This window comes from Acinetobacter sp. YH12156 (assembly GCF_013418235.1).
Lineage (GTDB): Bacteria > Pseudomonadota > Gammaproteobacteria > Pseudomonadales > Moraxellaceae > Acinetobacter > Acinetobacter pseudolwoffii.
Genome location: NZ_VPCL01000002.1, coordinates 288100 through 345770 on the forward strand (window position 1 = coordinate 288100; position 57671 = coordinate 345770).

A 57671-nucleotide genomic window follows, 5' to 3' on the forward strand; every position below is an offset into this window, starting at 1 on the left:
CAACTGCAACGCCTTGATCTTCGTATTTGGCACGGTAACGACCTTCTAAGAATGCAACAGCATCATTTAAAGTCTTGTCGTGATCTTTCAATACATCGCCATAAGCAGCTAAAGCAAGTTTGATCAAATCTTCAATTGATACATCAAGTTCATTTTCAGTCACAAGACGCAAGATGCCAATTGCAGAACGACGTAGTGCAAATGGGTCTTTAGAACCTGTGGGTGCTTGACCAATACCGAAAATACCCGTCAAAGTATCTAAACGATCCGCAAGGGCAATGGTTGTACCTGTTTTGGTTTTCGGTAAAACGTCACCCGCGAATTTAGGTAAATACTGCTCGCCTAAAGACTCAGCAACTTCATCATTTTCGCCTTCAAGACGTGCGTAGTAAGTCCCCGCGATCCCTTGAAGTTCAGGGAACTCACCCACAAGTTCAGAGGTTAAGTCACATTTTGCCAGAAGGGCCGCTTTTTCAGCATCGGCAGCATTTGCACCTGTAATTGGCGCTAAAGCCACAGCCAATTTTGCAATACGTTCCGACTTGTTCCAAAGCGTGCCCAATTCTGCTTGGAACACCATGTTCGCCAATTTCTGTTTACGCGATGCAAGCGGTTGCTTTTGATCTTGCAGGAAGAAGAATTCAGCATCCGACAAACGTGGACGAACCACTTTCTCGTTACCTTCAATAATTTGTGTCGGGTCTTTCGACTCAATGTTCGACACCGTAATGAAGTACGGTTGCAGTTTATTGTCAGCATTCACTAAACAGAAGTACTTTTGGTTGTCCTGCATGGTGGTAATTAATGCTTCTTGCGGAACAGCAAGGAAGCGTTCTTCAAAGCTTGCACGAAGCGCAACAGGCCATTCAACCAATGCTGTTACTTCGTCACGAAGGTCACTTGGTACAATTGCAATGGCATTGACTTCATCAGCCAATGCTTTCACTTGCTGATCGATGATGGCTTGACGTTCTTCAAAAGAAGCCACAACATGCGCTGCTTTTAATTTTGCTAAGTATTCGTCAGCATGCGTTAAAGTGATTGCTTCAGGTGCATGGAAACGATGACCGAAAGTCACGTTAGCTGCTTTGTGATCCTGAATGGTTGCATCAACAATATCGTTGTCTTTAAGCAATACCACCCATTTCACAGGACGTACAAATTCAGTACGGCTCGCCGCAGAACGCATGCGTTTTGCAATTGGCAGGTTGTCCAAGGCATTTTGTAAAATTTGCGGGAGTAAAGCGTCTAGGCTTTGACCTTTCACGTCTTTCAAGTAGCACACTTTTTCAACTTTACCGGCTTGGAAAGTCGATACTTGATCAACCGTGATGCCTTGACCACGCATAAAGCCTTCAAGCGCTTTAGTCGGGTTGCCTTCCGCATCAAAGGCTGCTTGCTTTGCAGGGCCGTCGAAACGTTTTTGCGTGTCAGCTTGCGCGCCGTCAACATTTTTAATTTTTAATGCCAAACGACGTGGTGCTGCATAGGCTTCGATAGAATCAAAAACAAGACCAGCATCTTTTAAGCCTTTTACGGTTTCTGCTCGCAATGCATCACGTAATTTTTTTAAGCTTTTCGGTGGAAGTTCTTCACAGCCTAATTCGAACAAAACGGTATGTTTAGACATTATTTGCTCTCCTTAGATTCAACTTTTGCTTCCGCTTCAACTTGTGCTTTTAACTGCGCTAACACTTCATCACGAAGCTCAGGTTCAGCCATCGGGAAGCCTAACTTCGCACGCGCTGCTACATAGCTATTTGCAATGGCACGTGCCAAAGTACGCACACGTAAAATATAACGCTGACGTTCAGTCACCGAAATCGCGCCACGCGCATCTAATAAGTTAAAGCAGTGTGAGGCTTTAATCACTTGCTCATAAGCAGGCAATGGCAGTTCAGCTTCGATTAAACGTGTTGCTTCAGCTTCGTAGAAATCGAACAGCTCAAACATTTTTTCAACGTTTGCATATTCAAAGTTGTAAGTTGACTGCTCAACTTCATTTTGATGGAACACATCGCCATAGGTCACAGTACCGAACTGACCTTTGGTCCAAACTAAATCGTAAACCGAGTCTACACCTTGCAAGTACATGGCAAGACGCTCAAGACCATAGGTGATTTCACCTGTTACCGGGTAGCATTCAACACCGCCCACTTGCTGGAAATACGTGAACTGAGTCACTTCCATACCGTTGAGCCAGACTTCCCAGCCTAGACCCCAAGCACCGAGGGTTGGCGATTCCCAGTTGTCTTCTACAAAACGAATGTCGTGTACCAGTGGGTCGATCCCAATCGCTTTAAGCGAGTCAAGGTAGAGCTGTTGGATGTTGTCCGGGTTTGGCTTCAGTACCACCTGGAATTGGTAATAATGTTGCAGACGGTTGGGGTTTTCGCCATAACGGCCATCTTTCGGACGACGTGACGGCTGAACGTAGGCTGCGTTCCAGGTTTCAGGCCCTAAAGCACGAAGGAAAGTCGCTGTATGGAATGTTCCTGCGCCCATTTCCATGTCGTAAGGCTGCAAAATTACACAGCCTTGCTCCGCCCAGTAAGTTTGTAAGGCAAGAATTAAGCCTTGGAAGGTATCAATATGCGATATGGCGCGACTCATGGTCATCCACTTAAAATTAGAGAAAAATTGTGCTCAATTATAAGGACTTTGCAGGGGAGTGGCAAAGGGTTAATGTGTGGAACCTTTTTTGAAAAAACCCAGAATACCTTTAAACAAGAAGAGTCATCTATGCATCTGTCGTGATTTCAGCTTTACTGGCCGATTGAGGCTAACTTAAAAATCAAGAATAAATCAGATATATGGCATCCGATTAACCGGAGCATTATAAAGCTCAACTGATCTTATACGATTAGCATCCTAAAATTAGTTTAATATTCACACAATATAATAATGCTTAAAAATAAGGAAATTCATGACCACTTATCAAATTCAATGTCATTTAAAATATAAGGTTGTCCAGACCACAGAATTTGTTTTTCTGATTCAGGCGGCACATCATTCCGATCAAACTATTCTTGAACAACAACTGACATTTAATATGCCTGTCGTATGGCGTGAATTCCAGGATTTAAATCATCAAAATCGTTATATACGTCTGCATGTCCAACCTTGTGATGTCTTTGAAGTGCACTATGACGCGACAGTTGAACGTCATCCGGTGATCAATGCAGATGCGCAGCATAATCTGAATGAAGTGCTGATTCCGAATTTGCCTGATGCGGTGCTGCCTTATTTGCTGGCCAGCCGTTACTGTAATTCGGATTTATTTGCAGAAATGGCTAATCGGTCCTTTGGCTGGATGACGCCGGGTTATGCGCGGGTCAAAGCGATTGAACAATGGATTTATAACAATATATTTTATGTTTCTGGCAGCACGGATCAGTTTAGTACTGCAACAGATGTGCTCATCCATCGGGCGGGCGTCTGTCGTGACTTTGCTCATTTAGGTATTGCGCTGTGTCGTGCTTTAGGCATTCCAGCACGCATGGTGGTCGGTTATGTCGAAATCGAAAAGTTTTTACCCGATTTTCACGCCATTTTTGAAGCTTATTTAGAGGGTGGGTGGGTACTGTTTGATCCGACCCGTTTGGCGCCTGTAGAAAATTTAATTCGGATTGGCACTGGCATCGATGCCGGAGATGTGGCATTTTCGACCTTCTATGGTGAGGTCGAGCTGATTAAAATCGAGCCGATTATTCGATCTGAATCAGATGAAAATCCGTTATCAAAGCCCACTAAAATTACTGCAAAATAACATGATTTTAAACAGTTTTATCAGCTTCATTGTAAGTCACGATGTTGTTGGAATATGCATGAAGTATAAAGCCTCAGCCCTTCAAAACCATTTTGATGATGAGCAATCATACCGACATTTTTTTTCTAAAAAGTAGGCATACCTGCAGCATTAAAAGATATAAAACAAATATACCTTTAAGGCTGCTTGGTTCTATAATGCGGAAAATCGATAAAAAGTAAATCAGGTAGACTGTGTTTCACTCAAATCTAGACTGGCTCAATACCTTAAAACCAAACTTCAAAGTCCTTCCGCTCAAAGACCGTCTGTTATGCGGCATCGGTGCCCTGATCGGCTTGGCCGTATCCTCATTGCTGAGTTTGTGGATTCTGGGTGATTTTAAGGCCTGGTATATTGCACCGATGGGGGCGTCTTCGGTGTTGCTGTTTGCAGTGCCGGCCAGTCCTCTGGCACAGCCCTGGAATATTATGGTGGGGAATACCATTGCGGCTGTGGTCGGCGTAACCTGCGCATTATTCATGGCCAATCCGACTGAAGCTTTTAGTGTCGCCGTCGCTCTGTCGATTATGCTGATGATGACCACAGATTCCTTGCATCCCCCGAGTGGTGCGGTCGCGATTACTGCGGTCTTGGGCGGAAATGCGGTACATGATCTGGGCTATGCCTTTGTGTTTTATCCGGTGCTCTTAAATTCACTGCTGCTGATGATCATCGCCATTGTATTTAACCGCATGATTGGCAAGAGCTATCCGCAGCAGGCGCAACTGAATACCCGTTCTAAAGATCCAACCCCGACCCAGAAAGTTACCATTCAGCCGCAGGATATTCAGGACGTGCTAGACCAGCAAACAGAATTGCTGGATATCAGTGAATATGACCTGCAAAAGATTATTCTGGAAGCACAGGATATTGCCAATGCGCGGGCGGTGCATGAATTTACTTGTCAGGATATTATGACCAAAGATGTGGTCACGCTGCATGAAAATGACAATATTCATCATGCGCTGGACAAGTTTAAACAGATGAACCTGATGAGCCTGCCCGTGGTCAATGCAGAAGAAAAACTGGTCGGCACTTTGGCCATGTATGACGTGGTGGAATGGTTTAAGCGTGCTTCGGATATTCGCAGCAGTTGGGAAGATCAGGTCAGGCATATTATGAGCTTAAAAGTCGTCACGGTGCAGCCGACCCAGCCGATTCAGGATCTGGTGCCTTATTTTGTTGAACGTTCTTTTAATTATATTCCGGTGGTCAGTCAACAACAGCTGGTGGGAATTATCAGTCGTGCCGATATCATTGCTGCACTGAATCAGGAACTCAATCAACTTAAGATCAAAAGCAGAACTGAATAAGATGATTTTAGAGAAATTATCTGAGTTTAATGCATCTGCTTTGAGCAAGGATTTTGCTTAAAAAGCAGCGATACTTGCCAATAAAAAAGCACGCCAAAACGTGCTTTTTTATTGGACTTGGTTTAGAGGAAGAACCAGTAAATAAACAGTGAAATAATAAAGATACACATAATATTCAGTACAAAACCGACTTTCATCATTTCGCTTTGCTGGATATGACCGGTTCCAAAAACAATCGCATTGGGCGGGGTAGCTACCGGCAGCATAAAGGCACATGAGGCACCAATACCAATGACAATCACCAGAATTTCTTTGGGCATGCCCATCTGATCCGCAATTGCGGCAAATACTGGTACCAGCAGGGCAGCCGAAGCGGTATTACTGGTAAATTCAGTCAGGAAGATAATAAAAGTGGCGACTACAAAAATAATCATCAGCGGGGAGGCATCACCAAAGGCATTGGCCAGAGTTTGCCCCAGTACCAGCGAACTGCCTGAATCCTTCAGAATGGCACTCAAGGTCAGACCACCACCAAATAGGTACAAGACCCCCCAGTCGGTATTTTCTGCAATCTGTTTCCAGCTTGCGGTACCTAGAATTACCACCAGACAGGCAGCCGAAATTGCAATCCAGGTATCCGGCTGAGAAATACCAAAAATTTCGGTGAATTTTTTACTGAAAATCCAGGCAATTGCAGTACAGAGAAAGAGGATCATGGTGGCTATACGGGTGCCGGTCCAGGGAATATCTTCGGTCACAAATTGTACTTTGTGATTTAGTTTTGGACGTAGTACCAGATATAAACTGACTAGCATGGCGGGGAGAATAATGAACATCATCGGCAAGCCGATTTTCATCCAGTCGGCAAAATCATAGCCGAGTGCCTTGGCGGCAATGGCATTCGGAGGGGAACCGACCATGGTGCCCAGCCCGCCAATACTGGCCGAATAGGCAATGCCGAGCAGGATAAAGACAAAAGTTTTACGATCCTTGCTGACATCCAGATGTGAAAGCAAGCCTAAGGCCAAAGGCAGCATCATGGCAGCAGTGGCCGTATTGGAAATCCACATGGACAGCAGCGCCGTCACCACAAAAATCGCCAGTACAGAAATACCCAAATGCCCACCAGACATGGAGATAATCCACATGGCAATTTTCCGGTCCAGCTTCTGGATATGCAATGCCGTTGCCAGCGCAAAACCACCAAAAAACAGGAAAATGACAGGATCGGCAAAAGTGGCCAAAGCGGCTTGTGTGGTGATGGGAACCAGTCCCCCGTCAGAGGCCATTGGCATGGCGAGTAACACCGCCATCACTGGAACTAAAAGTGCGGTAATGGTGATATGAATCGCTTCAGTCAGCCAGAGAATACCGATAAAAGCCAGCAGAGCCAGACCCTTATTGGCATTCTGGTCATAGGGCAGATAAAGATAGAGGCTATAGGCCACAATAGCTGCAACAACAATAAGGATCCAGCCTTTGAGCAGCCCTTTAGGCATCGCATTGGTTGGGGTGGCTAGATTGGTCTGAGTCATATGCTCTCCTTGCAAGGTTTTTATTTACGTCATTTTTTTATATCAGCTTTGAATTTGTAATTTTGCTTTGTTTAAAAAATACCCTATTTAAAGATACTATAACCAGATTGTTGCAATAATCCAGCACTTTGCCAGAGGGCATACAGGCCCAAGCCAAAAAGTAAAGCCAGGACAATCCATTTGAAGTGCTGCTGAGATAAACGATGGCGTATTTTGCCTCCGATCCAGACACCAGCAAGGGCGAATAAGCTGATCCCGATCAGAATATGCTGTTGATGGGTTTCCAGTGTGATCAGAATTGGAAATAGTAAAATCAGCTGAATCAGTTTACCGGCAATAAAATTGAGATTACTGATAATAACAATATCTATCTTTGAGAGCTGGCAACTCATCAGATACATCATCAGAAAAGGTGCCATAGCATTGGTCGCACCTCCAATAATGCCGGCCAGTAAACCAAAACAGAGCATGCTGGAAATATGCGGACTAACTTGTAAGGGTCGTGCCCGTAACTGGTCCAAGACATAAAATACAATTACCAGACCCAATAACAGTTTTAAATAAGCCTCATTTAGCCAAAGTAACAGCTTGACCCCGAGTACACTGCCGATCAGGCTACTAAGCATTAATGGCCAATAGCGTTTTATATAATAGCCAATACTATTCAACAGACTATGTGCAGGATCGGCATTCAGCATGATCAGATTCAGCAGCAAACAGGGCAGAATGACAAGGGTAACCGCGATGCTAAGCGGATATGCGCTGGACAGAACAGCCGTACTCATCATGGGAAAGCCGAATCCGCTTAAACCATGCAGCAGTGCAGCTAAGGCACAGAGCCAGAGCATCATCCATTCTGCCTGAGTCATCTGACATCCATTTCAAACATTAGAATATTGAATCTATCGCTAATGTAGCTAAAAGATAAAGTAAAAAGCTGTCATACAGCATAGAAATAACAAAAATATAGGCAAAAAAAAGCCACGATAATCTGGGGGAATTACCGTGGCATCAAAATCTCACCCCATTAAATTGGGTGAAGGAGGAAGCACTTCAATACATCTTGCTATAAATTAGGATGCATATTAATAGCGTTTATCCTGATTAACGGTGCGCACAGGATTTTGATAGCCCTGAACTTGCTGAACCTTGTCCTGTTCAATGCTGTACTGCTTTTTTGGCATGATTAACCACAGAACCAGATAGACCAGAATGCCCGGAAATGCAGCACTCATGACCGAAATCACCACAAAGATAAGGCGTAATAAATTTGCGTTCCAACCAAAACGTTCAGCAATACCACCCATCACACCTGCAATCATGTTTGAGCGGTTAGAGCGATATAAACCAACATTGGCCATTAAAATCTCCTGATTAAAAATAGGGTTGAATCCTAAAACAGATCCATACTTCAAAAATGGAGTTGTTTCAAAATTTTTAAAGTGCTGATTGCAAATAAATTCGTTAAGTAATGTTAATAAAGATTAAATCCAGCTTTAAGAGCCACTAACATAGTGAAAATTCTATTGAACTCTTATGTAAAGTTCATTGGCTTACAATGTGCTGTGTTTCCTAATTTAGGTATGCTTTAAAATGAAATTGGATGTATCAAGTTGTACATTAAGCAGTTTTTTTAAATTCGGCCTAATGTTGGGGGGAGTGGGCTTGCTACAGGCTTGTGATCGCCATCAAGTCAAGCCTGAGCAGGAGCTTCAGGCAGAATCAGGACAGGAGGGGGTGAAAATTTCCGCTGCGAATTCACAGCCTGATGTCGTGCCGGTGAGTGCAAAATCTTTAACTCAGGTAGCAGGGCAAGCTACCCTTCGGGCAGAAACCGAGTCAAATCTGGCCGTCGTACCAGATTATGCCAAAGATTTTATCGGCCGCTATTATACCGAGATCGACTGTGATGGTAACTTTGCGCCCTGCAATGAGGGTAAGGCAGAATTTATTTTGACCTTAATGCCGGATGGTACGGTGCATCGCAGCATTTTGCAGTATGGCAAAGTGTTTATTGATAATGCCAAAAGTAGCACTGCCAGCAATATCACCTATCGCAAAGACCGTTGGTTTATCAATCCGGAGCGTACCGAGGTGGTGGTGAGTCGTAAAGAAGGGGCGAGCTTTTATTATACGATTAAGGATTCGAACCATCTGGTGATGAATCTGGACAAAATCTATAGTGAAAAGGAAAGAATCAATCGTGAATTATTTGATCGCGGCTATCCTGCACCCTCTAAAGCTTATGAGCTGGTAAAAGACACCACATTTGATATTAGAAAATAATGCGATAAGAAACGGCGCTGCTCTTTTTTTTAGAATTAGATTAAAGAAAACTATTTATAACTGTTTAAAAATCAAAACAAGTTTTGAAGACAAATCAGCCTAAAATCCAAGCGTGAAAATATAATAGCAGCTGATAGAAAGCAAATGAAAATAGTGTAGGGGATGTTTCAGAAGACATTCTAAGTAAAGAATGGTGGGCCGTCCGCGACTCGAACGCGGGACCAATGGATTAAAAGTCCACTGCTCTACCAACTGAGCTAACGGCCCATTCTGGGTAATCAAAATGAATTTGATTGAGATTTCTAAAACTGATGTTTTAGAATGATGGTGGGCCGTCCGCGACTCGAACGCGGGACCAATGGATTAAAAGTCCACTGCTCTACCAACTGAGCTAACGGCCCATCAAGGGATATCAAAGAAATGGTGGGCCGTCCGCGACTCGAACGCGGGACCAATGGATTAAAAGTCCACTGCTCTACCAACTGAGCTAACGGCCCTGAACCGGCATTCAAACTAGGTTTGAATGTATAGTGCAAGTCAAGCTAAATAGCTTAAAGCACCACTTTGTTTGATGGAGCGTATTGTAGCAAGATCTCATTTCAGCGCAAGCAAAAAATAACAAAGTTGCCCATGTTTGATTATAAATAGAACAATTGTGCTTTATCTAAACAAAAAATAGGCAACTTCAGTACTTAGAAGCGATATTGGTAGGCCTGAATGTTGGCAAAAATCTCTGCTGTGAGCTCAGAATAGGCCGTTGCACCTGGTAAGAGAACCAACAGGCGTTCATCGGTTTTATTCGGATCGAATGCTTGCTCTTTCAATCTGTTTTTCTGGTATTTAAAGGTGCCTGTCGTTTCGACTTGCTGCTGGATACGTAAAAACACCGGAACGGCATAAGCAGGCAAGCATTGCTTAAAGGTGCTGACCATCTGTTGCAGGTCTTCTTGATTCAGTTGCATATCTGGTTTTAAGGTCAGTGCTGCCATCCCGGCACGACCATTGGTATTTGGAATTTCAACGCCATAGACTACTGCTTCAACAATTTTGTCATACTGGGTGAGCATATTTTCGACTTCGGTGGTCGAGACATTTTCACCTTTCCAGCGGAAAGTATCACCTAAGCGGTCGACAAACTGGGCATGACGAAAGCCGATATTACGTACCAGATCGCCCGTATTGAAATAAGCATCACCTTTGCCAAATACATCCTGCATGATCACGGACTTGTTTTTTTCCGGGTCGGTATAACCATCAAAGGGTGAGCGACGGGTAATTTTACCAATCAGTAAACCTGTTTCACCTTTTTTCACCCGTTTGCAGTGACCCTTGTTATCCCGAACCGGTTCATTTTTATCTTTATCAAAGGCAATAATGGCATAGGGTGTCGGGGAGAAACCGACGGTATTGTCAAAATTGAAAATATTGCTAAAACCGACATTGCCTTCACTGGACGCATACAATTCCAGCACTTCCTGAATCCCAAAACGGGATTTGAACTTGTCCCAGATATTCGGGCGCATGCCATTTCCAATCATTCGGGTGACCCGATGGTCTTTTTCCAGTTCAGAGGGAGGGGCATCCATCAGATAGCGGCACAACTCACCGACATAGCCAATCGCAGAGGCATCAAATTTCTTTACATCTTTCCAGAAGGAGGAGGTCGAGAATTTACGTCGAATCGCAAGCGTTCCTGCACCTGCAATCACGCCACACCAGCACACCACCATGCCTGTGGCATGATAAAGCGGCAGGGTGCAGTACATCACATCATCTTTCTTCAGGTTTAGCACATGGCCATAGGTGCCATAAGCCAGCGTCCAGCGCCCGTTGGTAAAGATCACCGCTTTAGGTAGGCCCGTGGTACCCGAGGTGTAAATATAGAACAGCCCATCTTTGCCTTGCACCGAATGGGTGGTCGGTGGATTGAATTTCGGGGAGAGATCGATTTTTTCAGCCAGGTTGATAAAGCCTGCAGGTGCCTGACCCGGATCGGCTTGAGTATTTTGATCTGCAAACCAGTGCAAGCGGTCACTGCTAATATTCAGGTCATTACGAATTTCGTTGACTGCATGACGACATTCTTCACCGACAATCAGGGCAATCGGTTTGACCAGATTGATACTGTGGGTCAGCACTTTGCCGACTTGAGAGGTATTGACCAGTGCCGTGGTGACACCCAGTTTAGCCAGACCAATCACGCTGGCAATCAGTTCAGGGCGGTTCTCGACCATCAGCGCCACGACATCACCTTTTTTGGCACCCAAGGAAAGATAGAAATGGGCAATCTGGTTGGCCCAGGCATTAAGAGCGGTATAACTATAGCTTTGATCTTCAAAACGCAAAGCGATACCTTCCGGATTACGCTGTGAAGCTTTTTCAAAAGCCAGACCCAGACCGGCCGGTGTATTCGGAGTACGTAAATAAGCCTGTCTTAGCCCAGTCAGCAAATTAGGCACTTTGATTAAGAAGGCCGGGATTTTGGCAGCGACATCTGCAATACCAATAAGATCGTGCGGTTTCATTTGGGTCATGAGAATCCTATTTGTTTTTCGTATCCGATAGGTTTAATTTATATACAGTAGACAAGCTATCCATCTTTTAACGTTAAAAAGCTAGTGCAATCTACCTATTTTGACCAAATCTAGCAAAAAAAACCTAGTCATCGAAATGACTAGGTTTTTTTATGTGACTGCAATTGGGCAAATTATGACTCAGTTGCAGTATTGGCTTTTTTCGGTGGACGGCCACGTGGACGGCGCGGGCGAGCAGCTTGCTTCTCGGCTTTTTCCGCTTCGCTGGCTTCAGCTTCCTCTACGGTCGCTTCTGCCACATCTTTGCTTTTTGCCACAGGCGCTTCTGTTTCAGCACTTGCTTCAGCTGGAGCAGCTTCTTCGACCTGAACTTCAGCTGGTGCAACTTCAGTGGTCACTTCTACTGGTGCTGCGGTTTCAGTTGCTGGTTCCGTCGGTTGAGTATTTTCCGTCGTTTCAACCACTGCTTCCGATGCTACAGGTGCTTCAGTTACAGCTGCTTCAACAGGTTCAGCTGGTGCTTCTACTGCTACAGGTTCTGGCGCAGCTTCAACTGACGGCGCGGCTTCTACTTTTGCCTGCTGTTTGGCTTGTTGCAAAGCCTGTTCCGCAGCCTGTTTGGCCAAACGGCGACGCTCACGTGGATCGTTGGCAACACGCTTGTCTGAGACCGGTTTTGGTGGGTTCAGGTCCAGGACTGGAGCAGGCTCTGCTTCAACCTTGGCTACCGTTACTTCAACATCACGGGTGACCGGTTTTTTCTCTGCAGCAGCAGGTGCTGCGGCAGCCACCAGACTCGCGTTGTACTCTTTCGTGAACTTTTCTAAAGCACGGTTGAAGGTTGGTAATAAACCAAACTGTTCAATCAGCACTGAGCAGTCTTCACCATAGACATGACGAATCAGGCTACCAATGGTGAACTGGCCCAAAGTTGGCACTTGTGACGGTGTTAACTGCTGAGCTGCAGGTTGTTGCGACTGTGCTGCACGCTGCAGGCGACGACGCTGACGCGGATCGTTGCTAGCCCGGGTTTTTTCAGACGTTGCTTCAGTCGCTACAATTTCTTCCACAGGAGCTGTCAAGGTGGCTTCAACCACATTTTCAGCTGCAGCCGCTTCAACTGGCGCATCTGCCGGTGCAGTGACTTCAACTGCTGGCGTTGCAACTGTAGCATTGTCATTCAATGCCACGATTTCGCTTTTTGCCTGGTCAATATTTACGACCATTGCTGTTGGCATCACATCCGGACGGGGTGCATCGACCAATTCAACACGAAGCTGCTTGTCATTGACGGCCGGCGCTTCAACAACTGCAGGAGCTGCCTGAGGCGCTTGTTCGTTCAGAACACTTGGATCGCGGTGGCGATTTGGGCGTTCCGGACGTTGCTGGTTGCGGCGGTCACGGCGCGGCATTGCCTGTTGTGGCTGTTGTTCATTGTTCTGAACATCATTTTGCTGCGCTGGCTCGTTGTGATGCTGACGGCGAGAATGACGCTTGTTTTCACGTGCTTCATGGCGTTGTTCTTGACGAGACACCTGAACCACTTCTTCATGCACTTGATGTTGCTGAGGTGCAGGAGCTTCAGACTGAACCTGCTCGCGCGGTTCTTTGTGCTTCGGGTTCGGGTTGCGCGGTTTCTTGTTGTGACGTGGTGCTCTTTCTTCACGCTCTGCCGGTTTTTCTGCCGCATCACGTTCCTGTTTTTGTGCAACAGTCGATGGTGCCAGGTAAGCATTATTGTTGCTTGATACAGCAGCAGGTTGTGCTACGTGCTGTGGTGCTGGCTGTGCAACCGGTGCAGCCACCTGACCGAACTGGCCACGACTTACCGCACCGCCATTGATCATTTGTTCAATCGCTGCTGCAGCATTATTGGCAGTACGTGATGGATCAACAGTCGCTGCCTGTTTTTGTACAAACAGGTTTTCTAACCATGCACATGGGCTGCTTGAAGCCACTGGAGCTGCTGCCTGTACAGGTGCTTGCTGTGCCACTTGCGGTTGAGCCGGCTGGTTTTGTGGATTGCGGCGTTTATTGTTATTACGGCCGTTGTTTTGTTGCGGCTGTGAAGGCGCTGGTGCTGCGTGTTGCGCATGCTGCTCTTCTTCTAGATGCCATTCAGAAGACTCATAGCCCAATTCTTTTTCACTTGAACGGGTCGCTTCGGTACGTTCATAGCTGGTTGGGGCAAAGCCTTCGGCATTATAGGTAATTTCATAATGCGGTGTTTCTAGATGTGGATGCGGCAATACTGTCACACGTACATTCGAGGTCTGTTCCAGATATACCAGGGTATGACGCTTTTCATTCAACATGAATGCAGCAATTTCGACCGGAACTTCGACCTGAACTTCACCTTGACGTTCACGCAGCGCAATCTCTTCCACTTTACGCATGATTGAAAGTGAAAGTGAACGCAAGTCACGTACCATGCCGGTACCATGACAGCGTGGGCAGACATAGCCAGTCGCTTCTTCAAGAGAAGGACGTAGACGCTGACGGCTCATTTCCATCAGGCCAAAACGTGACAATTGACCGAATTGAATACGGGCACGGTCACTCTGGGTCGCTTCACGAAGTTTCGCTTCCACCATACGCTGGTTGCGATCTTTGGTCATGTCGATAAAGTCGATCACCACCAGGCCGCCGATATCGCGTAAACGCAATTGACGCGCAATTTCTTCTGCAGCTTCAATATTGGTGTTCAGCGCAGTATCTTCAACATCACTACCGCGGGTCGATTTTGCTGAGTTGATGTCAATCGACACCAAAGCTTCAGTTTGATCGATGACGATCGAACCGCCAGAAGGCAGTTTTACTTCACGTTCATAGGCAGTCTGAATCTGGCTTTCAATCGCGAAATGAGCAAATAAAGGCTCATTTAAGGTATAGGTTTTTAGTTTGTCGAGTTGACGTGGCATCACTGCTTTTACGAAGTTATAAGCTTCGTTATAGGCTTGCTCAGAGTCAATCAGAATTTCCGCAACATCATCACGCAGGTAGTCACGAATGGCACGTGTCACCACACCCGCTTCCTGATGCACCAACATTGGAGATGGGCCAGAACTTGCTGTTTTCTGGATTTGTGCCCAAAGGTCAAGCAGATGTTGCAGATCAAGTTGCAGCTCTTCTTGTGAACGGCCGATGCCGGCAGTACGCACAATCACGCTCATGCCACGTGGTACGTTAAGCGTCGCCAGCATTTCTTTCAGTTCTTCACGCACAGCACCAGAAATTTGACGGCTGATACCACCACCTTTCGGGTTGTTTGGCATTAAAACCAGGTAACGGCCAGCAAGTGAAATAAACGTAGACAGGGCAGCGCCTTTATTGCCACGCTCTTCTTTTTCCACCTGAACCAAAAGCTCGGTGCCTTCCGTGATCAGTTCACGGATATTTGAGGTCTGGCGTGGATCGGCTTTGTAATATGAGTTTGCGATTTCACGCATCGACAGGAAGCCTTGACGACCTGCACCATATTCGACGAATACAGCTTCTAAAGAAGGCTCAACGCGAGTCACGTGACCTTTATAGATATTGGATTTTTTTTGTTCACGGGTACGATTCTCTAAATCAAAATCGTAAAGACGCTGACCAGTGACAAGTGCAACGCGAATTTCTTCGGCATGTGTTGCATTAATCAACATACGTTTCATGGGTGTAACACCTTATAGTGATACACAGCAAAAAATCGCTATACACGTAGCGAACATCACACATCACGGATCAATGGCTCAAATCTGCAATGAATTTCATTGTGGTCTGAGTCTTTTCTTACCGGCTTCTACTTGTATAGATAGGCTTCGGTTTTGATTCACGTATTGATGATGGCAATACGGCTTCAATCTTTAAACGGATTAAAGTCACCTGAACGCTTCACTGGCGGACGAGCGGTGCATTGGATGTATGTAACTTTCACTGTCACATTGCTCGAAGATCATCCCTTCTTTATAGAAAGTGTCTTGATACGGAATTGTCGTCGTATCTTTACAAACTGTGCAGATCCAATGCATCGACGCTGTAGCCTGAAGTCGTCTTCAGGGTGCGACTAATCTGATGTGTATCAGTTTACGTTTAAAAACCAACGAAAGTTGGCGACATATTTTTTAAGACAAACTGATTTATGTACCTGAGGTACAATTAAACGCAACAGTTTGCTTTGTTTGCCGATATAATAAGCCTTCGGCGTCGGCATAATTCTTTGGGGACCTTCCCGTATCATGTGAGTCTTTAATTGAACAATCAAGTTCAGAAAAATCTGAAATGATTCAACTTTTACCCACAAACGATGGTTTCCGTGCGCTGACTATATCAAACCTTGCATCATCTGCCTATGGGCTAAGCTTATGTTTCTTGTGTAAAGCATAACCTAAGTGATCAGTTTTTAATCAATTTTAGTATTTTTTGGGTCATAGTAACTGTATGAATTCTACGCAACAATGGCAAAACGTCACTTGGTTTGAAGTGGATGAACATCAAGATGGACAACGCATCGATAATTTCCTGTTTAGTCGTCTGAAAGGTGTGCCAAAAAGCCGTATCTATCGCCTGATTCGTGAAGGCCAGGTGCGCGTCAATAAAAAACGCATCAAGGCGGAAACCAAACTGGCGATTGCTGATCAGATTCGCGTTGCGCCGATCCGTTATGAACAAAAAGATGAGTCTGCTGCACCGGTTTCCGACAAAGTGGCACAAGGCTTATTGGCCCGTGTGATTTATGAAGATGAAGGTCTGATGGTCGTCAACAAACCCTCCGGGATTGCCGTGCATGGTGGTAGCGGTGTGGCCTATGGCCTGATTGAAGGCTTACGTGCAGCGACCGGTAAAAAGTATCTGGAATTGATTCACCGTATTGACCGTGATACTTCCGGTCTGGTGATGATTTCCAAAAAGCGCAGTGTGCTTAAGACTCTACAAGACATGCTGCGTGAACATAAAATCAAAAAAACCTATGCCGCCGTGGTAAAAGGGCAGGTCAGTCTGGATAAACAGCTGATTGATGCACCTTTACATCGTTATGAGCTGGCCAATGGTGAACGTCGTGTCTGTGTGTCACCGAAAGAAGGCAAAGAGTCTAAAACCCAGTGGAATGTGCAGGAACGCTTTATGCATGCCACACTGGTATATGCATCTCCGCTTTCTGGTCGAACCCATCAGATTCGTGTTCATGGTTTGAGCATTGGTCATCCGCTAGTAGGCGATGAAAAATATGGTCATGAAACTGGTTATAACGGGCCGAAACCGCGCCGCTTGTGTCTGCATGCCATGCGTCTGGAGATTCCGGGTTATGCCATGATTGAAGCACCTTTGCCGGAAGATATGCAGAGTCTGGTGGCGCAGTTAAGAGCACAGAAAGCGGATAAGCCGACGGCTCAGTAAAGACTTATTTTTTTTCTTTTAATAAATTCAATCCACCCTAACCCTCCTTTGAAAAAGGAGGGAATTCCCCTCTTTCTTAAAGAGGGGCTAGGGGAGATTTTAGGCATTAAACCTCTCTCTAGCCCTCTTCTACAAGGAGAGGGCTAGAGAGAGTTGGTAAAGCTACCTAACCTTGAATCAAATCTAGGAAATCTTTATGAACTCACCTGTAAAATTGGTCATTTTCGATTGGGATGGCACTTTATTTGATTCAGTCGGTCAAATCGTGGCGAGTTTGCAGTTTGCCGCACAGCAGTTTCAGCAGCCGTTAACGGATGCAGATGCGAAAAGTATTATTGGACTGGGTTTACCTGAAGTTGCACAGCGTTTATTCCCGACAGTACCAGAATTACATACGGATATTTTGCAGGCTTATTCCGATCATTATGTTGCCAACTCATCAGGAGATTCCTGGTTTGAAGGGGTGGCGCATATGCTTGCGGATTTGCAGCAACACGGCGTGAAATTGGCTGTGGCGACGGGTAAAAGCCGTAAAGGTCTGGATCGTGTCTTGAAGCAGACCAACAGTGAGCAGCTGTTTGTGACCACGCGTGCTGCCAGTGAAACCCGTTCCAAACCAGATCCACTCATGTTAGAAGAAATACTGGCAGAAACAGGTGTGCAGGCCAAACATGCGCTTATGGTCGGTGACACTTCTTATGATCTGGAAATGGCACAAAATATGGCCATGCCAAGTGTCGGTGTCAGCTATGGCGTGCATGAACCTGAGCTTTTGGCGCAATTCAATCCGGTCTGTATCGTGGATGATGTGACCGCTTTACATGCGGCATTGTTGGCTAAAGTCCAATGGAAACAAGTGATTTAATATATTATCTTGGTTACAGTAAAAAATGGTATTTCCCCGGTTTAAAACTGCCGGGGAGCGCTACAGATTTAAGCATTTGCTCTTATCTTTTAGTCTAAAGTCACAATTATGTTGATTTTATTCGGTCGGATTAGCAGAGTTTTTCTGCTAAATGATGATGTATTTTAAATACTAAGATTTTGTTTTGTCTTGGTTTTTATGGATTTTCTTTATAGATAATAGCTATAGCAAAAAATAAAATAACTATTGGCATAAAAGCCGTATTTTTCCCATTCTAAAACTGTTTATTCCTATGCTCGCTCTGAGAAAGGTAATCCTGACGGATTATCGGCCTGATCATGTCCATATTTTCTGTCCATCTTAGATCTCAGCATAAGCCTAATTTTTGCAGTTTAAGGAAACATTGATGTCGAATTCTGCTGTTGTTGAATCAGTTGCACAAGCCCTTCGTAGCGCTGAATTATCACAAACTGCGATCGCGCCGATTCGCCCAGAACTGGGTGGTGAAAGTGCTGACGTAGATATTGCCTATGCCGTTCAAGAAGTGAATACCGAGCGCGCTTTGTCTGAAGGTCGCCGTCTGGTCGGCCGTAAAATTGGTTTAACCTCTAAAGTGGTTCAAGCGCAACTCGGCGTAGATCAGCCTGACTTCGGCATGTTGTTTGCTGATATGGCCTATGGCGATGGTGAAGTAATTCCTGCAGGTCTGCTGATTCAACCTAAGGTTGAAGCGGAAATCGCATTGGTGATTAACCAGGATTTGACCAAAGAAAAACATACCTATGCTGACATCATCAGTGCCACTGACTATGCCCTGCCTGCAGTTGAAGTGGTCGATAGCCGGATCGAAAACTGGAAAATCAGTTTAATTGATACAGTTGCAGATAACGCATCTTCCGCAGCATTCGTTTTAGGTTCTCAACCTGTAAAACTTGAAAACCTTGATCTGGTGAACTGCAAAATGGTCATGACCCGTGGTGACGAAGTTGTGTCTCAAGGTGTGGGTAAAGCATGTCTGGCCAATCCACTCAATGCTGCAGTTTGGCTGGCAGATGAAATGGTACGCCGTGGTCGTCCATTACTTGCAGGCGACATTATCTTAACAGGTGCCTTAGGGCCTATGGTTGTGGCTCAACCAGGCGATGAATTCAAAGTTGAAATTGAAGGCTTCGGTTCTGTTACAGCTGCATTTGCTGCTGAATAATCGAGATTCCAAGAGAGTACATTCATGAAAAAGATTAAATGTGCAATGATCGGTCCAGGTAATATTGGTACGGATTTGCTTTACAAGTTACAACGCAGCGAATGGTTAGAGCCAGTGTGGATGGTGGGGATTGACCCGACCTCTGAAGGTCTGGCACGTGCTGCAAAAATGGGTTTAAAAACCACCGCTGAAGGTGTGGATGGTCTTCTGCCTCACGTGATTGCAGATGATATTAAAATTGCATTCGATGCAACGTCTGCTTATGTACATGCTGAAAACAGCCGCAAGCTCAATGAACTTGGCGTACTGATGATTGACTTAACGCCTGCTGCGATCGGTCCATTCTGTGTACCACCGGTCAACCTTGAAGCATTGCTTGCGGGTGGCGAAGTACCAAACGTAAACATGGTCACCTGTGGTGGTCAGGCAACGATTCCGATGGTGGCTGCAGTTTCTCGCGTTCAACCGGTTGAATATGGTGAGATCATTGCAACGGTATCGACTAAATCAGTAGGTCCAGGTACACGTAAAAACATTGATGAATTTACCCGTACCACTGCCGGTGCCATTGAGAAAGTGGGCGGCGCGAAACAGGGTAAAGCGATTATCATCATCAACCCGGCTGAGCCACCACTGATGATGCGTGACACAGTTCACTGTCTGGTAGAAGGTGAGCCAGATCAAGCTGCGATCACTGAATCTGTACACGCAATGATTAAAGAAGTTCAAAAATATGTACCGGGTTACAAGCTTGTCAATGGTCCAGTTTTTGATGGCAACCGCGTGTCAATTTACTTAGAAGTTGAAGGGCTTGGTGATTTCCTGCCGAAATATGCGGGTAACCTTGACATCATGACTGCTGCTGCAGCACGTACTGCAGAGATGTTTGCAGAACACGTATTCAATAAAGACGCTTAAGGAGCAACCACATGTCTAAGATTATTGTTCATGATATGACTTTGCGTGATGGTATGCACCCACAGCGCCATCAAACCACTGTTGAGCAAATGATTGCGATTTCAACAGCACTTGATGATGCAGGCGTACCTTTAATTGAAGTCACGCACGGTGACGGCCTTGGCGGTTCATCCGTCAACTACGGTTTTGCTGCTGCGACTGACGAAGAATATTTAACAGCTGTTGTACCACGTATGAAGAATGCAAAAATTTCTGCATTACTTCTACCTGGGATCGGTACGGTTGACCATTTAAAAATGGCGCATGAAATTGGTGTTTCTACTATTCGTGTTGCAACGCACTGTACAGAAGCGGATTGCTCAGAACAGCACATCACTGCTGCGCGTAAGTTAGACATGGACACAGTGGGCTTCCTAATGCTTGCTCACATGGCGACTCCTGAAAAACTGCTTGAAGAAGCAAACAAGATGGTGTCTTACGGTGCAAACTGTATCTATGTCACTGACTCAGCAGGCTATATGCTTCCTCAAGATGTCATCGATCGTGTTGGTCATTTACGTCAACACTTGGACCCAAGCATTGAGCTCGGTTTCCACGGTCACCATAACTTGGGTATGGGTGTATCGAATACGGTTGCTGCGGTACAAGCCGGTGCAGTACGTGTTGACTTGGCATCTGCAGGTTTGGGTGCGGGTGCGGGTAATACACCACTTGAGTTGTTCATTGCGGTTGCAAACCGTATGGGCATGGACACTGGCGTTGACTTGTTCAAAGTACAAGACGTTGCTGAAGATCTGGTCATTCCAATGATGCACAACCCGATCCGTGCCGATCGTGATGCAGCAACTTTGGGTTATGCGGGTGTGTATTCTTCATTCCTGCTGTTTGCTAAACGCGCTGAAGCAAAATATGGCGTTTCTGCACGTGAAATCCTGATGGAGCTTGGTCGTCGTGGTACGGTCGGTGGTCAGGAAGACATGATTGAAGATTTAGCATTAACCATGTCTAAAGCGCGTGAGTTACAAGCTTAACTTTTAATCGCTCAGTATTAAAATAAGTTTGATAAAAAAGCATCCAAATTGGGTGCTTTTTTATTTTAAATGAGACTGATTAATATATTAAAACTCTGGGGTGAGATGTTTTAGTGATAATATTGTAGGGCGATTACTTTGGCTTTATATTTTCCTTAAACATAAAAACGATAAATAAAAAATGGCTGCTGAAAGATTTTAAAAAATTTACTCTTATTAATAGAAGAAACAAAAGTTTGAATTAAATATCTGGTCAATTTTTTATTTTAATTAATCGTTTTAAAATCTAAGCGATTGGTTGCTTGAGGAGAGGTCTGAAATATCGGCCGATGAAAGCAGAAAATCTTAATACTGTGGTCGGATTTTTTATTTAAATCAACTTGCGCATGATGGCGACATAGATTTTATCTGTTAAATGGGGAACTCATGATGCGTCGTCAAAACTTATGGATAGCAATGTTTGCTGCGATAGCAACTTTAGGAACAACTGCAGCGAATGCAGATTTTATTGACGACAGTAATGTGCAATTAAAATTTAAAAATTTCTATTTAGATCGCCAGTATCAAGATGATGCTTCATCACGTAACTGGGGTTCTTGGTCACAAGGGGTGACTCTGGATGCCAAGTCGGGTTATCACGATATCGGTGGTGGTGTGCAGGTCGGTGCAGATCTTCTTATTCAGCATGCGTTCCGTTTGAATGGTCGTGATAATAATCCTGACTGGGTTTTACCGCATGAAGGACCAGGCAAAGGGCAAAAAGATAATTTTGGTAAAGTTGGTGCGACCTTAAAAGCCAAAGTGTCACAAACTGAACTGAAAGTCGGCGAGTTATTGCCGGTATCTCCAGTCTTGGTATTCGATCCATCGCGTCAGTTATTGACGACGTATAGTGGTGCCTGGTTAGAGTCTAAAGACCTTAAAGATACCAAGTTAACTCTTGCGTATATTGATGGCATTAATAACCGTTATGACAACCAGTTCCGCGACTTAACTAAATTTGCTCCACCAAGTTTCTATGATACGGGTGCTGAAGCGGATGGTATGTACATTGCGGGTATTGATCACCAATTTACACCTGAGATTGGTGCAAGCTACTGGTATGCCGATGTACAAGATATTTATACCCAGCAATATGTTGGTGCAAACTATAAAACCAAGTTAGGTGAAAAAGCCAAACTTGATAGCCATGTACGTTACTTCGATAACTCAGATTCGGGTGACAAATTATATGGTGAGATCGACAACCAGGCATTATCGGTAGCTGCAAAAATCAATCATGGTACGCATACGGTCGGTGTGGGTTACCAGCAAATGTTTGGTGATAGCGCATTCCCGACATTGGGTGGCTGGGTGCCACAGCCTTATTTGGCAAACTGGGGAGTCGCAACTTTCACAGCGCCGGAAGAAAAGTCATGGCATGTGTCTTATGGTTATGACTTTTCTGAAGTCGGCTTGAAGGGACTAAATGCAACAGCGATTTATTTCAAAGGCTATGATCAGCAAGGTACCGGAGCATATCAAGGTCAGAACTTCAATACGGATGAAGTGAATGCAATCGTCAATTACACTGTGCCAGAAGGTAAATTAAAAGGTTTAGGCGTACAGGGCATGTATATTGATGTGAATTTTGCAAATCCAGCAAAACCAGACCTTCAGGAATACCGTGTAGCAACCACTTATACCTATAAGTTCTAATTCTGCTGCCTTGATCAAGAGCGCTATCCGGTGTAGCGCTGTTTTTCTATCTGCACATAAACTAAATCCTGAAAATAAATAAGGATTTTGATATTAAAATAACCATATAAAACATAAACTTAAATTATATTTATTTTGTAGTGTGCAATCGTAATTTTGTATCAGTTGACCCGTCTTGAGCGGTTAAGATAAGGATGTAAAAAAGTCATTTTAATGAGTCAACTTGACGTCGAATTCTTGAAAAGAGAGGGACACGCAAGCGAAAGACTGTAAGAGGAAGTAATATGAGCACTGTTCAAATCCCTGACTATCAAACAGATCCGTTCTTTGGCTTGGAAGACAAATGGATTGAAACTGCTGAAGGTGAGTTGACCCATTACCACGAAATTGGTGAAGGTACACCAATTCTATTTTTACACGGTTCAGGTACAGGTGTATCTGCTGCTGCTAACTGGTGGTTGAACCTACCTCAAATTGGTGAACAAGCACGTTGTATCGCAATCGACACGATTGGTTATGGTCAAACTGTTGTTGCACCGAATACTGCGTATGGTATCCGAGCTTGGGTTGATCACGCCGTGCGTACGTTAGATGCACTTGGTATTGAAAAAACTTGGTTAGTGGGTAACTCACTTGGTGGTTGGTTAGCATTCCAAATGGCGCTTGACTATCCAGAGCGTATTTTGGGTATCGTTTCTATGGGTACAGGTGGTGCGAAACAAACTGCAGCACTTAAAGCACATGCAAACCCAGTATTAACTGAAGAAGGGATCAAGAAAACTTTGTCTATGTTTGTTGTAAACAAAGACTTGATTACTGATGAATTAGTAAAAGTACGTTTCGCTTCTGCTGCAAATGACTATGCATCAAATCGTTTGATGGATGTAGTTGGCGCACGTGACCGTGACCGTTTCGAATTCCCGCTTGATTTCGAAAAAATGAAAGATATTACTGTGCCAGTGTTATTGATTCATGGTACGCAAGACGTGGTCATTCCAGTATCACGTACTTGGGACATCCTGAATGTGGTTCCAAATGCTGATGCGCACATCTTCAGCCAATGTGGTCACTGGTCTCAAGTTGAGAAAGCAGACGAATTCAATACTGTGATCAAAAACTATCTTGCTGTTCACGGCGTAAAATAATTTTACCGTGTTTTAAAAAGGGATGGCTTCGGTCATCCTTTTTTTGTGGGCAAAATATTGAACAGAATGTATTTAAGTGCATATGATTCTCATTTGTATAGGTTGATGTAAAAATCTAATTATTTTTAGCAAGTTATTAAATTTAAGCCGAGAAAAAACTGACTTAACTTTTATTAGACTTAAGTTGTAAATGAAGGGAGTTTAGGGTGAAAAACAGGCAGTATTAGCCTAGATCAGGCGACCAATTAAGGAGCTACAGATTGATCCTTTATCAAAAAATAGAATTTAAAATAAATTTTTTAGCAAAAAATGATAAAACAAAAAAGCACATGCCACTCAAAAGTTGAATGGCATATGCTTGATCGGGGATGGAGCGGCATTAGTCCTGTTCGTCGCGGTTAATGTCCAGATAAAACACCCGGGTTAATAGCTCAAGGAATTTGGTTACCGCATAGGATTTGTTGTTTTTGTGGTAACTGACATACAGATCCAGATATGGCAGTTCCACGTCCAGAGGGCGAATTACGGTATTGTCCATGGTCAGCGGTACAATATAGCCCGGTAATATGGTGCAGCCCAAGCCAATACCAATCGAGTTGATATTGAACAGGATGTTATCCGCTTTCTGTACGATGTTGAGCTCAACATTATTGGCTTTGGCAAAGTCCAGAATGGCATGATGCAAAGTATGTGACTGCTCTGCTGATGGAATAATAAAATCAATACCATTCAATGCTTTAACTGGAATTCTCTCGTATTTTGCCAATGGGTGATCTTTAGGTAATATAAAAATCAAAGGCTCACGAATCACAAACTGGCTTTCAATTTCATCACTATTGAAGTTATGACGGGTAAAAGTCAGATCCAGATCGCCTTTTTTCAACAGACGCATTTGTTCATTATTGTTCAGGCTGAGCAATTCAATTTTTAAATCCGGATTTTGCACACGCAGATTTGGCAAGATATACGGGAAGATTTTCATCTCGGCCACCGGAACAAAACCAATCCGTAGCATTTGCTGCTTGGCTTGTGACACCTGACGTGCCATGGCAACGGCCTTGTCTGCTTGTGCCAGGGTCAGGCGCGCCTGTTCCAGAAATACGGCACCTTCTTCGGTCAGCTCCACTTTACGTTTGGTTCGGTTGAGTAGCTTGACGCCGACATCTTCTTCCAGGTCTTTGATTTGCTGGCTAAGTGAGGGTTGAGCCGTATAAAGTTTAAGTGCTGCCTTACTAAAGTTCAGTTCTTCAGCAACGGTGATAAAGTAGCGAAGGTGTCGTAATTCCATGTCATCAGCCCGAAGAGTAATCCAAAAAATGTCTTACTATAATTTCATAGAAGTATAATCTATAAACAACTATGTCGTGAAGGTTATTTTGATATTTAGAAAGTAAATACTCTTGAGATATTTATTAATGTTTTAATATCAGAACAAGCACGTGGAATAATTGCTTAAAGCTATTAATTGAAACAAAAAAAATATTTCCCCAAAATCAATCCAAAATCCATTATCCATTCGAATTGAGTCTATTTACTTTGTGCCTTGATGGGTCACAGGAGAGCTTTTCATGAGTGGAAAAATTGATGTGCGTGAAATCGACGCTTTAGTCGATGCACAAAATGGGCGTATCACTCCATCTATCTATACAGATCCAGATATTTACGAATTAGAACTTGAACGCGTTTTTGGCCGTACTTGGTTGTTCCTTTGTCATGAAAGCCAGATTCCAAAGGCGGGTGACTTCTTCAATACCTATATGGGTGAAGATCCGATCATCGTGGCACGTCAAAAAGATGGCTCAATCAAAGCATTCTTAAACCAGTGCCGTCACCGTTCTATGCGTGTGAGTTTCGCAGACTGTGGTAATACCCGTGCATTCACTTGCCCATACCACGGCTGGTCTTATGGCATTGACGGTTCTTTAAAAGACATTCCGCTTGAAGAACGTGCTTACCCACAAGGTGCATGTAAAGAGCAATGGGGCTTGGTCGAAGTGAATCGTGTCAAGTCTTACAAAGGCCTGGTATTCGCTTGTTGGGATGAAACCACACCTGATCTTGAAGAATACATGGGCGATATCGCTTGGTATCTAGATGGTGTACTTGACCGTCGTCCAGGCGGTACAGAAATCATCGGTGGTGTACACAAATGGGAAATCGAGTGTAACTGGAAATTTGCAGCGGAACAGTTTGCATCTGACCAGTATCATGCCTTGTTCTCTCATGCATCTGCGATCCAAGTCCTTGGCGCAAAACCAGATGATGAAGCATCGAAAAAACTTGGTGCTGCACAAACGGCTCGTCCAGTCTGGGAAACGGCTAAAGATGCACTTCAGTACGGTTCACGTGGTCACGGTTCAGGTTTCTTCTTTACAGAGAAACCAGATGCAAACGTATGGGTCGACGGTGAAGTAGCCAACTACTTCCGCGAAACTTATGAAGAAGTGAAAGAGCGTTTAGGTGAAGTCCGTGCCCTGCGTCTTGCAGGTCATAACAGCATGTTCCCGACCTTGTCTTGGTTGAACGGTACGGCAACGCTTCGTGTATGGCACCCACGTGGTCCAAACAAAACTGAAGTATGGGCATTCTGTATTGCGGATGCTGAAGCATCACAAGAAGTGAAAGAAGCATTTGAACGTTCTGCAACGCGTGCTTTCGGTCCAGCTGGTTTCCTAGAGCAAGATGACTCTGAAAACTGGATCGAAATCCAGAAAGTTTTACGTGGTTATAAAGCCCGTCAAAACAAACTCATTATGGAAATGGGTAAAGGCAACGAGAAAATCCGTGAAGACGGTATTCCGGGGATCACCAACTATATTTTCTCTGAAACTGCAGCACGTGGCATGTACCGCCGCTGGGCAGATTTATTGATCCATGAAAAATGGGAAGACGTTGAAGCAGCAGCTGACGCATACGAGAAGGAGCTTATGAAATGAGTCAAGTGAGTTTAGAACTTCATCATCAAATCAGTCAGTTCCTGTATCGCGAAGCAAAATTGCTGGACGACTGGAAATTCCGCGATTGGTTGGATACCTTGGCTGAAGATATTTCTTATACGCTACGTACCACACCAAACGCGCAAACCCGTGACCGTCGCCGTTCAGTTGAGCCACCGACGACTTGGGTATTCAACGATACCAAAGACCTTTTAGAGCGTCGTGTCGCACGTCTTGAAACCGGTATGGCTTGGGCTGAAGAGCCTCCATCACGTACCACTCACATGGTGAGCAACGTGATCGTAGAGCCAGCTGAAGTTGAAGGCGAATACGACGTATATGTAACCTATTTGCTATATCGTACGCAAAAAGAGAAAGACATTGTCATTTACTGCGGTAAACGCCATGACAAGATCCGTAAAGTTGAAGGCGGCCTCGGCTTCCAGATCTTCAACCGTAAGATCATGCTGGATCAAGCGACCTATAGCTCACATAACCTGAGTGTATTCTTCTAATGAATAAGATTTTTGTTTGCCAAGTTGACGAATTAGACGAAGGCGAAGCGCTAAAAGTAGATTGCGGCGTGAATGGTATTGATGCATTGGCAGTATTCAATAACGGTGGTGAGTTCTTCGCAATGAACGACCGCTGTTCACACGGCAATGCGTCTATGTCTGAAGGTTATCTGGAAGACGACGGTACAGTGGAATGTCCACTTCATGCTGCACGTTTCTGTTTGAAAACAGGTGAGGCACTTTGCTTGCCAGCAACTGATCCAATTCAAACATTCCCGGTAGTGGTTGAAGACGGCGCATTATATGTAGAGATGGCAGGAGAGTAATCATGGGTTGGCTACAAGGCGAAGTTGCACTTATTACCGGTGGTGGTTCAGGCTTAGGCTGGGCGCTAGTGGAACGTTTCCTGGAAGAAGGTGCACAAGTTGCCGTTCTTCAACGTTCAAAAGCAAAAGTGGAGGCATTAAACGAACACTTTGGCGGTAAAGTTCTTGCGATTGAAGGCGATGTAGCCAGCTATGCAGACAACGTTCGTGCAGTGAATGCCACTGTAGAGCGTTTCGGCAAACTCGACTGTTTCGTCGGCAATGCCGGGATCTGGGATCATTATGCCGATATCGTCAATACCTCTGGTGAGCAGCTGGAAAAAGCCTTTGACGAGATTATGGGGATTAATACCAAGTCGCTCATTCTCGGCGCGAAGGCTGCACTGGATGCATTGATCGCTTCTGAAGGTTCTATCATATTTACTTTGTCTAATTCGGCACTGTACTCCGCTGGCGGAGGCCCTGTATATACTGCATCTAAGCATGCAGGAGTGGGTATTATGAAAGAATTGGCCTATGAGCTTGCGCCTAAAGTACGAGTGAATGCGGTTGCACCGTCAGGTATGAATGTGAATATCAAAGGCGCAGCGTCGCTCGGTCAGGAAAATATTGGCCTGCTCGATGCACGTGATCCTGAGAAAATTGCACGTGGTATGCCATTGAATTTCTTGCCTGAACCGGAAGATATGACAGGTTCATACGTACTCTTGGCATCTCGTCAAAATAACCGTCCTTTGACTGGCGTTCTGATCAATGCAGAATGCGGTCTGGGAATTCGTGGCTTACGTCAGCCCCGTGCCGGTTTCTTTGACGAATAAAAATCTGCTTTTAAAAATCTCCCCTTACCCCTCTTTATAAAAGAGGGGGAAAGAATCTCCCTCCTTTTAAAGGAAGGATGGGGAGGATTTAAGTCTTCCTTTTTGGAGTCTCTCATGGCCGTTAAACTTATTTGTGCATCGCACAGTCCTTTAATGGAATTTGCTTCACCACAGGAAAAGCGTAAAGAACAAGCCGTTCGTGATGCTTTTGAAAAACTCTCTGCTGAAGTAAAAGCTTACGACCCAACCCTGATTATCACCTTTGGTCCTGACCATTTTAATGGTTTCTTCTATGACCTGATGCCAAGTTTCTGTGTCGGTATTCGTGCCAAAGCTGCGGGTGACTGGGATTATGGTAAAGACAATGATCACATTGATGTACCTGAAGACAAAGCATTAGGTTTGGTTCGACGTGTACTCGATGAAGGTGTCGACGTTGCATATTCTTACCGTATGCAGGCGGATCATGGGGTGACTCAGCCATTGCACTTCCTGTGTGACGGCAAACTCGATCGTTATCCAACGATTCCAATTTTTATTAATGGCGCTGCAGCACCGATGCCAACCCCCAAGCGTACCATTGCTTTGGGCCGTGCTGTAGGTCAGTTTATTAAATCTTTAAACCTTGAAAATGAGCGTGTCCTTGTTTTAGGTACAGGTGGTCTGTCGCATGATCCACCCACACCGCAAATGGGTTCGGTTCCACCACAAGTAGAAGAATTCCTGATTGCAGGTCGTAATCCAACGCCTGAAGCACGTGAAGCACGTCAGGGCAAAGTCATTGCAGTCGGTCAGAAACTGGCAGCAGGCGATACTTCGGTTGCAGTTCCTTTAAATGCTGAATGGGATCGTGCACTACTTGAAACCTTCAAGAACGCTGATTTCGCGACCTTAGAAGCCATGACAGAAGATGAAATTCGTCGTGACGGCGGTCGTGGTGGTCAGGAAGTCCGTTCCTGGATGGCCGCATTTGCAGCCTTAAGCGAAATGGGTGAATACGACATGACAACACACTGCTATGAAGATATCAGTGAATGGATTGCGGGCTTCGGCATCGTATCTGCAGAGTTAAAAGGTTAATTGACATGAGCAACATCGAAACCATCGTAATTGTAGGGGCTGGCCAGGCAGGTGCAAGCGCGATTTTAGAACTTCGTGGCAACAAGTACGCAGGTAAAATCATTCTGATTGGTGATGAAACGCATCTTCCTTATGAGCGTCCGCCACTGTCGAAAGATGTGATTCTAAAACCTGAGGACACCAAGATTGAAATTCTGTCAGCAGAAAAACTGGCTGATCTTGGCGTGACCACCATTCGTGGCAATGGCGTGACTCAAATCAACGCGACCGCGAAAACGGTTGAACTTCAAAATGGTGATGTTGTTGCTTATGACAAATTGCTTCTCGCAACAGGCGGTGCCGCGCGCCGTCTGCCAAACTTCGATGCGTTAGGCAAACATGTTTATACCTTGCGTAACCTTGAAGACTCACAGGCATTGGTTCCTGTATTGCAAGCAGGTCAACGTATCCTGCTGATTGGTGGTGGTGTCATTGGTCTTGAACTGGCATCCTCTGCGCGTTACAAAGACTGTCAGGTGACTGTGATCGAAATGGGTCCGATGGTCATGGGCCGTTGTTCGCCACAAGTCCTGAGCGAATTCCTGCTTGAACAACACCGTCTGGCAGGCGTAGATGTTCGCTTAAATACTCAAGTTGCAGCTTGCCGTTTAGATGGTGAAGAAATTGTGGTGACTTTAGCTGATGGCGAAGAGTTACGTGCTGATGCTGTAGTTTATGGAATCGGAATTGTGCCAAACGCACAGCTTGCCATTGCAGCCGGTTTAGATGCTGATCTAGCGATCAAGGTCAATGAAAACTGCCAGACTTCAAATGCCGATATTTATGCAGCAGGCGATGTCGCGACACAACTTCGTGAAGACGGCGAATTCCGCCGTGTCGAGACTTGGGAAAATGCCAATCTTCAGGCAGGCATTTTTGCGCGTCATGTCATGGGTGTCGAACATCCAAAAGCCAATCCGGCCTGGTTCTGGACCGATCAGCTCAATATCAACTTCCAGTTTGTCGGTGATATGGCAGCGACCCAATGGCTGGTTCGTGGTGACATGGATGCAGCCAAAGGCGCAGACAATTCATTTGTGATGTATGGTGTGACCGATGGTCAAATCGTTGCCGGTATTACCGTCAATGCGGCCAAAGAAATGCGTCATCTGAAAAAAATGATCAGCAAGAATACGGCTTTTGAAGCTGAAAAACATTTGGATCTGGCACAAGACTTACGCAAAATTGCTTAAGTTGTATTGAGATATCTTGGAACAGACCTATGTTTTGCATAGGTCTGTTTTTTTATATTGATCGAATACTCTCTATATGATCACTACCTCAAGTTTCAGTTTTGGTTTGTATTACTTTGCGTAGGTAATGCCTCACTTTTGAGAGATGAGCCATACATGGCGCAAGGTGACAAAAATCTTTTTCTAAACTGAGGATATGTCCATATATCCCAGTTTAGCGGCGGCATCCATGCCGCAATCAGTATTGTCGATTGTGGATTTGAACGAGAAGTTAGTTCAACTCTTTCTGATTAACTTTAATTGAGTCTTTTATGAATTCAAATTCATCTCCCATGCTGGTGACGGCAAGTATTTATGCTTTACTGGTGCTGATTTGGGCCGCAACGCCTTTGGCGATTGTCTGGAGCGTGGCCGAGATTCACCCGATGTGGGTACTGATCATTCGCTATTTTGGCGCATCGATTATTGCGCTATTCCTGCTAAAAATCATGCGTGATCCTTTGCCTTTTGACAGCACCTCAATGAAAAGCTATCTGGCCGGCAGTCTGAATTTAATCGGTGCACAGCTGTTTATTTATCTGGCAGCCAATTATCTGACCTCAGGTCTGATGGCCCTGATTTTTGGTTTTTCGCCGCTGATTGCCGGTCTGATCGGGCATGTGATCTTAAAAACTCATCAGTTAGTGTGGCTGCAATGGTCGGGTATGGCTGTTGCCATTGCCGGACTGAGTTTTGTATTTTTAGATTCGGCAGACAGCAAGGTGAATCCTTGGGGTGTGGTGCTGATGCTGATCAGTATGGTGTCCTATATCAGTTCAATCTTCTGGGTCAAACAGATCAACGCACCTTTAAGCCCAATGTCACAAGCGACAGGTTCATTGCTGCTATCAGCAGCCGGTTCACTGCTCTTGATTCCATTTATCTGGCAGCATATGCCGACCCAGTTGCCTAGCACACAGGCGCTGATCGGGTTTGTATTTACCATGATCATGTCCTCGATTGTGGCGATGCTGTGTTATTTCTGGCTGATTCGGCGTTTAAATGCTTCAACAGTATCTTTGAGTAATGTCATGACGCCAGTCATCGCACTGGTACTTGGTGCGACTCTGAATCATGAAATCATCAGCAGTCATGCCTTTGCAGGAATTGCCGTGGTGATGTTCGGCATCATTATGTACTTTTGGAAAGAGTGGCGTGAGCAATACTTTTCCAAGCACTAAATCTGTAGCAAATCAAAAGGGCGAAAGCCCTTTTTTATGCTTTAAATCTTTTAGAGGAATGAAGTTTATGGATACATCCGTTCACAAGAGTTTAAGCAAGTTTATTTAGCAGATTGGCCAAATGTTAAAAATATTAGATGTCATCGTCCGCACCCTCAATCGTTGCATAACTCAGGCGTGCACGATCAAATCAGCACACATTATGAGGATAAAATTTTGGCTGGAATCAGCAGAGTAGGGCTTGGTATGATTTTGTATTTTTTAAAAAACTGTATGCATCATGTTTTTCTCGACAGTACCCATAGTCCGGCCAGCCAGCAGGCTATCAGAGCGCTATTTTTTTGCTAAAATAACAAAAACATACATGATTGTCTGTGATGGATTTCATACTATACTCAAGTGCGCCTGTTTTTAGTTTGTATGCTCATTAAAAGATGCATCGCCTGACCATTTCAAGCGGTTGCTGTCTTGCATATAGCGAATAATAAATAGTGGATGTTTATGCAAGATCTTCTCAAAACTAAAAAATTTCAGTTAACCACGGAGTCCAGCTGGAAACATCTCTGGTCTAAGCCGGTATTTGAGTATCTGCATTCAGATCATTTCAATGGACAACAGTTTCGTAATCTCGAGCATCCTGCTCGGGCGCACAGTCGTTTTGACTTATATAAATGGCTCATTACCCGAAAATCCAAAAACTGGAATATCAATCTCGATGCAGAACGTGCCGAGTTTTTTGCGCGACCGCGTGCATTGCCACAGCAGCGTCCCGATGCGCCTTTAGATGACTGGCAAATCTGGTTTATTGGTCACGCCACTGTGCTCATTCAAATCGGGCCTTATAATTTCCTGACCGATCCGGTCTGGGCTGAATATGCCAGTCCTTCTGCATCCACTGGCCCGCAGCGGGTCATTCCTGCCGGTATTGCGCTAGATGAACTGCCACATATTGATGCTGTGCTGCTCAGCCATAACCACTATGATCATATGGATCTGGCCACACTGGAATGGTTGCATAGCACATTTGAAATGCCAATTTATACCGGACTGGGCAATGCCTGGTATTTGCCAAAGCACTATACCGTGCATGAGATGGACTGGTGGGAAAATGCATTTTTTGAAGAAATCCGCATTGTCTATACGCCGGCACAGCATGCCTCGGGGCGCGGTATGCGTGATCAGAATTGTGCTTTGTGGGGTGGCTTTTCCTTATTGCATGGTCAGGAACATTGTTTCTTTGCCGGAGATAGTGGTTATGCCTCGCATTTTAAAGAGGTTCGCAAGCGTCTGGGTGCGCCCCGAATTGCCTTGCTGCCCATCGGTGCCTATGAGCCGCGTGCACTGATGCGTGCGATTCATATGAATCCGGAAGATGCATTTCATGCACATCAGGACTTGCAGGCCAAATGCTCACTGGCGATTCATTACCGTACTTTCCAGCTTACTGATGAAGATCGGGATGCGCCAGAGCATGAATTGCATGAAATTATCAAACATTCTTCCAAGCTGATTAATCCGTTTTACTGCGTACATGAAGGCAAACGGATTATTGTCTAATGGCTTCACGCTGTTCTTGCTTGATGAGTTGAATGGCAAGCACAGAAAGCATCAGCTAAACAGCATTTCACCTATGCCAGAAAATCCAACCAAGACTTTGGCCATTACCCGCTCAAAGCCCAGGTTTTGCCAGATTGTGATTTCAGCAGGGGACTGAAATAGTATTTTTGGAATCAGTCCTTGATAGAATCAGCGCATTGCCAAGCTTAGCTGAATGGTGCGAAGCGCTTGGGTGAAAACGGGCTCAGAATTCACGAATAGCATTTTCCAGAAAATGGTGTTTATTTTCGCTAGATGGAATCAGGCAATAATCAGTTTTACCAAATAGCTGATAGCGCTTTAAAGCAATCCCACGATACAGAAAGTCGCGGATAAAACGCGGTACTAAATAGCCTGTACTCATTACATTAAACGGAAAACCGAGATGCTGCATGACTTTTAACAGGGCAGTGGATTCGGTATAAAGTGTGCCAGCTTGGATGACGAGCATCGTGCTGTAATGTGCAGTGGACATCTGGTAATGCTCGAGCAGGGCAACATCTAAAGGGGATTGGGCAGAAACCAGTTTAAACTGTATCTTGTTATCGTATTTAATCAAGAAACGTGCCCAGCCATTACAGATCACACAAACAGCATCAAATAAAATGATGTCGTGTTGTTGAATAATGTCTTCAATATTCGCATGCATTGTTGTATTTCTTTTTGTGCTGACTTGCTTCTATAGTGCTTGATGCCGCAATAAAAAACCACCCGAAGGTGGTTTTTTATATATCGCTAAGGCAGCTTAAAGCAAGCTGGCTAAGCCTTTGGCTGGATCGGTTTCACGAGCAGCCTGTGCATCTGCCACTGTCATGCCGAGTGCTTGTGCTACGCCTTCGCCATAGGCCGGATCGCAACTATAACAATTGCGGATGTGACGGTATTTAATGAAATCTAGTGCATCACCCATCGCGCCAGCCGTGTTATTAAACAAGGCCTGCTTTTGTTCATCATTCATCAGGTTGAACAGGGCACGTGGCTGGCTGAAGTAATCGTTATCATCTTCACGGAAATCCCAGAAATCGGCAGCACCGGTGATTTTTAGTGGTGGCTCTCTGAATTCCGGTTGCTCCTGCCATTGGCTGAAACTGTTCGGCTCATAATGTGGCAAGGAACCGTAGTTGCCATCCATACGACCCTGACCATCACGACGGTTAGAATTGACCGGACAGCGTGCAGCATTGACCGGAACCTGTGAGTGATTCACGCCGACACGGTAACGCGCGGCATCGGCATAGTTAAATAAACGTGCTTGTAACATCCGGTCCGGCGAGTAGCTGATGCCCGGTACCAGATTGCTGGGTGCAAAAGCAGCCTGTTCCACATCCTGGAAATAGTTTTCCGGATTGCGGTTCAGTTCAAATTCACCCACTTCAATCAGTGGATATTCACCCTTCGGCCAGACTTTGGTCAGGTCAAATGGATGATATGGTACTTGTTCTGCCTCAAGTTCTGGCATGATTTGTACGAACAGGGTCCATTTCGGGAAGTCCCCACGTTCAATCGCATTGTACAGGTCAGTCTGGCTGCTTTCGCGGTCACGACCAACCAGTTCTGCTGCCTCGGCATCGGTCAGGTTTTGAATGCCTTGTTGCGTGCGGAAATGGAATTTCACCCAGAAACGTTCATTGTTGGCATTGATGAAGCTGTAGGTATGGCTACCAAAACCATGCATGTGACGATAACCGACTGGAATACCACGATCTGACATGACAATGGTGACTTGGTGCAATGCTTCCGGCAGCAATGTCCAGAAATCCCAGTTATTGGTCGCATTACGCAAGTTGGTGCGTGGGTCGCGTTTTACTGCTTTATTCAGGTCAGGGAACTGGCGAGGGTCGCGGAAGAAGAATACTGGTGTGTTGTTACCAACCAAATCCCAGTTACCTTCTTCGGTATAGAATTTCAGGGCAAAACCACGAATATCACGTTCTGCATCGGCAGCACCACGTTCACCTGCGACGGTCGAGAAACGCGCAAACATTTCAGTTTTTTTGCCCACTTCAGAGAAGATTTTAGCGCGGGTATATTGGCTAATGTCATGGGTCACGGTAAATGTACCAAAAGCACCTGAACCTTTGGCATGCATACGGCGCTCAGGAATCACTTCGCGAACAAAGTTAGCCAGTTTTTCATTCAGCCATAAATCCTGAGCAAGTAATGGACCACGTGCACCTGCGGTCATACTGTTCTGGTTGTCGACCACAGGCGCACCCGCTTCAGTGGTCAGGTGGGTAACAGGGCATTTTTTAAAATCTTGGCTCATTTTTCCTCTCCAAGTTTTGAATATCTTGTAGCGTTTATCCAGTATTTATAAAATATTGAGTTATCTGCGAAGGGCATCAGGTTTTACTCTATTTTCAATATCTTGATATAAATACTGTTAGCGCACAAAGTGGAATTCACAGGATATAATTGAGTGATGTCACTCAAAAAATATTTTTAAAGTTAATAAAGTCTAAAATATTTAAAATTAAATGGTTACTTTTTAAAAGTAGCCGGTTTTCTACTCTTTGACAATATCAAATTCTCTATATTTTGGATAACTCAAATAATGAATCGGATTAAACGAAAATAACAATCTTTAAGTCCCTTATATGTTTTTATCAAAGGATCAAACTAATAGATGAATCGTGCTGTTTAAAATAAATCTTATAACTGATTTATTTTAAATGCTTTTTTTGATCAGGTTTTGTCTGTGTGAAAAACATCATAAAGTGCTGAATGTAATCAGCATGTTTTCCGGCTATAGTGCTCATTTTTGTATACAGAATATCCTGCTTAAATGGTCTTTATTTTTAAAAAAAGCATTGGCAAATATGCTTGAAAATTGTCCAAAATGGCGTATCATTATTTTCCCACTCGCGTGGAAACTCACTAAAATCTAGTTAAAAGGCGAAAGTACAACATGGCCAAGAAGAAAACAGTCGAGCATGTGGTGATCCATAATTTTGTGGCAAAACACATGCATGAAGTCAACAAAAGTCAGGTTTTTGTAGACCGAAAGAAAAATGCAAAACGTGGCTACAACAAGCACAGACAAGGGCGATATTCTATGGAAGATCGCCCTTTTTTAATGGCAGCTTAAGATCTGTAAGGTGGTTGAGGATGACGCGTTGGCTGTTTGGGGTTGGTTCCAAGTGGAGAGAGCGGGGCAACGGGGCGGTTGCTACGATTTTGTGTATTTTGAGTGGAGCGCCGCGATGAATTTGTTGGCTCATCTCGTATAAAATCATTAAATAATTGATTCAGTCTTCCCTGATTTGGCTGTCCATAATGTGCAGGGTGAGGTTCAGTTCTGGCCTGCTGAAAACTGGCAAATTGATCTTTTTGCTGACGATAGAGTTTGGCCGCTATCACAGAGGGATCATTTCGGCCTAAACGCCGTCGCTGGGATACTGAAATTTCGATGCCCAATAGAGGGGACATTTTAGGCCGATCGGCATAGCCGCTGGCAGGACGTGTATAAGATGAACCGGAATAATCCGCATTTTTCCGGGCCCGCAAGGCAGGTGCAATAATAACAATATAGAACACCGCAATGAGCATGAACAGGATAACCAGAAATTCCATAACCACCTCTACACTCGTCGAGGGACTGGAAAAGTCCCGGATTAGGCACTCACCATACGCGTGGCTGATTTCACCATATCACCCAAACCATGGGTTCTGAAATAATATTCCAGCCAGCTTTTTACCATCAGTGGATTGTCCATTTTTAACACATGCTGTAGCAATTCCTGTGCATCACTCATCGGCACGTGACAAATGGTTTTACGTACCTTCAGGATATTACTCGAACTCATTGACAGGGTATTAAAGCCCATGGCCATGAGCAAAACCGCAGACAGCGGATCACCTGCCATTTCACCGCAGATACTGACCGGTTTTTCATTACGATGACAGTCTTGCACCAGACGGGTCAGGGCACGCAGTACGGCAGGATGTAAATGTGAATAGACATTGGCAACCCGCGGATTATTGCGATCGACTGCCAAAAGATATTGAGTCAAATCGTTAGAGCCAACCGAGAAGAAATCGACCAGTTCGGAAAACTCATCAATCTGATGCAGCACACTCGGCACTTCCACCATGATGCCGAGTTTTGGCTTGTTCACTTTGACCTGTTCTTCTTCCTGAATCGCCGCATGATCACGTTCCAGTAAATAGAGGGCTTCTTCAACCTCACTGACACTGGTCACCATCGGCAACAGAATATGCAGGTTATTCAGTCCGATACTGGCTTTAAGCATGGCGCGAATTTGTGAAGAAAAAATTTCTGGATGGTCCAGGGTAAAACGAATGCCACGCCAGCCCAGTGCCGAATTTTCTTCTTCAATCGAGAAATACGGCAGGTCTTTGTCTGCCCCAATGTCCAGGGTACGCATCACTACCGGTTTATTGGCAAAGTGAGTGAGTTGCTGGCGATAAATCGCGCGCTGTTCTTCTTCACCCGGGAAGCGGTCGCGTAGCATAAATGGAATTTCAGAACGGTATAAACCAACGCCTTTGGCACCACGTTGCACGCCACGGACCACATCGATCATCAGGCCGGTGTTGACGTATAGTTTTACCGCTACCCCATCTGGGGTAATCGCATCTTTGGTTTCGTACTGACGCAGATCTTTGGCGATCTGTTCTTCTTCTTTTTGAATTTCTTTATAGCGACTGCGCAAACGCCGTGGCGGATTGATGAAGACCCGGCCTTGATGCGCATCAACGATCATTTCTACATCATCCAGGGTATTAATTGGCAGTTCAGTCACACCGACCACAGTCGGAATGCCGAGGGCACGTGCCACAATTACCATATGCGAGTTCATGGCACCTTCAGTGGTGACAATCGCAGCAATTTTATCCACTGGCAGTTCAACCAGAGCTGCAGTGGAAATCTCTTCCCCTATCAGAATACTCTCATCGGTCAGCTCACGATGACTGGCATCAGCTTCCTGTAAACGCGCCAGAATACGGCGGCCCAAGTCTTTTAAGTCTGCCACCCGTTCACGTAAATAATCATCCTGCATCTGGGCAAACTGTGCCACATGACTATCAATCACGATGCGCACTGCACCCTGTGCCCAATGGCCTTCGCGAATGAGCGCCTTGATTTCTGCCGGCAGGGCATTTTCATCCAGCATCCGCAAGAATACGCTAAAGAGGGCGCGTTCTTCGGCCATCAGCGCATCCTGCATCTTGTCATCGAGCGACTGGATTTCTTCACGGACGGAGTTGAGGGCGCTGTCTAATAATTGTAGTTCTTCGCTGATGTCATCGGCTTCACGATCGGGAACGGCGGCCAGATCTGCTGGCGGGTAGAGAATCACGGCACGACCCAGGGCAATCCCGCCTGAACCGGACACACCCTGAAAGGTTTTATAGGCAGGCAGGTTATTTGGCTTGCGGAAGACATCAATATTGCCCACCGCATGGGCATGGGCAATCACGCCAGAGAGCTGCGCGCACAGTGTGACCAGAAATGATTCGGCGGCTTCAGAGAAATCCTGAGATTCTTTATTCTGAACCACCAGCACACCCATGACCTTACGGCGGTACATCACCGGGACGCCCAGAAAAGAGTTATACAGCTCTTCACCGGTTTCAGGCAGGAACAGGAAGCGTTCATGTTTGGGTGCATTGTCCAGATTGACAATTTCTTCACGCTGGCCGACCAGACCCACCAAACCTTCGCCAGTCTGTAACGATACGTGACCTACGGACTCAGCCTTCAGGCCCTTGGAAGCCATCAGCAGATAACGCTGGTTACGTTCATCCAGAAGGTAAATAGAGCAGACATCGACATGCATGGCGTCTGCGACATGCTTGACCATGATATCGAGGGATTCATGCAAACTGGCAGATGCATTGATCTCTTGAACAATACGTCTCAACGTGTCCAGTTGCATATTCGACATAAGGTCTGCTCCGTCTATTCAGAATTTCAGTGATATGTTTATTTATAACAATAGCCGACCAAAAAATCTGCATGATTTATGCGATTTTTTAAGGTTTTTGCTGGGGCAGCTGCTGACACAACTCCACCAGAGCTTTGCGATAAACATCACGTTTGAAATTCACGACTTGACCTAATGGATACCAGTAACTGACCCATTGCCATTGATCAAATTCCGGCGGATCAGACAGATTCAACTGAATATGCTGAACGGGGGCCGTGAGTTTGAGTAAAAACCACTTTTGTTTTTGACCGATGCACACCGGATCGGAGTCCGGTCGTATGTATCGATGCGGCAAACGATAGCGCAACCAGCCTTTGGTTTGCGCGATGATCTGGACGTGTTCGGGCAATAAGCCAACTTCTTCTCTCAGCTCACGATAGAGTGCCTGCTCAGGGGTTTCTCCATATTGGATACCTCCTTGTGGAAATTGCCATGCATTATGACCAATGCGTTTTGCCCATAAAACTTGTCCAGCATCGTTTGCCAAAATGATCCCGACATTTGGTCGGAAACCCTCAGAGTCGATCATTTGGCTACCTAAAAATTGTTTAATTTATACCTTTGCCATCGGGGAGCGTTATTTCTTTATCCAACTCGAAAAAAGCAAAGTTTAAAAATGTTAAAATTGCTATGATCTTAACGAATTTCTATCGACTAGCGGAGATAGATTTACAATTTTTTTCTTAAATTTCAGTTTTTACGAGTATTTTCATGAAATTGGCGCTATTTGATCTCGATCACACCTTGTTAAACACGGATTCGGATCATTCTTGGGGAGAGTTTCTGGTCAGCGAGGGCCTGGTCGATCCGGTGCAGCATCGTGCCATGAATGACAAGTTCTATGACGACTATAAAAAAGGTCAGTTAGACCCCTATGCCTATAATGAATTTGTGTTCCAGTTTCTGACCCAACATGAGCATGCTTATTTAACCGAGTTGCACCAGCTGTTTATGCAAAAGGTGATTCGCCCGCAAATGCGTCCAGAAGGTTTTAAGGCCATTCAACGGCATAAAGACGCCGGTCATGCTCTGGTCGGGATTACCGCGACTTCGGATTTTATTACTGCACCAATTTTTCGTGAATTCGGCATTACTGAAATTATTGCCACCAATGCTGAAGTACTCGATGGCAAATATACCGGAAAAGTGATCAATACCGCGTGTTATCAACAAGGCAAGCTGGTGCGTCTGGAACAGTGGCTGCAAGGTCGTGATGTGACCGAGTCTTGGGCCTATTCAGATTCGATTAATGACCGTTTCTTGCTGGAATATGCCGATCATGCCATTGCAGTGAATCCGGATGACCGCCTTGAAGTTTTAGCCAAAGCGCAGGGCTGGAATATACAGGACTGGTCGATTTAACTGATTGCATTTTATCCATCTGATTGATCCAGCACAACTTCGGTTGTGCTTTTTTATCTGCCCGAATTCAATGTAAGTGTTAATGTTTTTTCACAGTCCGCTTGCCTCGGACATGTTATGCTCAAAAAACAGAACATGAAAATAATGGAAAAGTTTGAGGTGTAATGCTATGACTCACGTTCGACCGCGTATGACACATCTGTTTCAGCAGCTTGGCTTGGATGCCACTCAGGAAGGCATTGAAAAGTTTATTCACGAACATCAACTGCATAAAGATCTGACTTTGCTCGATGCACCGTACTGGTCAGAAGCACAACGTCAGTTTTTAACCGAAAAAATTGCATCTGATGGTTCATGGGCCATTGTGGTGGATCAACTCAATGAATCCCTGCATGAAAACTCAACCAGTGAAGGATGAAATAAAAGCCAATCGAATGATTGGCTTTTTTAGCTTGAAGGCTTTAGTGAGTGCGTCGCCAGATGCTGACTTGTGACAAGCTATGTTGATATTTTCTGGCGGTTTCACGAATAACAAAAGGCACATCCTGGGGCTGGGTCACCAGCTCAAAATGAGCCTTTAATATTTCCGAGATTCCCTCCAGTGTAGTGACCTCTCTGTCTGCCTGCTTGAAGCCGCCCAGCCATTCATCACGTGCAGTATGTTCTTCCAGCCAGGTATAAGGCGAACTGAGCAGTAGAATTCCACCCATATTTATCCGTTGATGGATCTGCATCAAAAAGTCTTTGGGATGATGCAGCCGGTCGATCAGATTTGCCGCCAGAATAAAATCATAGCCACTAAAATGTGCTTTCAGATTACAGGCATCGGCCTGAAAAAATTCCACTTTAGAGGCAAGCTGATCCAAAGCGAAATCCTCAAGCGAGCAGATTTTCTCTTCGCTTAATTCACCTTCTGTGGGGAGCTGATAACGGATTCGGTGACCTTGGGCCAGAAAGACGGCTTGCTGAATAAAGCGTGCAGAAAAATCCAGACCGGTGACCTGATCAAAATAGTGTGCCAGTTCAAAGCTGGCGCGGCCAGTAGCACAGCCAATATCCAGAGCACTTTTACATGCAGTTTCTCGGAAATACGGCTGCGCCAGCTGCACCAATGTTTTGGCAAAATTGGCGATGCCAAAGTATTCGGCGCCGTACTGAAACTCCAGATATTGAGACACCAACTGGTCACTTTCATACTGTGAAGGAAACTGTTGCAAGGCTTGATCAGAGGCGACATAGCGGAAGCCAGCGTGTTGAAAGAAATGCCGTCTAAAAGCATAACGTGAACTGTGCAGGGCTTCATTGCCTGCTGAAATCCAGGAGCCACCTTTAATAATATTATGCCGTCCATCAAAGGTCGGGGTGCTAAAATCATCATAAAGAGGATGCACCTGAAAGCCATGAAACGGATAGATTGGCGTTTCAGTCCATTGCCAGACATTGCCCTGAATATCATAGAAATCGCCCTGCTGAAAATGATCGACCGGGCAGGAACTGGTGCCATATTTCAATTCGATATTGGCCTGTTCAGGACTGGGTAAATCTGGATCCAGGTCTGAAACCGCATACAGGCGATACCATTCATCTTCGGTGGGCAGGCGGATGGTTTTTTCAAGCTGTTGCGATTTCCACTGACAAAAGGCTTTGGCTTCATGATAATTTACTTCTACCGGCCAATCCCAGGGCATGGGGACTTCTTCCAGCATCAGGCGCAGTGACCAGCCGAGTTCAGTCTTGCACCAAAAACACGGATGAGTCGCTTGTGAAAATTGTAGCCAGCCTAAGCCTTCTTCACTCCAGTAGTGTCCGGTCTGGTAGCCATCTGCTTCGACAAAGGCCAGAAACTCCTGATTCGACACCAGATATTTTGCAGCTTCAAAGGCTGCAACTTCGGCTTCATGCTGGCCGTATTCATTGTCCCAGCCATAAAAAGGATGGTTAAAATCTTTCTGTAGATGTATCTGGCCTTCAGGCACAGCAATCAAACTATTTTCCGGGGCAATGCCGGTAATGATATTGGCACGCCACTGCGGATGCTGGTGTACATGTTCTAAAGCATGCTGACGAATCAGCACCGATGACGTTTCCAGATGAATCCGTTCATGCTCGATGCCCATAATCAGCGTCCACCACGGATTGTGCCAGTTTAAGGGCAGATTCAGCGGGGCATGCTCAACAATGTTCAGAATCAGCGCGCGTACCTGATGTCGATAATCCCGGACTGCCTGCACAGTCGGCCAGTCATAATGCACTTCATCCAGATCATCCCAACTCATTTCATCAACCCCGATCGCAAAAATACTTTCAAAATGCGGATTCAGACGTTCAGTAATGAGTTTGCTCAGCAGCAGTTTATTGACAAAAAAAGTCGCGGTATGACCAAAATAAAAAATCAGCGGATGACGCAAATTAATTGGCTTGATAAAAAAAGCATCTTCATGCTTGAGGCATTCAAATAACTGCTCATAGGTATCAAAGGTATTCAGGAAGTAATCACGTAGGCTGTGTCGCGCTGTCTGTTCGTCGGCAAAATCAAGCGCAGGTGTAGGCAACAGCATCGGTTTGGCCGAAAGCCATAGGCTGCTGGCATTTGTTTTATCTTGAGAGAGGGGTTTTAGGGGAGAATCGAGCTGCATCCGTCAGGCTCCATCGAATAATTTTAAGTATTCCTCTGCATCGCAAAAGAATAGATTTATCTTAAAAATACGCGAAAGAAATCCCCAGATGGGTGTATTTAGGTAACAAAATGCTGCACTGTTTTGAATGCAGCATTTTTAGAAATAAATTAAAGAGGCAGGGAACTACTTTGCATAAGTTGAACCAGAGCTTGCGCCGCTTTGGACTGAGTACGACCCGGATGCCAGACCATGCCTAGCCGGCGGTTCATTTCCAGATTGATATCCAGCTGATGCAGATCGTGATTGACCAGAGTTTTTGGCAGCACAGACCAGCCGAGACCAATGGATACCAGCATGCGGATTGATTCCAGCGGATTATTGCTCATGCTGACTTTCGGTTTAATACCCTGTTTTTCAAATTCGGCCAAGGTGATCTGCGAAGTATAGGTCTGTGATGAGGGCAATAGGCTCGGGTAGTCGAGCAAATCTTCCAGACACAGATTTTTTTGCTGCGCCAGCGGATGAAACGGTGCCACCACAAAGACCAGAGGATCATTCCAGATGGTCACGTAATTCAGACGCGCATCACCCCGTGGCGGCAAGGTTAAAAATGCCAGTTCCAGATCGCCAGCAATCACCTGTTCATGCGCCTGCTCGGAATCGACAAAATGCACATCCAGGGTCACGTCCGGATATTCCTGGACATAACGGCGCAAATGACTCGGAAGATGATGCAGGCCAATATGATGACTGGTGCCGATTTTCAATTTCCCCTGTACCTGACCCTGTTCATGGCTCAAGGTATAATGAATATCACCGAGTTCATTCAGCCAGTTTTTCACTTTAGGCAACAGCGAATGCGCGGCATGGGTGGCTTGTACACCACGTCCGGCGGATTCAAACAGTTTGACCCCAAAATATTCTTCCAGACTGTGAATACGTTTGGTGACGGCAGGTTGAGTAATAAAAAGCTGATCTGCGGCCAGAGAAATCGAACCAGTTTCCATGACTTTTACGAAGGCTTCAAAAGCTGCGAGATTCATCTTAATCACCTATAAAGAATTTTTATGTGTAGTTATATTATTGTTATTTTTTAAGAATAAATCAAAGCATAATTCGCTTGCTTCTATTGCATTGCTGCATTACTAAACATTTTCAAAGCCTTGGGATTTAAATAGCGCCAAAAAAAGACCCTCTTGGATGAGATGGTCTTTGGTCAGGAACATCGACAGAAAAGATCAGGCGGTGATGTCCTCATTCTGCTGTTCGATATTGCGCTCCCAAATTTTTTCGTGGAAGAAGAACGCAACTGCCTGTACTGTGGGTTCCAATAAACTTAAGGCAATTGCCATGGCCAAACTGCCAGTCACCAAATAACCGACAATCATCGCCACCGTGATGTGCATAATGTAATAGCTGAAGGTCTTTTTAAACATACGCTGATTATTGTCTACAAAACGTTGGATATGTGCCATGTCGAAGTTCCTCAAAATATAAATCTCTGTCTATGCAGGAATAATAATAATTCTCATTTGATTTGTAAAAACGAATATTTTTAATAAATTGATCGGAAAAGTAGATTTATAGGAATGCAGCGAAAGCATGATTTTATTCAGCTTTTGAAAGATTCCAAAAAGTTTTTTAACTAATAAAAATGATAAATTAGATTTATGTGACAGCAGCGATATAATCAAAATCAGAGCAAGAATTTACCCAGTCCAGTGGAGTACATCGACATGGCAGGCGCAACCCAAACAGCAAAAACATTATATGATAAATTGTGGGATGACCATTTAGTAACACAACGTGATGATGGTTCTGCCTTACTGTACATCGACCGTCACTTATTACATGAAGTAACGTCGCCACAGGCATTTGAAGGTTTACAACTCGCCGGGCGCAAGCCATGGCGTTTAAGCGCAAACATTGCTACACCAGATCATAACGTACCCACCTCGAAAAAAGAGCGTGAACAGGGTGTTGCCGGCATTGAAGATGAAACTTCGCGCATTCAGGTACAAACCTTGGACGACAACTGCAAGACCTTTAATATTGTTGAATTTGATATTAATGATATCCGTCAGGGGATTGCGCATGTGGTTGGGCCTGAGCAAGGTTTAACCTTGCCGGGCATGACCGTGGTCTGTGGTGATTCACATACTGCGACCCATGGTGCTTTCGGTTGTTTGGCGCATGGTATCGGTACTTCAGAAGTTGAACATGTATTGGCGACTCAATGCCTGGTTCAGAAGAAGATGAAAAACATGCTGGTACGCGTTGATGGCAAATTAGGTCAGGGCGTGACGCCAAAAGATGTGGTCTTGGCGATTATCGGCAAGATTGGTACAGCAGGGGGTACTGGTCACGCGATTGAATTTGGCGGTCAGGTGTTCCGTGACATGTCGATCGAAGGTCGTATGACCGTTTGTAATATGGCAATCGAAGCCGGTGCACGCGTAGGTATGGTCGCCGTCGATGACAAAACCATCGAATATGTTAAAGGCCGTCCTTATGCACCGACTGCAGAACAGTGGGATCAGGCCGTAGCGTATTGGAATACCTTACATTCGGATGAAGATGCACACTTTGATACAGTTGTGGTCTTGCAAGGCGAAGAGATCGAGCCGCAAGTGTCTTGGGGAACCTCTCCTGAAATGGTGATTCCAGTGTCTCAGGCAGTACCGACTTTGCAACAAGCCAAAGACGAGGTACAACGCAATGACTGGAACCGTGCTTATCAATATATGGGTTTAAATGCCGGTCAGGCCTTGGCTGAAATTCAATTAGACCGTGTCTTTATTGGCTCATGCACCAACTCGCGTATTGAAGATATTCGTGCTGCGGCTGAAGTGATCAAAGGTCGTAAAGTTGCGGCAAGCATCAAGCAGGCGATGGTGGTTCCAGGTTCGGGTCTGGTCAAGGCCCAGGCAGAAGCTGAAGGCCTGGATAAAGTGTTTGTAGAAGCCGGCTTTGAATGGCGTGAACCAGGTTGTTCAATGTGTCTGGCAATGAATGCTGACAAGTTACAACCGGGCGAGCATTGTGCATCGACGTCTAACCGTAACTTTGAAGGTCGTCAGGGCAATGGCGGTCGTACGCATCTGGTCAGTCCTGCAATGGCAGCCGCCGCGGCAATTGCCGGTCACTTTGTTGACGTGCGTAGTTTCTAAAAATCCCCCTCAGTCCCCCTTTTAGAAAAGGGGGAAGTTCCCCTCTTTAATAAAGAGGGGGTTAGGGGAGATTTAAAGTGATGACATTCTTTAGGAATAAAGACAATGAAAAAATATACCGTTGAACAAGGTATCGTTGCACCATTAGACCGGGCCAATGTCGATACCGATTTAATTATTCCAAAACAGTTTTTGAAATCGATCAAACGTAGTGGTTTTGGTGCGAATTTATTTGATGAATTGCGTTATCTGGATGAAGGCTATTTGGGTCAAGACAACTCAAAACGACCTTTAAACAAGGATTTTGCATTAAACCAACCTCGCTATCAAGGCGCGAGCATTTTGATTTCACGCGCCAACTTTGGTTGTGGTTCAAGCCGTGAACATGCGCCATGGGCATTGGAAGAATACGGTTTCCGTACCGTGATTGCACCAAGCTATGCCGACATTTTCTATAACAACAGCTTTAAGAATGGCATGTTGCCTGTGATTTTGTCTGAAGAGATTGTTGATCAGTTATTCAAAGAATGCTTTGCAACTGAAGGTTATCAACTCACCATCGATTTGGACGCACAAGAAGTACGCACACCAAATGGTGAAAGCTTTCAATTTGAAGTCGATCCATTTCGTAAGCATTGCCTGTTAAATGGTCTGGATGATATTGGTTTAACTTTACAAGCTGCGGATGACATTCGTGCTTATGAGGAAAAAACCAAACAATCACGTCCATGGGTATTTGCCGAAATTCAGGGCTAAATCAGCGAAAATTGTCATAGCATGACTGCGATGCCCTTGCTAATATCGGAAGATTATTGGGTTTTTTGATTGGGTAAGACAGACATTATGGCGAATTATTGGAAACAGTGGCTTGCTTTAAGTACGGTGTCGGTGCTGATGACTGCATGTCAAAGCATCGATACCATGAAGCTCAAACATGCCAAAGAAAATGCCGAAAGCAAAAACAATGCGTTGATTTACTGTAAAGGAACATCGGATTGCCAGTTCGAGCGCTTAAACCAGACCATCATTGTCAATAACGACAATGGCCGCCTCAGTAATGAGGCGCGAAAGCAAAAACTGGTACGTTTGCAGGCTAAGAATTTGAATCAGGCCAATCCGATTTACTTGTCAGTACCCGCAGGACAGCATGAATTAGTCGTCCGTTTTTATCCAATCAGTAAGGATAAAGCGGAAATTTTACATGTGTTTCATCGCTTTCAGGCCAACAAAACTTATACCTTGAAAATGTTCCGCGACCGTAGTGCGCGTAGCAGCAGTTTATTAAATGCCTCTGCACCTGATCCGCTTTGCGTGGATTTATTGCAAGAGCAAAAAACCATTCGTCGTTTTTGCAAACCTTATAATGTGGTCAACGGCATTGCAGAGTTTGTAGAAAAGAAAATTTAACCTTTGTCAGGTCTGAATCTGACGCTTTAAACGGAAAATCTCATGTCTAAACAAATTTTGATTTTAGCTGGTGATGGCATCGGTCCTGAAATTGTCAAAGCGGCAGAGCAGGTACTGGATCGTGTAAATGAAAAATTTAATCTCGATTTGACATGGGAACAGGGTTTACTCGGTGGTGCGGCAATTGATGCCCACGGTTCACCATATCCTGAAGTGACCTCAGAACAGGCCAAAAAAGCCGATGCAATTTTATTGGGCGCCGTCGGCGGGCCAAAATGGGATACGATCGAGCGCTCAATCCGTCCGGAACGCGGTTTATTAAAATTACGTAGCGAACTCAACCTGTTTGCCAACTTGCGCCCAGCGATTCTCTATCCACAATTGGCTGATGCTTCAAGTCTGAAACCTGAAATCGTGGCAGGTCTGGATATCCTGATCGTGCGTGAATTGACGGGTGGTATTTATTTTGGTCAGCCACGTGGGATCCGTGAACTGGAAAATGGCGAGAAGCAAGGTTATAACACGGATGTGTATTCAGAATCTGAAATCAAACGCATTGCCAAAGTTGCCTTTGAAATGGCGAAGCTGCGCGGTGCCAAGGTCTGTTCAGTGGATAAAGCCAACGTACTTGAAGTCACTGAGTTGTGGAAACAAACCGTTACTGCGTTGAAAGAAGAACAGTATCCAGAAATTAACTTGTCACATATGTATGTCGACAATGCTGCGATGCAACTGGTGCGCGCGCCAAAACAGTTTGATGTGATTGTCACATCTAACCTGTTCGGTGATATCTTGTCTGACGAAGCAGCGATGCTTACCGGTTCAATCGGCATGTTGCCATCAGCCTCGCTAGATGAAAATGCTAAAGGCATGTATGAGCCTTGTCATGGTTCAGCCCCTGATATTGCGGGTCAAAACCTGGCGAACCCATTGGCCACAATTTTGTCTGTTGCGATGATGCTACGCTACACCTTCCGTGAAGAAGCTGCGGCCAAAGCGATTGAAGATGCCGTAGGCAATGTTTTGGATCAAGGCTTGCGTACAGCAGATATTATGTCTGAAGGCATGCAGAAAGTCGGTACAGTTGAAATGGGTCAGGCAGTGGTTGCTGCATTAAACTAAGTTTGTTTCGATTTAAAAACTGATTAAAAAACGCAGCCTTGAGCTGCGTTTTTTTATGTCAGATTTCTCGTATCTAGCTCAGGTTAGCAGGTTCGACCTGTAGTACGAACTGCGGTTGCAATATTATCTTTGAGTAAGAAGGTGATCTTACATTGCAGATTGACGTCATAGCCACCTGAAGGACTCACAGGAACCGGAATAGGTACAGCACCGCCTGCTGCCGGAAACTGTGCTACAGGCAAAGGAATTGCAACAGGGCGCTGTACCACATAGCTTAATTGCTGGGCACTGAGTTCAGGCCCACTGACCTGCTGATAACCTAAACGTTTTAGATCTAGAGTTTGATCGATCAGCTGGCTACTTTGTCCAATAAACTGCTGCAAATAGGCTTCGCGGTCAGATTGGCCCATATTGGGGGAATGTGCACAGCCCGCTATTAAAACACTGGCCAAAATACCGAGCGATAGTTGGAGATAGGAAAATCGCATCATTTCACTCCTGCACAGGAACGACTCATCAATAGTGTAGGCAGGAAGTGTGATTAGTATTGTTGTAATTTGACACGCGGTACAGATGGGAGCGAGAGCTAACTCAACATCAATCCATCAAAGAAATTGGACTACAGGATGACAGCTTAGCAAGCCCTGCCGGTATAGTGAACGGATTGGACAATTTCATCTTTCAGCTCAAACCGGATTTGGCATTTCATCTCGATGTTATAACCGCCATTTGAGGGCGTAGGCATTGGTGCACCGATCGAGATACTCTGACTAATATTCGGTGTGCCCATCGGAATATTCATATCCCGAAAAATAGTATAGCTGAGAAACTCTGCTGTCTGAATCGGTTGCTGGGCGGTTTTAAATCCCATTGCACTCAGATCAAGCTGGCTGCGAACCTGTGCGGCAGTTTGACCGACATAGTGTTGTAGCGACTGATTTAGGTGATGTTTGCCGCCTGTGGCACAGGCGACGAGGATTAAGCTGCACAGCAGGACTAAGCACTTCATATTCATGGTTTTTAGACATGTTATTTTAATTAAATGAATAGTCGTGAGTTTATAGTTCAGTGTCAAATTATTTTATTGTTCAATAAAAAATTAAAGCAATAAAAAATTAAAGCAATAAAAAAGCCACTAAAAGTGGCTTTTGCTTGCGCTAAAACTTAGCGTGCACGATAGGTGATACGACCTTTGGTCAAATCATAAGGTGTCATTTCAACCTTTACACTGTCGCCAGTTAAAATACGGATATAGTGTTTACGCATTTTACCAGAGATGTGGGCAATCACTTCGTGACCGTTCTCTAAACGTACACGGAACATAGTATTAGGAAGCGTCTCGGTGACAACGCCTTCGAACTCGATGAGTTCCTCTTTATTGGCCATAGCCTACCTGAATGAATAAATTGGAAAGGCGCAAATTATAGTCAATTTTTTTGCAAAATACAAGGTGAAACGGGCGTTAGACTGATCATCTGTCAGTAAAATAAGCGAACGATCAGGATAAACTTTTTAACTAAAAAATGTCGGTTTCTGTTGTCAGTTTGGTCAATCGCAGTTAATCTAAAATTAATCTTTTTAAGTATAAATGAAGTACATACAAGGAAGGCTTTTGAGTGAGTCAGCTAACGGATGCATCAGTCGTATTGCGTTTGGGCTATCAGGCGATTCGTCGTGCGGGTTTGCCGACAGAAGAACTTTTGACCAAAGCAGGAGTTGCTTTAAATCAGGTCGAGGCCAATGACCGTACGCCGCTGAGTGCCCAGTATGCCTTTTGGGTGGCAGCTGAAGAAGTCAGTAAGGACCCGGATATTGGTTTGCATCTGGGCGAACATTTACCACTGTATCGTGGTCAGGTGATTGAACACCTGTTTGTTTCATCTGAAAATTTTGGTGAGGGACTGAAACGTGCCTTGGCCTATCAACGACTGATCAGCGATGCCTTTGCTGCCAAGTTGGTGATCGAAGATGATCGCTGCTATTTAACCAATGGCGAGCAGCCTTTTGCTGAAAGTCTGGTCAATCGTCATTTTACCGAGTGTGCCATGTCGGGTGTACTGCGTTTCTTTAAATTTATTACCGAAGGACGTTTTGAACCGATTTATATCGATTTTAATTTTTCCAAAGGTGCTCCTGACGAGGAATATTTCCGGGTTTATGAGTGTCCGGTCAGCTTAGGTCAAAAAGAAACCCGACTTTATTTCGATCCAAGTATTTTAGAGTTTCCGCTGTGGCAGGCTGAACCAGAGCTTTTACAATTACATGAGCAGCTTGCAATTGAAAAACTGCAGGAACTGGCGCGTTATGATCTGGTCGGTGAAGTTCGTCGTGCGATTGGCTCTACTTTGGAAAGTGGCGAAACCACACTGGAAACTGTAGCTGCACAGCTAAACATCACGCCACGCCGCCTAAGAACACAACTGAGTGAAGCACATACCAGCTTTCAACAGATTCTGTCGGATTATCGCTGTCGTCTGGCCAAGCGTTTGCTGGCGAGTACCACTGAAAGTGTTGAAAGAATTGTCTATCTGACCGGATTCTCGGAACCAAGTACGTTTTATCGTGCCTTTAAACGCTGGACCAATGAAACGCCAGTGGAATATCGGAAACGCAAGCAGCGTTAAAAATCCCTCCTAACCTCCCTTTAAAAAGGGAGGAATTCTCCTCCTTTCAGAAGGAGTTAGGGGAGGTAAATATTCTAAAAAATTTAAAAATTATTCCGGCAGATTCAGCCAATGTGGCCCCAACGGTAATTTAGGCAATTCAAACTGCTCCGGATAGTCGGCATGAATAAAATATAAACCATCGGCAGGCGCAGTCACGCCAGCAGCTTTGCGGTCTTCGGCCGCGAAAATACTATCAATATGATCGGCAGCATACATGCCCTGACCAATTTCCAGTAGGCAGCCCATGATATTACGCACCATATGATGCAGAAAGCCATCGGCCTGAATATCCAGTACCAGATATTGACCATGCTGAATCAGACGGCAGTGGCTGACATGGCGCACCGGTTGATTGGATTGGCAAGCTGCAGCACGGAAGCTTTCAAAATTATGTGTACCTTCAAACTTTTTCGCAGCCAGCATCATCTGTTCAATATCGAGTGGAGCATAGACATGTGTGACCTGTTTATGCAGCAAGGCAGGTCGCACAGGATGGTTGTAGACCACATAGCGGTAGCGACGCGCCTGTGCCTTAAAACGGGCATGGAAGCTGTGATCCATTTCTTTGATCCACTGAATCGAAATGTCTTTAGGGAGTTGGCTATTGCAGCCCATTAGCCAGCCACGTTCAGAACGCACGGCATCCGTATCAAAATGCGCCACCATATTGGTCGCATGTACCCCCGCATCGGTACGGCCGGCACCATGCAAGAGAATCGGTTGATCGGCAACTTTGTTCAGGACCTTTTCAATGGTTTCCTGTACGCTTGCAACTCCCGGCTGTTGAGTCTGCCATCCCCGATAATGCATCCCACAAAACTCAATTCCCACCGCAAAACGCTGCATAATGACCTCAAAACCTTATTGATCGTACCAATGACGATGCCATTGCTCTACAGTGTCGTATTGTAAATACATTTTCAGGGCTTTTGCATACAGATCAGCATGTCCATAACTTTCATTCAGCAAAATTTTGCAGTGATTCACCCATTCAGCAATGGCATAGCGCTGATCCGTCGCACCAAAAGGCACTTGGGTGGTTAATACGCAAATACAGCCCTGCTCATACAGTTGATCAATGAGAGCAATCATGGCGTCATTGACCGCCAGGTTGCCAGTGCCAAAACCTTGCAGAAATAAAAAATGTGGTGGTCGAGCCAAGAGGTTGTTCAGGTTATTCAGCTGCGGGGTCAGATCAACCGGCTGCATCATGATGCTCATGCAGTTAAACCCAGCCGCTTTTGCAATATCTTCAGCTTCGATTTGATAACATTGTTGACTGGTTTGGATTGCAATATTGGCCTCAAGACCTGAGAAGGCATTTAACTCGGTGGTATGCTGTTTGAGTGCCGTCTGGGCATGTATCAGTTGATGATGAAAAGCCAGATAGACCCCTGCGGTACACATGCTGACAGAATCTAGGGCGAATCTCAGATTATCCAGCGCATCACTAAATTCGCGCTGCTCATTGCCCTGAGCATTCAGCAGCGGATATTGACTACCAGTCAGTACCACATGTGCCGAGTTGCCGAGAAAATGTGCCAGGACTGCACTGGCATAACTCAGCGTATCTGTACCGTGAATAATCACAAAATATTGGATCTTTCGAGATTGCAGTTCTTGAATAAACTGCACCAATTGCAGCCAGTCCGCGGCTGTACAGGCACTACTGTCTTTAATGGTTGGTGCGCGGTGGCATTCAACGAAATATTGGTCTGCAAGTATCTGTTCGAGCTTGGGAATAAATAAATCCGCAGACATCGGGGCAAGTGGATCGCCGACACAGCCGAATGTGCCACCCATATAAATTAATGCAATATTTTTCATCATAAAAAAAGCAGCCAACCCTTGACTGCTTTAGTGTAAATCGAAATGCATCAAGATGCGATTTGATTCAGTAATTGCTCTGCGCGTTGCTGTTGCTCGGCCGTATATTCAGCTTCTCGCTCTGCAATGATCTCACGTGCGGCAACATAGGCACCGAGCTGAATATATTGCTGCGCAAGATCCAGACTCAGACTGGCCTCATTGATGTCCAGTAATTCCGGGAAAGATTGTACCAGTGGATCATGCTGGTCTGTTGCTGTTTGAACTGGTGTAGCAGGAATGTCGAAAGTAACACCTGTTGCAGCAGGTTTAGTTTCTGTATGATCTAATTTAAAGTCTAAGCCTGATGAAAGGTCTGTCTGTGTCGCAGATTCACTCACAGGTGCAGCAGCAGAAAGACTAGACAGATCAAACTCAATTGCTGGTTCTGAGGTTTTTTCGGCGACAGGCGCTGGAGTTTCTATAGAAAATGAGAAATCCAGAGGTGTAATTTCTTCAGTGGTGGTTGGTAACTGTTCATTATTGACCTCTAATTTGAGATCGAAATTAGGAATTTGGCTCTTGCCAATCTGGGTATTAAAATCTGTTTCTGGACTATTCGGTGTGATAGAAGAAACAACCTCTGGTGTTGCTGTCTCAACTTTAAGAGATTCAAAGTCAAACTGAACTTCATTGCTAGCTTTTGATGCTGGCTCAGTAGGGGTGTCTTTAGTAAAGCTACTCGTAGAATTGAAATCAAAGCTATTGCTCTCTTCGAGACTCGTCTTTTTCTCTATTGGAGATGCAGATCGAGTGCCAGGTGTAAAATTGAACTCAAGAGGCGCCTGTTCTTCTTTTACCGGTGTAATTTCTTGCTGTAACTGCTCAAAGATCAAATCAGATTTTGTATCTTCAGAGCGTACAGACTGTGTCAGAGCATCAAAATCAGTTGTATCAGATGTAGGGGTTGCAGGTAGAGAGGCTTGCTTGGTCTCAGTCTCTTTTATCTTTTCGTAAACAGTTCTCTTCTCTTCAGCCTGAGCGAGTATATCGTCAATACTCAGCGCCCGAATATGATTGATCAGCTGTGTAATGGCAAAATCATCTTTTTGTAAGATATGAATATCTAATAGCAAAAGATAGAGCTCATGCTGGGAATTGTCGCGATTCAGTGCCTGGTTAATCTGGGCCTCAGCCGCGAAGAAATTACGTTCCTGAATCAGGCCTTCAATTTTTTTACGCGTTTCTGCGGATAATGGCGCTGCTGATTTTTTTGCGACCCCGACTGGCTCAACTACTTTGGTTTTTTGTGGGGCAGTTTTTGAAGCAGAGCCAGGTTTTTTCGCTTTTACAGTTTTAGTTTTTGCTTTATCTGATTCTTGAGCATCTTGTCGTTTTTTGACGACAATTAATACGATGATCAATATCACTAATGGAATCACATAAATCAGCATGTTTTACCCCTTGAGGATAGAGTGTATTCAATGTTCACTCATCCCAATAAATCGTCATGTGTAACTTTTAATTAACTGGCTTCTTATCTGCTTGTTGGGCTTTAAGCTGTTGTTGCAGCTGGGCCAGACGCGCATTTAATAATTGAATTCTGTGATCCTTCTGATTGAGTGCCAATTCTAATTCGGTTACGTTTCTCTGTAATTTAACGGTTTTTTCTCGGGCTGTCATAACTTTTAATGACAATTCCTTCGATGTTTGATTGTGTTCTGTGTTCTGGTTTGCAGAAAGCTGTCCGGAATCGTGCTGGTTCTCAGCAACCAGACTCATTTCAGCCTGATTCAGACGGTATTTAGTTTTGGTAGCAGGCTGAGAAGGTGCCTGTGTCTGCTTGGCGGCGGTGACTTTGATCGGAGCAGTTACAGTACTCATCATAGCTAAATTCAGTGCTGCACCTTTACGTAAACGATTGGCATTTCCTCCGATAAAGGCATGTTCATTGTTTTGCTTGATTTGCTGCATCACTTCATTAACCGGACGTTGCTGTTCTGCTGCAATTCGTGATGCGATTCCCCACAGCGACTCATTGGACTGAACCATATAAGTCGGTTGAGCTTGGGCTGAGGCACTCTTGGCTGGTGTAACTTTTGTTGTAATTGGAGCTGGGGTCTGTACAGGAGGAGTTGAGCCAGCCGATTTTCTGGCCTGTTCCTCGGCAAATTTCTTGACCAATGGATCGCTGGAAGCGCTTTGATGTTCAGAACCAGTCTCAGCCGGTTTTTGCATAGATACTTTATTTTGCTCTGGAGAAATATGATCTGCTGATAACTTGCTCGCTGGCGTATTTGCAGATACAGACTGTGCCGGCGTTGGTTTTACTGTAGCAACAGGCGGGGAGGGAATCGGCTGCGAAGTATGATGTGTTGAATCTGAAGTGGCCGATGCTGGAGTTTTAACCGTAGTTTGAGTATTGGCAGCAGTTACAGACTCGCTTTTAATTGTAGGAGCGATAGATTGCGCCGGAATCGATGGTGCTGCTGGCGCGAGTGTAGCTTGAGGAATTGAACTGCTAGACAATGTCGGCGGACTAACATGTTGCACAGCCAGCGGCTTTTCTAAAACCGGTTGCTTATTTGAAGTGGCTGGAGAGCTGTTATAATGGGTAGTCACTGGCAGGTTTAAAGCAATATCTTTTTCACTGACCATGACAACTGGCGTAAGTGGGCGTTCATTCTGTTTTAGACTGGCTTTTAATAAATCGGTTTTCGCTTGCAAAGGCGTGCGGATATGTTGCAAACGTGCAGCATTGCCTTCCTTAATTTTGACAATGATATTCAGTTCCCGATCGGTTATTGGTCGAGACGATGTAATGGTAATGACTCCGGTGCCATTAGTGCTACGCCGGGTGAAAAAGTTCAGATGACCAGGCGGTTGATGTGATGCACCCATCGAGATTAAATCTTCAGGCGAAGCCAGACTCACCTCAATCGGTAAATTCATATCAGATTGTCGAAAGGTCATTTCAGCATAGAGTAACTCTCCAGGCGCAGACTGGATCTGAACCGGATCTACGTTAATCGCATAAATATTCTGTGAAGCAACAATGGCTAAAATGGCAAGCTTTAATTTGTTATATACAGTCATCTTAATTGTGAGCTCAGTCATTATCGCATAGCGAAAATTATAGATTAACGGGATGTTTCTTTTTTGTAAAATACTTACGCAATAGTTACATAAAAAAGCCGATCAATAAAGATCGGCTTTTTGTTTTATATCCATCTCGGGATATTAAACGTTTTTATAATCAATCAGGATGCGCAGCATACGGCGTAATGGTTCAGCAGCGCCCCAAAGCAATTGGTCACCGACAGTGAATGCACCCAAGTATTCTTTACCCATGTTGAGCTTGCGCAGACGACCCACTGGAACCGATAAGGTACCTGTCACTGCAACTGGAGTCAGGTCAGTCATCGAGGCTTCACGGGTATTCGGAACCACTTTAGACCAGTCATTGGCACGTGCAATGATGTCTTCGATTTCATCCAGAGGCACGTCTTTACGCAGTTTTAGCGTCAATGCCTGAGAGTGGCAACGCATGGCACCAATACGCACACAGTGACCATCAATCGGCACGATCTGCTGGTTGCCCAGAATCTTGTTGGTTTCAACCTGGCCTTTCCACTCTTCTTTCGACTGGCCGCTTTCCAGTTGCTTGTCGATATAAGGAATCAGTGAACCGGCCAAAGGCACACCGAAGTTGCTGGATGGGAAGCCTTCACCGCGTTGTAATTCAGCAATTCTCGAATCGATATCCAGAATTGGAGAGCGTGGATCATCGAGTAATTCTTTGGTGTTATTGTATAAATAACCCATACCGCTGATCAGTTCACGCATGTTTTGCGCACCCGCACCAGACGCTGCCTGATAGGTCATAGACGTTGCCCATTCCACCAGATTATTCTGGAACAGACCACCTAGACCCATCAACATCAAGGAAACCGTACAGTTACCGCCAACAAAAGTTTTGGTGCCTTTTACCAAACCGTCTTTAATCACATGCATATTGACCGGATCAAGTACAATGATGGCTTCATCATCCATACGTAAGGTCGATGCTGCATCAATCCAGTAACCATTCCAGCCTTCAGCTTTCAGTTTTGGGAAAACCTCAGAGG

The 57671-nt window shown here is 45.0% G+C and carries 50 protein-coding genes, 3 tRNA genes and 1 pseudogene (2 of these 54 only partly in view); 26 read left to right on the plus strand and 28 right to left on the minus strand.

Translation table 11 applies throughout. The annotated features are described in order from the left end of the window. Together glyS and glyQ are read right to left on the minus strand one after the other, a co-directional pair. On the minus strand, window positions 1-1630 hold the 5' portion of the coding sequence (gene glyS / locus FTU87_RS04320; RefSeq protein ID WP_180096717.1) for a glycine--tRNA ligase subunit beta. The gene continues 440 nt to the left of window position 1, outside the view; only the first 1630 of its 2070 coding nucleotides appear in the window; the start codon lies at window positions 1628-1630; its stop codon lies beyond the left edge, outside the window. Continuing rightward, on the minus strand, window positions 1630-2613 hold the full coding sequence (glyQ, locus tag FTU87_RS04325) for a glycine--tRNA ligase subunit alpha (RefSeq protein WP_005095400.1): 984 nt from the start codon (window positions 2611-2613) through the stop codon (window positions 1630-1632). Before glyQ ends, glyS begins: the two co-directional genes overlap by 1 nt. A 313-nt stretch (window positions 2614-2926) precedes the next feature. On the opposite strand from glyQ, the gene FTU87_RS04330 reads away from it, so the two are divergent. Both FTU87_RS04330 and FTU87_RS04335 read left to right on the plus strand, forming a co-directional pair. Next, window positions 2927-3769 carry a transglutaminase family protein gene (locus FTU87_RS04330; RefSeq protein ID WP_180096718.1) on the plus strand — a complete coding sequence of 281 codons (843 nt, stop codon included), beginning with the start codon at window positions 2927-2929 and terminating at the stop codon, window positions 3767-3769. 233 nt (window positions 3770-4002) lie between these two features. Beyond that, window positions 4003-5121 (plus strand): HPP family protein, encoded by a 1119-nt coding sequence (locus FTU87_RS04335; RefSeq protein ID WP_005095404.1) that lies wholly within the window; start codon window positions 4003-4005, stop codon window positions 5119-5121. Between the two features lie 122 nt (window positions 5122-5243). On the opposite strand, the gene FTU87_RS04340 is transcribed toward FTU87_RS04335, so the two are convergent. From FTU87_RS04340 to FTU87_RS04350, 3 genes are all read right to left on the minus strand, one after another. After that, window positions 5244-6656, minus strand: a complete 1413-nt coding sequence (locus FTU87_RS04340) for a DASS family sodium-coupled anion symporter (RefSeq protein WP_180096719.1) — start codon at window positions 6654-6656, stop codon at window positions 5244-5246. Window positions 6657-6739: 83 nt separating this feature from the next. Continuing rightward, complete coding sequence (locus FTU87_RS04345; RefSeq protein WP_180096720.1) at window positions 6740-7525, minus strand: sulfite exporter TauE/SafE family protein; 786 nt, start codon at window positions 7523-7525, stop codon at window positions 6740-6742. Between the two features lie 216 nt (window positions 7526-7741). Next, window positions 7742-8017 (minus strand): PspC domain-containing protein, encoded by a 276-nt coding sequence (locus FTU87_RS04350; protein ID WP_005095409.1) that lies wholly within the window; start codon window positions 8015-8017, stop codon window positions 7742-7744. Window positions 8018-8249: 232 nt separating this feature from the next. Between FTU87_RS04350 and FTU87_RS04355 the strand changes: the two genes are divergently transcribed. Then, the gene (locus FTU87_RS04355) at window positions 8250-8942 is read left to right on the plus strand and encodes a hypothetical protein (RefSeq protein WP_100357568.1); all 693 of its coding nucleotides are present in this window, start codon (window positions 8250-8252) and stop codon (window positions 8940-8942) included. A 191-nt stretch (window positions 8943-9133) separates the two neighbouring features. On the opposite strand, the gene FTU87_RS04360 is transcribed toward FTU87_RS04355, so the two are convergent. The 5 genes from FTU87_RS04360 to FTU87_RS04380 all read right to left on the minus strand — a co-directional run bounded on the left by FTU87_RS04360 (window position 9134) and on the right by FTU87_RS04380 (window position 15132). Then, window positions 9134-9209: transfer RNA gene (locus tag FTU87_RS04360), tRNA-Lys, on the minus strand. 58 nt (window positions 9210-9267) lie between these two features. Continuing rightward, window positions 9268-9343: transfer RNA gene (locus FTU87_RS04365), tRNA-Lys, on the minus strand. A gap of 20 nt (window positions 9344-9363) precedes the next feature. Beyond that, window positions 9364-9439 (minus strand) — tRNA-Lys (locus FTU87_RS04370). A gap of 195 nt (window positions 9440-9634) precedes the next feature. Further along, complete coding sequence (locus FTU87_RS04375) at window positions 9635-11476, minus strand: long-chain-acyl-CoA synthetase (RefSeq protein ID WP_180096721.1); 1842 nt, start codon at window positions 11474-11476, stop codon at window positions 9635-9637. 173 nt (window positions 11477-11649) lie between these two features. Then, window positions 11650-15132: an Rne/Rng family ribonuclease gene (locus FTU87_RS04380; protein ID WP_180096722.1), complete on the minus strand. Its 3483-nt coding sequence runs from the start codon at window positions 15130-15132 to the stop codon at window positions 11650-11652. 766 nt (window positions 15133-15898) lie between these two features. Here FTU87_RS04380 and FTU87_RS04385 point away from each other — a divergent pair. The 7 genes from FTU87_RS04385 (at window position 15899) to FTU87_RS04415 (ending at window position 23716) form a co-directional block, all read left to right on the plus strand. Next, on the plus strand, window positions 15899-16855 hold the full coding sequence (locus FTU87_RS04385) for an RluA family pseudouridine synthase (protein WP_180096723.1): 957 nt from the start codon (window positions 15899-15901) through the stop codon (window positions 16853-16855). 196 nt (window positions 16856-17051) lie between these two features. Further along, window positions 17052-17720: an HAD-IA family hydrolase gene (locus tag FTU87_RS04390; RefSeq protein WP_180096724.1), complete on the plus strand. Its 669-nt coding sequence runs from the start codon at window positions 17052-17054 to the stop codon at window positions 17718-17720. 406 nt (window positions 17721-18126) lie between these two features. Continuing rightward, complete coding sequence (locus FTU87_RS04395) at window positions 18127-18924, plus strand: 2-keto-4-pentenoate hydratase (RefSeq protein ID WP_005172886.1); 798 nt, start codon at window positions 18127-18129, stop codon at window positions 18922-18924. Between the two features lie 24 nt (window positions 18925-18948). Continuing rightward, a complete protein-coding gene (locus tag FTU87_RS04400) occupies window positions 18949-19842 on the plus strand; it encodes an acetaldehyde dehydrogenase (acetylating) (RefSeq protein ID WP_004278526.1) in 894 nt (297 codons plus the stop codon). An 11-nt stretch (window positions 19843-19853) separates the two neighbouring features. Further along, window positions 19854-20873, plus strand: a complete 1020-nt coding sequence (dmpG, locus tag FTU87_RS04405) for a 4-hydroxy-2-oxovalerate aldolase (RefSeq protein WP_004278525.1) — start codon at window positions 19854-19856, stop codon at window positions 20871-20873. Between the two features lie 429 nt (window positions 20874-21302). After that, entirely contained in the window at window positions 21303-22571 is a 1269-nt protein-coding gene (locus tag FTU87_RS04410) for an OprD family outer membrane porin (protein WP_100355836.1), read from the plus strand. Between the two features lie 284 nt (window positions 22572-22855). Beyond that, on the plus strand, window positions 22856-23716 hold the full coding sequence (locus tag FTU87_RS04415) for an alpha/beta fold hydrolase (protein ID WP_180096725.1): 861 nt from the start codon (window positions 22856-22858) through the stop codon (window positions 23714-23716). Between the two features lie 379 nt (window positions 23717-24095). Here the strand turns inward: FTU87_RS04415 and hcaR are convergent, their stop codons facing one another. Further along, window positions 24096-25004, minus strand: a complete 909-nt coding sequence (hcaR, locus tag FTU87_RS04420; RefSeq protein ID WP_005172878.1) for a DNA-binding transcriptional regulator HcaR — start codon at window positions 25002-25004, stop codon at window positions 24096-24098. A 280-nt stretch (window positions 25005-25284) separates the two neighbouring features. Here hcaR and hcaE point away from each other — a divergent pair, with 280 nt between their 5' ends. The 8 genes from hcaE (at window position 25285) to FTU87_RS04460 (ending at window position 33400) form a co-directional block, all read left to right on the plus strand. Further along, window positions 25285-26652, plus strand: a complete 1368-nt coding sequence (gene hcaE / locus FTU87_RS04425; RefSeq protein WP_100329291.1) for a 3-phenylpropionate/cinnamic acid dioxygenase subunit alpha — start codon at window positions 25285-25287, stop codon at window positions 26650-26652. Continuing rightward, entirely contained in the window at window positions 26649-27167 is a 519-nt protein-coding gene (hcaF, locus tag FTU87_RS04430; RefSeq protein WP_005095432.1) for a 3-phenylpropionate/cinnamic acid dioxygenase subunit beta, read from the plus strand. The genes hcaE and hcaF overlap by 4 nt, the downstream gene beginning before the upstream one ends. Further along, window positions 27167-27493: a 3-phenylpropionate/cinnamic acid dioxygenase ferredoxin subunit gene (gene hcaC / locus FTU87_RS04435; RefSeq protein ID WP_005095433.1), complete on the plus strand. Its 327-nt coding sequence runs from the start codon at window positions 27167-27169 to the stop codon at window positions 27491-27493. Before hcaF ends, hcaC begins: the two co-directional genes overlap by 1 nt. A gap of 2 nt (window positions 27494-27495) precedes the next feature. Next, window positions 27496-28311, plus strand: a complete 816-nt coding sequence (gene hcaB / locus FTU87_RS04440; protein ID WP_180096726.1) for a 3-phenylpropionate-dihydrodiol/cinnamic acid-dihydrodiol dehydrogenase — start codon at window positions 27496-27498, stop codon at window positions 28309-28311. A 114-nt stretch (window positions 28312-28425) separates the two neighbouring features. Next, complete coding sequence (locus tag FTU87_RS04445; RefSeq protein WP_074383973.1) at window positions 28426-29391, plus strand: 3-carboxyethylcatechol 2,3-dioxygenase; 966 nt, start codon at window positions 28426-28428, stop codon at window positions 29389-29391. 5 nt (window positions 29392-29396) lie between these two features. Beyond that, entirely contained in the window at window positions 29397-30623 is a 1227-nt protein-coding gene (gene hcaD / locus FTU87_RS04450) for a 3-phenylpropionate/cinnamic acid dioxygenase ferredoxin--NAD(+) reductase subunit (RefSeq protein WP_180096727.1), read from the plus strand. A 311-nt stretch (window positions 30624-30934) separates the two neighbouring features. Next, entirely contained in the window at window positions 30935-31843 is a 909-nt protein-coding gene (locus FTU87_RS04455) for a DMT family transporter (protein ID WP_180096728.1), read from the plus strand. Between the two features lie 501 nt (window positions 31844-32344). Next, window positions 32345-33400 (plus strand): MBL fold metallo-hydrolase, encoded by a 1056-nt coding sequence (locus FTU87_RS04460; RefSeq protein ID WP_074383975.1) that lies wholly within the window; start codon window positions 32345-32347, stop codon window positions 33398-33400. A gap of 57 nt (window positions 33401-33457) precedes the next feature. Here the strand turns inward: FTU87_RS04460 and FTU87_RS15285 are convergent. The 3 genes and pseudogenes from FTU87_RS15285 to FTU87_RS04475 form a co-directional block, all read right to left on the minus strand. Continuing rightward, a pseudogene (locus FTU87_RS15285) lies at window positions 33458-33655 on the minus strand (DoxX-like family protein); the annotation flags it as partial. After that, window positions 33645-34088, minus strand: coding sequence for a thiol-disulfide oxidoreductase DCC family protein (locus tag FTU87_RS04470; RefSeq protein WP_100357563.1), 444 nt, complete (start codon window positions 34086-34088; stop codon window positions 33645-33647). The pseudogene FTU87_RS15285 and the gene FTU87_RS04470, both read right to left, overlap by 11 nt. A gap of 96 nt (window positions 34089-34184) precedes the next feature. Next, window positions 34185-35705 (minus strand): catalase, encoded by a 1521-nt coding sequence (locus FTU87_RS04475; RefSeq protein WP_180096729.1) that lies wholly within the window; start codon window positions 35703-35705, stop codon window positions 34185-34187. Window positions 35706-36347: 642 nt separating this feature from the next. Here FTU87_RS04475 and FTU87_RS04480 point away from each other — a divergent pair. After that, the gene (locus FTU87_RS04480; RefSeq protein WP_005095450.1) at window positions 36348-36527 is read left to right on the plus strand and encodes a hypothetical protein; all 180 of its coding nucleotides are present in this window, start codon (window positions 36348-36350) and stop codon (window positions 36525-36527) included. Here the strand turns inward: FTU87_RS04480 and FTU87_RS04485 are convergent. The 3 genes from FTU87_RS04485 to FTU87_RS04495 form a co-directional block, all read right to left on the minus strand. Further along, complete coding sequence (locus FTU87_RS04485) at window positions 36524-37012, minus strand: hypothetical protein (RefSeq protein ID WP_180096730.1); 489 nt, start codon at window positions 37010-37012, stop codon at window positions 36524-36526. The two genes, FTU87_RS04480 and FTU87_RS04485, sit on opposite strands and share 4 nt — an antisense overlap. Before the next feature lie 41 nt (window positions 37013-37053). Continuing rightward, window positions 37054-39351 (minus strand): phosphoenolpyruvate--protein phosphotransferase, encoded by a 2298-nt coding sequence (ptsP, locus tag FTU87_RS04490; RefSeq protein ID WP_005172856.1) that lies wholly within the window; start codon window positions 39349-39351, stop codon window positions 37054-37056. Window positions 39352-39439: 88 nt separating this feature from the next. Then, a complete protein-coding gene (locus FTU87_RS04495; protein WP_005095455.1) occupies window positions 39440-39922 on the minus strand; it encodes an RNA pyrophosphohydrolase in 483 nt (160 codons plus the stop codon). 182 nt (window positions 39923-40104) lie between these two features. Here FTU87_RS04495 and FTU87_RS04500 point away from each other — a divergent pair, with 182 nt between their 5' ends. Both FTU87_RS04500 and FTU87_RS04505 read left to right on the plus strand, forming a co-directional pair. Then, entirely contained in the window at window positions 40105-40755 is a 651-nt protein-coding gene (locus FTU87_RS04500) for an HAD family phosphatase (protein WP_005095456.1), read from the plus strand. Window positions 40756-40924: 169 nt separating this feature from the next. After that, the gene (locus FTU87_RS04505; RefSeq protein ID WP_005095458.1) at window positions 40925-41173 is read left to right on the plus strand and encodes a DUF2789 family protein; all 249 of its coding nucleotides are present in this window, start codon (window positions 40925-40927) and stop codon (window positions 41171-41173) included. Between the two features lie 43 nt (window positions 41174-41216). On the opposite strand, the gene ovoA is transcribed toward FTU87_RS04505, so the two are convergent. The 3 genes from ovoA to FTU87_RS04520 all read right to left on the minus strand — a co-directional run bounded on the left by ovoA (window position 41217) and on the right by FTU87_RS04520 (window position 44848). Beyond that, entirely contained in the window at window positions 41217-43391 is a 2175-nt protein-coding gene (gene ovoA / locus FTU87_RS04510) for a 5-histidylcysteine sulfoxide synthase (RefSeq protein ID WP_180096731.1), read from the minus strand. 149 nt (window positions 43392-43540) lie between these two features. Continuing rightward, complete coding sequence (locus tag FTU87_RS04515; protein ID WP_180096732.1) at window positions 43541-44416, minus strand: LysR family transcriptional regulator; 876 nt, start codon at window positions 44414-44416, stop codon at window positions 43541-43543. A 195-nt stretch (window positions 44417-44611) separates the two neighbouring features. Further along, window positions 44612-44848, minus strand: coding sequence for a DUF2061 domain-containing protein (locus FTU87_RS04520; RefSeq protein ID WP_005172852.1), 237 nt, complete (start codon window positions 44846-44848; stop codon window positions 44612-44614). A gap of 261 nt (window positions 44849-45109) precedes the next feature. On the opposite strand from FTU87_RS04520, the gene leuC reads away from it, so the two are divergent. The 4 genes from leuC (at window position 45110) to leuB (ending at window position 49072) form a co-directional block, all read left to right on the plus strand. Beyond that, a complete protein-coding gene (leuC, locus tag FTU87_RS04525) occupies window positions 45110-46543 on the plus strand; it encodes a 3-isopropylmalate dehydratase large subunit (RefSeq protein ID WP_180096733.1) in 1434 nt (477 codons plus the stop codon). A gap of 105 nt (window positions 46544-46648) precedes the next feature. After that, complete coding sequence (leuD, locus tag FTU87_RS04530) at window positions 46649-47299, plus strand: 3-isopropylmalate dehydratase small subunit (protein ID WP_005172848.1); 651 nt, start codon at window positions 46649-46651, stop codon at window positions 47297-47299. An 87-nt stretch (window positions 47300-47386) separates the two neighbouring features. Next, the gene (locus FTU87_RS04535) at window positions 47387-47950 is read left to right on the plus strand and encodes a hypothetical protein (protein WP_005095471.1); all 564 of its coding nucleotides are present in this window, start codon (window positions 47387-47389) and stop codon (window positions 47948-47950) included. Window positions 47951-47992: 42 nt separating this feature from the next. Beyond that, complete coding sequence (gene leuB, locus FTU87_RS04540) at window positions 47993-49072, plus strand: 3-isopropylmalate dehydrogenase (protein ID WP_005095472.1); 1080 nt, start codon at window positions 47993-47995, stop codon at window positions 49070-49072. Window positions 49073-49155: 83 nt separating this feature from the next. Here the strand turns inward: leuB and FTU87_RS04545 are convergent, their stop codons facing one another. The 3 genes from FTU87_RS04545 to infA form a co-directional block, all read right to left on the minus strand. Beyond that, a complete protein-coding gene (locus FTU87_RS04545; RefSeq protein WP_005095474.1) occupies window positions 49156-49560 on the minus strand; it encodes a hypothetical protein in 405 nt (134 codons plus the stop codon). Window positions 49561-49706: 146 nt separating this feature from the next. Then, window positions 49707-50087, minus strand: coding sequence for a hypothetical protein (locus tag FTU87_RS04550; RefSeq protein ID WP_180096734.1), 381 nt, complete (start codon window positions 50085-50087; stop codon window positions 49707-49709). 149 nt (window positions 50088-50236) lie between these two features. Beyond that, a complete protein-coding gene (gene infA, locus FTU87_RS04555; RefSeq protein ID WP_001284370.1) occupies window positions 50237-50458 on the minus strand; it encodes a translation initiation factor IF-1 in 222 nt (73 codons plus the stop codon). A gap of 230 nt (window positions 50459-50688) precedes the next feature. Here infA and FTU87_RS04560 point away from each other — a divergent pair, with 230 nt between their 5' ends. After that, on the plus strand, window positions 50689-51696 hold the full coding sequence (locus FTU87_RS04560; protein ID WP_005172840.1) for an AraC family transcriptional regulator: 1008 nt from the start codon (window positions 50689-50691) through the stop codon (window positions 51694-51696). Window positions 51697-51786: 90 nt separating this feature from the next. Here FTU87_RS04560 and truA read toward each other — a convergent pair whose 3' ends face one another. The 5 genes from truA to asd all read right to left on the minus strand — a co-directional run. Then, window positions 51787-52584 (minus strand): tRNA pseudouridine(38-40) synthase TruA, encoded by a 798-nt coding sequence (gene truA / locus FTU87_RS04565; protein WP_180096735.1) that lies wholly within the window; start codon window positions 52582-52584, stop codon window positions 51787-51789. A gap of 15 nt (window positions 52585-52599) precedes the next feature. Then, the gene (locus FTU87_RS04570; RefSeq protein ID WP_180096736.1) at window positions 52600-53568 is read right to left on the minus strand and encodes an asparaginase domain-containing protein; all 969 of its coding nucleotides are present in this window, start codon (window positions 53566-53568) and stop codon (window positions 52600-52602) included. Between the two features lie 47 nt (window positions 53569-53615). Continuing rightward, complete coding sequence (locus FTU87_RS04575) at window positions 53616-54998, minus strand: fimbrial protein FimV (protein ID WP_180096737.1); 1383 nt, start codon at window positions 54996-54998, stop codon at window positions 53616-53618. Between the two features lie 67 nt (window positions 54999-55065). After that, the gene (locus FTU87_RS04580; protein WP_180096738.1) at window positions 55066-56661 is read right to left on the minus strand and encodes a hypothetical protein; all 1596 of its coding nucleotides are present in this window, start codon (window positions 56659-56661) and stop codon (window positions 55066-55068) included. A 123-nt stretch (window positions 56662-56784) separates the two neighbouring features. Continuing rightward, a protein-coding gene (gene asd, locus FTU87_RS04585; RefSeq protein WP_100329275.1) for an aspartate-semialdehyde dehydrogenase crosses the window boundary here: on the minus strand, window positions 56785-57671 show its 3' portion. It continues 232 nt past the right edge of the window; the window shows 887 of its 1119 coding nt (coding positions 233-1119); its start codon lies off the right edge, out of view — the gene reads right to left on this strand; its stop codon occupies window positions 56785-56787.

What these genes read in the sequence shown, in the direction of transcription:
- glyQ (WP_005095400.1), bottom strand. Translation starts at nt 2,613, where the DNA reads ATGAGTCGCGCCATATCGCATATTGATACCTTCCAAGGCTTAATTCTT.
- FTU87_RS04330 (WP_180096718.1), top strand. Translation starts at nt 2,927, where the DNA reads ATGACCACTTATCAAATTCAATGTCATTTAAAATATAAGGTTGTCCAG.
- FTU87_RS04340 (WP_180096719.1), bottom strand. Translation starts at nt 6,656, where the DNA reads ATGACTCAGACCAATCTAGCCACCCCAACCAATGCGATGCCTAAAGGG.
- FTU87_RS04345 (WP_180096720.1), bottom strand. Translation starts at nt 7,525, where the DNA reads ATGACTCAGGCAGAATGGATGATGCTCTGGCTCTGTGCCTTAGCTGCA.
- FTU87_RS04350 (WP_005095409.1), bottom strand. Translation starts at nt 8,017, where the DNA reads ATGGCCAATGTTGGTTTATATCGCTCTAACCGCTCAAACATGATTGCA.
- FTU87_RS04355 (WP_100357568.1), top strand. Translation starts at nt 8,250, where the DNA reads ATGAAATTGGATGTATCAAGTTGTACATTAAGCAGTTTTTTTAAATTC.
- FTU87_RS04375 (WP_180096721.1), bottom strand. Translation starts at nt 11,476, where the DNA reads ATGACCCAAATGAAACCGCACGATCTTATTGGTATTGCAGATGTCGCT.
- FTU87_RS04380 (WP_180096722.1), bottom strand. Translation starts at nt 15,132, where the DNA reads ATGAAACGTATGTTGATTAATGCAACACATGCCGAAGAAATTCGCGTT.
- FTU87_RS04385 (WP_180096723.1), top strand. Translation starts at nt 15,899, where the DNA reads ATGAATTCTACGCAACAATGGCAAAACGTCACTTGGTTTGAAGTGGAT.
- FTU87_RS04390 (WP_180096724.1), top strand. Translation starts at nt 17,052, where the DNA reads ATGAACTCACCTGTAAAATTGGTCATTTTCGATTGGGATGGCACTTTA.
- FTU87_RS04395 (WP_005172886.1), top strand. Translation starts at nt 18,127, where the DNA reads ATGTCGAATTCTGCTGTTGTTGAATCAGTTGCACAAGCCCTTCGTAGC.
- FTU87_RS04400 (WP_004278526.1), top strand. Translation starts at nt 18,949, where the DNA reads ATGAAAAAGATTAAATGTGCAATGATCGGTCCAGGTAATATTGGTACG.
- dmpG (WP_004278525.1), top strand. Translation starts at nt 19,854, where the DNA reads ATGTCTAAGATTATTGTTCATGATATGACTTTGCGTGATGGTATGCAC.
- FTU87_RS04410 (WP_100355836.1), top strand. Translation starts at nt 21,303, where the DNA reads ATGCGTCGTCAAAACTTATGGATAGCAATGTTTGCTGCGATAGCAACT.
- FTU87_RS04415 (WP_180096725.1), top strand. Translation starts at nt 22,856, where the DNA reads ATGAGCACTGTTCAAATCCCTGACTATCAAACAGATCCGTTCTTTGGC.
- hcaR (WP_005172878.1), bottom strand. Translation starts at nt 25,004, where the DNA reads ATGGAATTACGACACCTTCGCTACTTTATCACCGTTGCTGAAGAACTG.
- hcaE (WP_100329291.1), top strand. Translation starts at nt 25,285, where the DNA reads ATGAGTGGAAAAATTGATGTGCGTGAAATCGACGCTTTAGTCGATGCA.
- hcaF (WP_005095432.1), top strand. Translation starts at nt 26,649, where the DNA reads ATGAGTCAAGTGAGTTTAGAACTTCATCATCAAATCAGTCAGTTCCTG.
- hcaC (WP_005095433.1), top strand. Translation starts at nt 27,167, where the DNA reads ATGAATAAGATTTTTGTTTGCCAAGTTGACGAATTAGACGAAGGCGAA.
- hcaB (WP_180096726.1), top strand. Translation starts at nt 27,496, where the DNA reads ATGGGTTGGCTACAAGGCGAAGTTGCACTTATTACCGGTGGTGGTTCA.
- FTU87_RS04445 (WP_074383973.1), top strand. Translation starts at nt 28,426, where the DNA reads ATGGCCGTTAAACTTATTTGTGCATCGCACAGTCCTTTAATGGAATTT.
- hcaD (WP_180096727.1), top strand. Translation starts at nt 29,397, where the DNA reads ATGAGCAACATCGAAACCATCGTAATTGTAGGGGCTGGCCAGGCAGGT.
- FTU87_RS04455 (WP_180096728.1), top strand. Translation starts at nt 30,935, where the DNA reads ATGAATTCAAATTCATCTCCCATGCTGGTGACGGCAAGTATTTATGCT.
- FTU87_RS04460 (WP_074383975.1), top strand. Translation starts at nt 32,345, where the DNA reads ATGCAAGATCTTCTCAAAACTAAAAAATTTCAGTTAACCACGGAGTCC.
- FTU87_RS04470 (WP_100357563.1), bottom strand. Translation starts at nt 34,088, where the DNA reads ATGCATGCGAATATTGAAGACATTATTCAACAACACGACATCATTTTA.
- FTU87_RS04475 (WP_180096729.1), bottom strand. Translation starts at nt 35,705, where the DNA reads ATGAGCCAAGATTTTAAAAAATGCCCTGTTACCCACCTGACCACTGAA.
- FTU87_RS04480 (WP_005095450.1), top strand. Translation starts at nt 36,348, where the DNA reads ATGGCCAAGAAGAAAACAGTCGAGCATGTGGTGATCCATAATTTTGTG.
- FTU87_RS04485 (WP_180096730.1), bottom strand. Translation starts at nt 37,012, where the DNA reads ATGGAATTTCTGGTTATCCTGTTCATGCTCATTGCGGTGTTCTATATT.
- ptsP (WP_005172856.1), bottom strand. Translation starts at nt 39,351, where the DNA reads ATGTCGAATATGCAACTGGACACGTTGAGACGTATTGTTCAAGAGATC.
- FTU87_RS04495 (WP_005095455.1), bottom strand. Translation starts at nt 39,922, where the DNA reads ATGATCGACTCTGAGGGTTTCCGACCAAATGTCGGGATCATTTTGGCA.
- FTU87_RS04500 (WP_005095456.1), top strand. Translation starts at nt 40,105, where the DNA reads ATGAAATTGGCGCTATTTGATCTCGATCACACCTTGTTAAACACGGAT.
- FTU87_RS04505 (WP_005095458.1), top strand. Translation starts at nt 40,925, where the DNA reads ATGACTCACGTTCGACCGCGTATGACACATCTGTTTCAGCAGCTTGGC.
- ovoA (WP_180096731.1), bottom strand. Translation starts at nt 43,391, where the DNA reads ATGCAGCTCGATTCTCCCCTAAAACCCCTCTCTCAAGATAAAACAAAT.
- FTU87_RS04515 (WP_180096732.1), bottom strand. Translation starts at nt 44,416, where the DNA reads ATGAATCTCGCAGCTTTTGAAGCCTTCGTAAAAGTCATGGAAACTGGT.
- FTU87_RS04520 (WP_005172852.1), bottom strand. Translation starts at nt 44,848, where the DNA reads ATGGCACATATCCAACGTTTTGTAGACAATAATCAGCGTATGTTTAAA.
- leuC (WP_180096733.1), top strand. Translation starts at nt 45,110, where the DNA reads ATGGCAGGCGCAACCCAAACAGCAAAAACATTATATGATAAATTGTGG.
- leuD (WP_005172848.1), top strand. Translation starts at nt 46,649, where the DNA reads ATGAAAAAATATACCGTTGAACAAGGTATCGTTGCACCATTAGACCGG.
- FTU87_RS04535 (WP_005095471.1), top strand. Translation starts at nt 47,387, where the DNA reads ATGGCGAATTATTGGAAACAGTGGCTTGCTTTAAGTACGGTGTCGGTG.
- leuB (WP_005095472.1), top strand. Translation starts at nt 47,993, where the DNA reads ATGTCTAAACAAATTTTGATTTTAGCTGGTGATGGCATCGGTCCTGAA.
- FTU87_RS04545 (WP_005095474.1), bottom strand. Translation starts at nt 49,560, where the DNA reads ATGCGATTTTCCTATCTCCAACTATCGCTCGGTATTTTGGCCAGTGTT.
- FTU87_RS04550 (WP_180096734.1), bottom strand. Translation starts at nt 50,087, where the DNA reads ATGAATATGAAGTGCTTAGTCCTGCTGTGCAGCTTAATCCTCGTCGCC.
- infA (WP_001284370.1), bottom strand. Translation starts at nt 50,458, where the DNA reads ATGGCCAATAAAGAGGAACTCATCGAGTTCGAAGGCGTTGTCACCGAG.
- truA (WP_180096735.1), bottom strand. Translation starts at nt 52,584, where the DNA reads ATGCAGCGTTTTGCGGTGGGAATTGAGTTTTGTGGGATGCATTATCGG.
- FTU87_RS04570 (WP_180096736.1), bottom strand. Translation starts at nt 53,568, where the DNA reads ATGATGAAAAATATTGCATTAATTTATATGGGTGGCACATTCGGCTGT.
- FTU87_RS04575 (WP_180096737.1), bottom strand. Translation starts at nt 54,998, where the DNA reads ATGCTGATTTATGTGATTCCATTAGTGATATTGATCATCGTATTAATT.
- FTU87_RS04580 (WP_180096738.1), bottom strand. Translation starts at nt 56,661, where the DNA reads ATGACTGAGCTCACAATTAAGATGACTGTATATAACAAATTAAAGCTT.